Here is a 57,671-nt window from a genome sequence, read left to right as displayed (position 1 = left end):
TTTACATAAATACCCCAGCAAATGGGTTCTTAATGGTCCCAAATAGGCACTTTTATCCTTAAACGTAATACTATTTTGGCTCATATCTACGGCCAACGGGCCAACTACTACAACATCATTAAAGGACATATTGTCTTCCAACAGCAAGCGAATGAGCTAGTAAATCTAGCGGGCTCCTTTATACCAGTAAATGCTAAAATTATCCATATTTCGCAGCACATAATAACGCAAATTATATTTATTTTACAATAAAATGTTCAATATTTTACTTATTTGGGCGTATATATAGTACCACCTCAGTGTGTTACTTGGCTATTGTGCAAAAAAAAACGCAGCCAAAGCTGCGTTTTTAATGCATCGTGAAAACTCTACACGACGGCTTGAATAATCACTTCATCAGCCACTTTCGTGTAATCAGTGATTTCATCGAAGTTTAAGTAGCGATAAGTATCTGCCGCGGTAGCATCAATCTGCTTGGCATACTCAAGGTATTCTTCCGGAGTAGGTAGCTTGCCTAAAATCGCTGACACAGCCGCCAACTCGGCAGAAGCCAAGTAAACATTAGCTCCTGTACCTAAACGGTTAGGGAAGTTACGTGTAGACGTAGACACCACCGTTGAGTTATCTGCCACACGTGCTTGGTTACCCATACACAAAGAACAACCAGGGATCTCGGTACGTGCGCCAACACGGCCGTAAATACCGTAATAACCTTCTTCAGTAAGTTGTTTCTGATCCATACGTGTAGGAGGAGCAACCCACATACGTGTTGGCAATGAGCCAGTATGCTTGTCGAGTAATTTACCTGCTGCACGGAAGTGACCAATGTTGGTCATACACGAACCTAAGAACACTTCATCAATGTTCTGGCCGGCTACTTCAGATAGCAAACGGGCATCATCTGGGTCATTTGGCGCACACAATACTGGCTCGTTAATATCAGCCAAATCAATCTCAATGATCTCTTTGTATTCAGCGTCTTTGTCTGCTTCCATTAACTCAGGGTAAGCGATCCACTCTTGCATAGCAGTGATACGACGTTCGATAGTACGGCGGTCGCCATAACCTTCGGCAATCATCCACTTAAGCATCACAATGTTTGAGTTTAAGTACTCAATGATTGGGGCTTTGCCAAGCTTGATGGTACAACCTGCAGCACTACGTTCGGCAGATGCATCCGACAATTCAAACGCTTGCTCAACTTTTAGCTCTTCTAAGCCTTCAATTTCTAGGATACGACCAGAGAAGATGTTTTTCTTACCTTTCTTCTCAACCGTTAGTAAACCACGCTGAATAGCCGCATACGGAATAGCATGCACCAAGTCACGCAAGGTAATACCCGGCTTCATTTCGCCTTTAAAGCGAACCAAAATTGATTCCGGCATATCCAATGGCATTACACCCGTTGCAGCAGCAAATGCCACTAGGCCTGAGCCAGCAGGGAAGGAAATACCAATTGGGAAACGGGTATGTGAATCACCACCAGTACCTACGGTGTCTGGCAATAACATACGGTTTAACCACGAGTGGATTACACCATCACCAGGGCGTAGCGATACACCGCCACGGTTCATGATGAAATCAGGAAGCGTATGGTGAGTAGTCACATCAACCGGTTTAGGGTAAGCAGCGGTATGACAGAATGACTGCATGGTTAAGTCTGCAGAGAAGCCTAAACAGGCTAAATCTTTCAACTCATCTCGGGTCATAGGTCCAGTGGTATCTTGCGAGCCCACTGTCGTCATCTTCGGCTCACAGTATTGGCCAGGGCGAATACCGTCTACACCACAAGCTTTACCCACCATTTTCTGGGCAAGGGTGAAACCTTTAGATGAAGCGGCAACGTCTTGAGGGCGCTTAAATACTTCTGAAGGCTCAAGACCTAGTGAGGTACGAGCACGGTCGGTTAAACCACGGCCAATAATCAGTGGAATACGGCCACCAGCGCGAACTTCATCAAGTAATACGTCAGTTTTTAGCTCAAAGGTTGAGATAACTTCATCAGTACCTGATTTTTTCACTTCGCCAGCGAATGGGTAAATGTCGATAACATCGCCCATACCAAGTTTTTCAACGTCTAGCTCGATAGGTAGTGCGCCAGCATCTTCCATGGTATTGAAGAAGATTGGAGCAATTTTTCCACCTAAACAGAAGCCACCGCCACGTTTGTTTGGTACATGAGGAATATCATCGCCCATTAACCACAACACCGAGTTGGTGGCAGATTTGCGCGAAGAGCCGGTACCTACCACGTCACCCACGTACACTAGCGGATGGCCTTTTTCTTTTAAGGCTTCGACTTGCTTCATTGGGCCAATTGAACCCGCTTGATCAGGTTCGATACCTTCACGGGCATTCTTTAGCATTGCTAATGCATGCAATGGAATGTCTGGGCGAGACCATGCATCTGGTGCTGGAGATAAGTCATCGGTGTTAGTTTCACCGGTTACTTTAAATACAGTCAGGGTTGATTTTTCGGCAAGCTCAGGGCGGCTTAAGAACCACTCTGCGTCGGCCCAGCTTTGCATAACTTGTTGTGCAAAGTTGTTACCCGCTTTGGCTTTTTCTTCCACGTCGTGGAAGGAATCGAACATCAATAAAGTATGTGATAAGGCTTTAGCGGCAATAGGCGCTAATTCAGCATTATCGAGTAATGATATGAGGGGTTCAATATTGTAACCACCTTGCATCGTACCCAACAGTTCAGTGGCATACGCGGCAGAAACAATAGGAGAACTTACATCTCCAGCTGCTACAGCAGCAAGAAAACCGGCTTTTACATAAGCGGCTTCGTCTACACCTGGGGGAATGCGGTTTGCTAACAAATCAAGTAGAAACGCTTCTTCACCCGCAGGTGGAGCTTTTAATAACTCTACTAATCCTGCGGCTTGTTCAGCATCGAGGGGTTTAGGTACAATACCTTCAACAGCACGCTCTTCGACGTGTTTGCGGTAGCTTTCTAGCACGGCTCGCTCCTTATTGTAATAATGCCCGTAGGGGATATCCATATATATGGGCCAGTGGTTTGCTGACCACATGGGGCTGAGATTATAGCCGTTTTAACTATAAATTAAAATATCGACGTTTTAGCCAAACTCCCAATGAAACCATTAAAACAATATATAACAACAACTTAACCGCTTTATTATACTTTAGCCACAAACGCTAAAGTTACAATTTATTCACATTTATCACTTATTTAGAAGTCATTGCCGATAAATAAATATAAAGTTTGTTCTGACTCATTGTGACCGTAGGCAAGAACCACCGGGCCCAATACACTGGTGTCTAATGCCGCAAAAATACTGCCAGCCCAAAGAGCACTGCTGTAAGATATGTCATCGTAGCTATTCCATACTCCGCCGTTCTCCAAGGAACCGCCGACAAAAACGGGCGCTTGTAATACGGGAGATTGAAAATAGTGCAGCTGATAAAAGTACATGAGCCCGGTTAGTGCTTTGTAACGACCCGATAGCTGTTCATACTTAAAGCCAGAAAGACGTAAAAAGCCACCTAGATCTTGAGCATCGGTTGGCACAACAAAATCACTTCCTGTACTTCCGTATTCTCCGAACCAGTTAAAATTGTGCTTATTCCAGCCAAATGGCACTTTCCAACGTGCCTCAAAACTAGGCGCTAATACACTAGAGAAGCCTTGCACATCTTCATGATAAAGGGTCAAGCCAACATCTAGCATTTTACCTTGGGTGGGAAAAGCCCAACTATTGAGGGTGTCGTAATCAAACTTCAAATAAGGTCCATAAAGCCAATAGCGCGCATCGCCACTAAGCCCTTTCAATTCAATATCACCGTGCTTTGCAGCAAGGCCTAAACCCCACTCTTGCCAAGGCTTATAGTTCCAAGATACCTGGGTAAGGAAAGTTGTGTCGCTAAAGTTGGCTTCCAAATACTCTACGTCTTCGCTTAAGCCATATAAGCGTCGACTGCGCTTATCGTATTCGGCCGAAGCCAACCAAGCGTATTTAAGATTGTCGGTAAAAGGTGTGTAGTACTCGGTAAACAAGCGCTTAATTGAGCCTATTTCAAACTCGTTGCGCCACTCTGCGCCGTATTGATTTAAGTTAGTTAACGTGAAGCCGAGTCCCATGTTGGCTTCGGTGCGGTCTGTGAAGTTTTCTTGCAGACCAAACTTCATATCAAAATAGCCTGGGCCCCAGCGCTTTTCTTGGGTATCTAAGTGAATCACATTTTCACCCTGTTCGGTGCTAATGCGATAATCAACACGCTCAAAGGTACCTAAGGCGTAAAGCTGACTTATTTTCTCTTCTAGCTGCGCTTTAGAAAGCAACTCGCCTTGATTAAGCTGCAGCCGAGATAAGATCACCTCATCACTCAAGCCTGATTTGTTATTTAATTCGATTCTGTTTACCACAAATTCGGCATGTAGCTTAAGTTGTGCGCGGCGCTGTTCCACCTCTTGTTGATAGGCTAAATACTCTTTGCCTTGGTCGGCTGTTCCAATACGCTTTGCCAGCTCAGCGATGGGCGCTGAGCCAGCCTGCCTACCCCGCTCCACTGCTAATGGCATTAACGAAAAATCGGCAGTATCGATGCCAGTTACGTCAGGCGAAATAAGTAAGTCTTCCGATGTTAATAAAGCAATTTGTCGCTCGGTGCCTGAGCGAGTAAGAAACACCGATAGTTGGTCAACTACATCAACTGCGCTGTTAAGCTCTTCCTGAGTTTTAAGCCGCGCGCCAATATCCACCGCGATAATGATATCGGCACCCATTTCTTTTAGCACATCCACCGGCATGTTGTTTACCACACCACCGTCAGAAAGCAGCCTACCATCTAGCTCCACCGGGCGCAGGGCACCGGGCACCGACATGCTCGCTTGCATTGCCACTGCTAAATCGCCACGTTTAAGGATATAAGGCGTCATCGCGGCCATGTCGGTGGCGACCGCACGATAGGGAATAGCCAGTTCATCAAAGCTTTCTAAGGCTTCTAAGTTACTAGTGGCAAAGCGCAGAATCTCGGCCATGGTTTGGCCTTGAACAGCTCCTTTGGGAATTTGAACTCCATCTTGGTTAACCCCAAGAGGTAGAGAAATTTGATAATCATCTTTTTGCTTTTTGCTGCGTAAAGACAACTCGCTACGGGTTACTTCATCAACAAAACCACTTTCCCAATGAATAGAAAAGGTCAGCGCTTCAATTTCTTGGGCGCTATAGCCCATCGCTAACATAGCGCCAAAATAAGCTCCCATGCTGGTTCCAGCAACATAATCAACTGGAATTTGATGCTGTTCGAGCAGTTGAATAACGCCTAAATGCGCAGCGCCTTTTGCTCCGCCCCCACTCAGTGCCAAGCCTATTTTGGGGCGGGCAACTGCCGTAGTGGCAACAAACAGGAGCAAAATAAACCAAACAGCTTTACGCAATTGCGGCATGTGGCGTCATTCCTTTGAAATATAAAACAATAAAGGCAGCCTAGGCTGCCTTTATAACTGTAGTTTTTTAGACTAACTGAGTCTATTTTTCTTCTTCTTGGCTTTCGCATTTGGAAGGTCGGTAATGCTTCCTTCAAAAATTTCTGCGGCCAAGCCAACCGATTCATGCAAGGTGGGGTGAGCGTGAATGGTTAATGCAATGTCTTCCGCATCACAACCCATCTCAATCGCTAAACCAATTTCACCTAACAATTCACCACCGTTAGTACCCACTACAGCACCACCGATTACACGACCAGACTCTTTATCAAAAATCATCTTAGTCATGCCATCTGGGCAATCAGAGGCAATAGCACGGCCCGAGGCAGCCCAAGGGAACACAGAGGCTTCGTAGTTAATGCCTTGTGCTTTGGCTTCTTTCTCGGTTAAACCTACCCATGCCATTTCTGGCTCGGTGTAAGCAATTGAAGGAATCACTTTAGGATCGAAGAAGTGCTTCTTACCAGAGATAACTTCTGCTGCTACGTGACCTTCATGCACACCTTTGTGCGCCAACATCGGTTGACCAACAATGTCACCAATCGCATGAATGTGCGGCACGTTAGTACGTAGTTGCTTATCTACTTCAATAAAGCCACGCTCGGTGACTTCGATGCCAGCTTTCTCAGCTTCTAAACCTAGACCATTTGGTACACGGCCTACGGCAACCAGTACTGCGTCATAACGAACTGGCTCGTGTGGCGCTTGCTTACCTTCGTAAGTTACATATAAGCCATCTGTTTTCGACTCAACTGCTACTACTTTAGTTTCAAGCATGATGTTGAACTTGTTCTTCACTTTCTTGGTGTAAGCGCGAACAACGTCTTTATCAGCCGCTGGTACTAATTGGTCAGCAAATTCTACTACATCAATTTCGCTGCCTAGCGCACCGTATACGGTACCCATTTCTAGGCCAATAATACCGCCACCCAATACCAACAATTTGCCTGGAACTTCTTTAAGCTCTAGCGCATCTGTTGAGTCCCATACACGTGGGTCATTGTGTGGAATAAACGGCAATTTAACTGGGCGCGAGCCCGCAGCGATAATTGCGTTGTCAAAGTTAATAGTAGTGGCTTCGCCGTCATCACCGGTTACTTCTAGTGAGTTAGCGCCGGTAAACTTACCTAAGCCTTGTACTACTTTAACTTTGCGCATTTTAGCCATACCGTCGAGGCCACCAGTCAACTGACCGATTACTTTCTCTTTCCAGGTACGGATTTTATTAATATCGGTTTGTGGCTCACCAAACACAATGCCGTGTTCAGCCAGTGATTTTGCTTCTTCAATCACTTTAGCTACGTGCAACAAGGCTTTTGATGGGATACAACCCACATTCAAACATACTCCGCCGAGGGTGGCGTAGCGTTCTACAATTACTGTTTCCAAACCTAAATCGGCAGCACGGAAGGCAGCAGAATAACCTGCAGGGCCTGCACCCAGTACTACCACCTGGGTCTTGATTTCCTTACTCATTGATGACCTCTTGGTATTGTTATGTTGTAAAGCTGCTGTAGGGTAAAAGTGTCAACCATGCAGCTAAACTGAGTTTACGGTTAATCGGTATAAAAAAGAAGAGCCGGGTGATAAACACCCAGCTCTTATTACTAAAGTACTAGTCGGCGAATGTCGCCCAACAAGCCACTTAATGTTGAGATAAATCTGGCACCGTCGGCCCCATCAATCACTCGGTGATCGTAAGACAGTGCTAATGGCAACATTAGCTTCGGTACAAAATCTTTGCCATTCCACTTTGGTTTCATTTCACTGCGTGAAACACCCAAGATAGCTACCTCTGGCGCATTTACGATAGGGGTAAACTGAGTACCACCAATACCGCCAAGGCTAGAAATAGTGAAACAACCGCCCTGCATGTCTGAGGCTGTAAGCTTACCAGCACGTGCCTTCTTAGAAATTTCTACCAACTCTTCAGAAAGCTGGTAAATACCTTTCTTGTTCACGTCGCGTACTACTGGCACAACCAAACCGTTTGGCGTATCTACTGCGATACCAATGTGGATGTACTTCTTCATGATAAGGCTGTTGCCGTCATCAGACAGTGCCGAGTTAAACTTAGGCATGCTCTCTAAAGTTTTAGCAGCAGCTTTTAGCATGAATACTAGCGGCGTAATCTTAAAGCCTAGCTGTTGTTTCTCAGCAATCACGTTTTGCTCTTTACGGAAAGCTTCCATTTCTGAAATATCCGCCTCGTCAAACTGAGTAACGTGAGGGATTTTCACCCAGTTGCGGTGCAGAGCAGGACCAGAGATTTTCTGAATACGTGATAATGGAACTTCTTCTATTTCACCAAATTTAGAATAATCGATGCTTGGCCATGCAGCTACGTCCATACCAGAGCCGCCACCAGTGCTAGCGCCTGACTCTAGAACTTTAACCGCTTGCTTAACGTAAGCTTGAACGTCTTCTTTAACGATACGACCCTTGCGGCCCGAACCTTTAACCTTGGCTAAATCAACACCAAACTCGCGCGCTAAGCGACGAATAACCGGTGATGCGTGAACGTAAGCACTGTTTTCTACAAACTCACCCGATTTGGCAGGAGCACTTGCAGGCTTGCTAGCTGGCGCAGGCGCTGCAGCAGGCTTAGCGGCTTCGGCCGGAGCCGCTGCTGGTGCACTTGCTGCAGGCGCAGCTGATGTTACTTCAAACACCATTACCAGTGAGCCAGTTTTAACTTTGTCGCCAACGGCGACTTTAAGCTCTTTCACTACACCAGCGAAAGGTGCAGGAACTTCCATTGCTGCTTTATCACCTTCTACAGAGATAAGCGTTTGCTCGAGCTCTACGCTATCGCCAACAGAAACCGCTACTTCGGTAACTTCTACTTCATCATCGCCAATATCAGGAATGTTAACTTCTTGAAGTTGCGACGCTGCAGGAGCAGCGGCCGGAGCTTCTGCCACAGGCGCCGCTGGTGCAGAACCCGCTACTTCAAATTCCATGATAAGGCTACCGGTAGACACTTTATCGCCTACCGCAATACTAATGGCTTTAACGGTACCAGCGAAAGGCGCTGGTACTTCCATTGCAGCTTTGTCACCTTCAACCGAAATAAGTGTTTGCTCTGCTTCAATCACGTCGCCAACACTTACTGCAATTTCGGTTACTTCTACTTCGTCGTCACCAATATCTGGAACGTGCACTAATTCTACTGAACTCGCTGCAGGGGCAGCGGCTTCTGCTGGAGCAGCCGCTGGTTGCTCGGCTGCGCCTTCAGCTTCAAAAATCATAATCAGTGCATTGGTGGCTACGCTGTCGCCTACTGCAACTTTAATTTCTTTTACAACGCCAGCTTGAGAAGCCGGAACTTCCATGGCCGCTTTGTCGCCTTCTACCGAAATTAACGATTGCTCTAGTTCTACGCTATCGCCAACTTCAACAAGGATCTCGGTCACTTCTACTTCATCAGCGCCAATATCTGGTACAAAAATTTCAATACTCATAGCTATTCGCCCTTACGCGTAGAGAGGGTTAGTTTTAGTGGTGTCGATGTCATATTTTGCAATCGCTTCGCTCACAACTTTCTTATCTAAAGTGCCTGCTTTTGCTAGCTCAGTAAGCGCTGCCACTACGATGTAGTCAGAATTTACTTCAAAGTGACGACGTAAGTTTTCACGGCTATCACTGCGACCAAAGCCATCGGTACCTAATACTTTGTAGCTACCCGGTACATAAGCGCGAACTTGCTCTGCGTATTGCTTCATGTAATCGGTAGCAGCAATAGTTGGTGCGTCTGTTAGGGCTTCAGTAATGTAAGCTACTTGCGCGTCGCTCTCTGGGTTTAGCATGTTGCTACGCTCAACGGCTTGACCTTCACGAGTTAACTCGTTGAAAGAAGTTACGCTAAATACGTCAGAAGCAATGTCGTACTCTTCGCTCAACACTTTGGCAGCTTTCAATACTTGCTGCATGATGGTGCCTGAACCCAGTAACTGAACTTGACCTTTGCTGCCTTTGTTTTCTTCAAACTTGTAAATACCCTTACGAATACCCTCTTCAGCGCCTTCTGGCATTGCTGGTTGATGGTAATTTTCGTTCATCAAGGTTAAGTAGTAGTAAACATTCTCTTGCTCGCCGTACATGCGACGTAAACCATCTTGAAGAATAACGGCAACTTCAAACGCAAAGCTTGGATCGTAAGAGATACAGTTAGGGATGGTATTAGCCAAGATTAGGCTGTGGCCATCTTCGTGCTGCAAACCTTCACCGTTTAGGGTAGTACGACCGGCTGTTGCACCCAGTAAGAAACCACGCGCTTGTTGGTCACCTGCCATCCAACACATATCACCTACACGTTGGAAACCAAACATTGAGTAGTAGATGTAGAAAGGAATCATTGGCACATCGTTCGTGCTGTATGAAGTAGCCGCTGCTACCCACGAGCTCATGGCGCCTAGCTCGTTAATACCTTCTTGCAATACTTGACCGCTAGTATCTTCTTTATAGTAAGACACTTGTTCTCTATCTTGCGGAGTGTAAGTTTGGCCGCTTGGGTTATAAATACCAATTTGACGGAACAAACCTTCCATACCAAAAGTACGCGCTTCATCGGCAATAATTGGCACAACATTTTTGCCAATGCCTTTGTTTTTAAGCATTACATTTAAGGCACGAACATACGCCATGGTGGTTGAGATATCACGCTTCTGCTCACCCAGTAGCGCATCAAACTCGCTCAACTCTGGAATTGCTAACTCTTGAGTGAAGTTAGGCAAACGAGATGGCGTGTAACCAGCTAACTCTTTACGACGGGCGTGCAAGTAATCGTGCTCTGGCGTACCAGGCTTAAGCTCAATGTAAGGCAAGCTTGCTAGCTCTTCATCACTCACATCAACACCTAAGCGATCACGGAACTGCTCAACGTGAGTCATATCCATTTTCTTAACCTGGTGAGCAATGTTTTTGCCCTGGGCAGCTTCGCCCATACCGTAACCTTTAACGGTTTTAGCTAAGATTACCGTTGGCGCGCCAGAAGTTTTACGTGCTTTATCAAAGGCAGCGTAAAGCTTAACTGGGTCGTGACCACCGCGACGTAAAGCAAAGATTTCGTCGTCCGACATATCTTTAACTAAGTCAGCGGTTTCACTGTACTTACCAAAGAAGTGTTCACGTACGTAAGCACCGTACTTAGACTTAAAGGTTTGGTAATCGCCATCAACCGTTTCGTTCATTAGTTGTAGCAACTTACCTGAGCTGTCTTTGCTTAGTAGGCTATCCCACTCGCTGCCCCAAACCACTTTAATCACGTTCCAGCCAGCACCTTTAAATAAGCCTTCTAGCTCTTGAATTATTTTGCCGTTACCCATAACTGGGCCGTCTAAGCGCTGTAAGTTACAGTTGATTAGGAAACACAAGTTGTCTAGTTTCTCACGCGCAGCGAAAGAAATAGCGCCACGTGATTCCGGCTCGTCCATTTCGCCATCACCCAGGAAGGCGTATACACGTTGACCAGAACAATCTTTTAAGCCACGACCGGTTAAGTACTTAAGGAAGCGCGCTTGGTAGATGGCAGAAATAGGACCAAGACCCATAGATACCGTTGGGAACTGCCAGAATTCAGGCATTAACTTAGGGTGTGGGTAAGAGCTTAAGCCTTTGCCGTCTACTTCTTGGCGGAAGCTGTCTAGCTGCTCTGCAGTTAAACGACCTTCAACAAATGCACGGGCGTAAATACCTGGAGAAATATGACCTTGGTAATACACCAAGTCGCCACCGTCTTTTTGGTTACGCGCTTTAAAGAAGTGGTTAAAACACACTTCATAAAATGCTGCAGAAGACTGGTAAGAAGCCATGTGGCCACCTAAGTCGAGGTCTTTTTTAGACGCACGCAATACAATCATAATTGCATTCCAGCGAATGATTGAGCGAATACGACGTTCAATCGCGCTATCACCCGGGTATTCCGGTTGATCTGCCACCGAAATGGTGTTGATGTAATCACTAGTGATTGACCCACCAGGGCCGGCTAGTCCATCAATGCCCGCGTTAGCGATGACCTGCTCCAACAAGAACTGGGCACGTTCAACGCCTTCTTCACGGATCACAGATTCAATGGCGTCTATCCACTCACTGGTTTCTAGTGAGTCAACATCATGCTTCAGTACCTCTGACATGGCTGTTTCCTTATCAGTTATTAATAGTTTCCAAACCACTGCAACGCAGCTTTTGGGTTACACTTTCAATTGTTTTAAACGGCGATTAGAACGCTCAACTCGGCTTTCTTCTCGTTCGATCTGTAACAGCGTTTCTTCAATAAACGCCAAATGTTTATGTGAGGCTTCTCTGGCGTCATCTGGCTTACCATTGAGAATGGCTTGCAGCATAAGCGACCGATGGTGGCGAATTTTGTCTGCCACATTAGGTCGCGTATATAACACCTGAAAATTGTCCATAATGTTTTTTTCTAACAATGGACTTAAACCTCTAATTAAATGAAACAATACTAGGTTGTGGGACGCCTCAGTAATGGCTTCATAAAAACGTAAAACGGCTTTGGCTTCACTAATGGTATCGCCGTCTTGTTGCGCGAGCTCAATCCGTTCATGACTGGCTTGCACTTTTTCTAAATCTGCTTCGGTACCGCGCAACGCCGCATAGTAAGCAGAGATGCCTTCTACCGCATGACGAAACTCCAACAAGTCTAGTTGGCTTTCATCATGATTGGACAATAAATTAAACAGCGGATCGGTTAAGGCTTCACGCAGCTTTTGTTGAACGTAAGTACCACCGCCTTGGCGCCTTACTACAAGGCCTTTAGCCTCTAGTTGCTGAATCGCTTCACGCAATGAAGGACGCGATACATCGAATTGCTTAGCCAACTCACGCTCAGCAGGTAAGCGTTCACCTGGCGGTAAACTTCCTTCTAAGATCATTCGCTCTAATTGCTTGGCAATAACATCAGCGAGTTTAGGTGGCTTAATTCGTTGGTAGCTCATTAATTTCCGTTGCACTTAATATTGGTAATACCAATTTACACGCAGCAAATTAACAAATCAGAAACACGCTGTCCAGAAAAATTGACCCACATCAATTTAGCCAACACTTATCGCCAAATAAGTAAAGACTTTTGTCCTACAAATATAATTGGTCAGACCTTTTTTTGTGCACAAGATCGGGCAAATGTAACAAGCAGAAAGGAGTTAACAAGATTATGTAAAAATAGATGAAAAACCGAAGCCGCTGAGTAGCGGCTTAAATCAGCCAGCCAGCAATGGTTAAAATAGCAATAATTGCAATGGCCAGCATAATGCCACGCTTGGCTAAGCTAACGAAGCGGCAAGTAGTTGCTACACATAGCATTTCATGTTCGCTTTCTTGGCCCGAAAGCTCTGCAGCCACCGCCACTTTAGCCAACCAATAACCATTGCTATGTTTGGTATCTCGCAAAGCGCGTAACCAAATAGGCAGCGCTTCGCTGGTATTGCCAACAGCCAAATAGCATAAACTGGCTAAGCGAGAAGGGAGCCAGTCAATGTAATGCATGAAATTATTAACGGTAGGCTCTAAGGCTTGTACCTCTGTGCTTTTATGCAAGTGCAAACCGCGGCTGCAACCATAAAAGATCGCCCCTGCTGGTCCAGCCAGTACATAAAAGAAAATCACCGCAAAATAATAGCGATAGTTCAGCCACATTAATTGGGTACCGGTGGTAAGGGCAATCGACTCTTGCTCACTCACCTGATGCAGTGGATGAATTTGTTTTAACAACTGTTGGTTAAAGTCACTACAGGCCTGTTCATTGCCACTAGCAGCAGCGCGCAGGTAGTCTCGATAGCCCTGCTGAATCGGCGGGCAACCGAGTGTAAGTAAGGGGATAAAGATCCAGAGAGCAAGATTTGCTAAACCAAACAGCAAACCACTAATGCTTACTTGTAGCCAGGCAATTAATAAAGTGGGTAACACCACCGCCATAGCAATCTGCCAAATCGCAGAGGCGCGATCAAAGCGTTGTAACCACCAATGAAAAACATGTTGCCACCACCAACTAGCACCAATGCGACGAGCGCGCTCTAAACTCAATGCTAGCAGTAAGGAAATAAGAGACATGTTGCTGATTTTACTCCATAAACGTCAGCCGACCTGCAAATAGTAAGCTAATTACCTAAGCAAACCAAGTGACTTCAAAGTGCTTTTAAGTAACTAGACCAATCAAAATGATCACCTGGGTCCGTTTTTCTGCCGGGTGCTATATCACTGTGCGCCACAATGCGCTGTTTAGTGAGTTTAGGATAGTGGCGCAGTAATAATTGACTAACCTTGATTAAACTTTGGTATTGCTGCTCGGTATATTCACTATAGTCGGTTCCTTCTAACTCGATGCCAATAGCAAAATCGTTACACCCTTTTCGACCTTCGAAACCAGAGACTCCTGCATGCCAGGCTCGTTTATCAAAATCGACATACTGGGTCACTCCTCCGTCGCGCTCTATGAGTAAGTGAGCTGATACTTCCAAGCCCTGTAAGTCATTAAAGCTAGGGTCTGCGCTGCAATCAAGTTTTCCACAAAACAATTCATCGATATGCGGTAAACCATAACAGCCTTCTGGCAGACTAATACAATGGATCACCAGTAGGCTAATCTCATCATTTGGTCGTTGGTTATAGAACTGACTTCCTAGCCATTTAACGCCAGTCAATCGATGTTGCTTTATCTGCAAGAGTAGCTCCACACAAGCATATTATTAGAGTTGTTAAGCTTTCTAACCAAGTTAATAACTATTGTCTAGCATAAACAGCTTATTTGACCATGCAAGTGCTGAACTTCTGCGCTAAAATGCGCCTCACTAAAGTGACAGACTGAAGAACTGTCTCCTCCTGCTAACCATCAGAGAAACGATGCATGAACGCCGAACAATTACGTGCCAACGTAAGCGCTGCTTTAATTGAAGATTTAGGACAATTAGACCCGCAACTAGACATTACCGCCGCACTTATCCCAGAACAACAAATTAGCAAAGCCAAAATCATCAGCAGAGAGAGCGCAACCTTCGCAGGAAAAGCCTTTGCCGATGAAGTATTTAGGCAGCTAGGCGAGCAAGTGGAAATTGAGTGGCTGGTAGCAGACGGCGATAAAGTAGTTGAAGACCAAACCATATGTTACTTAACCGGTCCAGCGCGCATTTTACTAACCGGTGAGCGTTCAGCACTTAACTTTATACAAACCCTATCGGGCATTGCCACTCAAGTCGCCGAATACATGGCTCTGCTAGAAGGCACCTCTTGTAAACTTTTGGATACCCGTAAAACCCTACCCGGCTTACGTTATGCCTCTAAATATGCGGTAACCTGCGGCGCAGGTACCAATCACCGCTTTGGTTTGCACGATGCATTCCTAATTAAAGAAAACCACATTATGGCTTGTGGCGGAATAAAAGCGGCCATTGATAAAGCCCGACTACTTTCGCCAGGCAAGAAGGTTGAGGTCGAAGTAGAAAACCTAGAAGAACTAGAACAGGCTTTGGCCGCTAATTGCGATGTAGTGATGCTAGACAACTTTTCGGTAGAACTAATGAAACAAGCCGTAGAACTCAACCAAGGCAGAGCAAAACTAGAAGCCTCAGGAAACATGACGCTGGCAACAATCCGTCAGTACGCCGAAACTGGCGTAGACTTCATTTCAGTGGGTGCTTTAACCAAACATGTCAAGGCCCTAGACCTAAGTATGCGATTTGTCGCATAGTTTATGTTAATGCTAACATCTCTGTGTACACCTATATGTACACAGGCAGTTTTATAAGTGTTGCTAAGATCACGATATCATTGCCTTTTTTCAATAAAAGCTATACTTTTTTAAGTCGTATGCTTTAATGTGAAACTCATTTATAGCATCGTGGTATCAGGGACGTAGAAACTAATAAAAAAGTTTCGCCACAACTCTGAGCAAAACAACGGTAAATGAATAACTTCTAAAAACTTGTGTAAAGGAAAGACGCAATGAAAACCATCCAAAACCTTCAAGCCAAAGCAGCTAACAAGCAAGCTGGTTTTACCCTAATTGAATTAATGATCGTAGTAGCGATTGTGGCAATCTTGGCTGCAGTAGCGTTACCTGCTTATCAAACCTACACCCAACGCGCGAAATTTACTGAGGTTGTAGCTGCGGCAGGTCCTGCTAAAAGCTCATACGAAATTTGTGTACAAAGCGGAGGTTATACTTCGACAGCTTCTGCATCGGCAGCAAGTTGTGATAACGCGGCCACGAACGCAGCCTCTGGTGCATTTGATACTACAAACGTAGCTTCAGTTTCAATGTCTGGTGACACGCTAACAGCTACGGGTTCTTCAGCAACTTTCAACAGCGTAACTTACATTATGGTTGCTACCGTGTCAGCCAATAGCCAAGTCACTTGGGATATCTCTACTGGTTCATGTCGTGCTAACTCTCTTTGTTAAATCTACATGACAAAATTTAACCTCAACGGCCTAGCATCTAGCTTGGCCGTTTCTTTTCCAGGAAAAGAAGAACAACTAGTAGAGTTATTTAAGCGTAGCGTTCAAGAACAAACTGCGTTTACTACAGTAATTGTTGAAAATAAATTTATCTCTAGCAAAGAGTTGGCAGACTTCTGTGAAGCGCAATTTGGTATCCCGCTATTAGATTTAGATGCTATTGAGCTTAGCGAAATACCGCATGATTACCTCAATGAAAAATTGATCTTCAAACACCACGTATTACCTGTTTATAGCCAAAACCAAACTCTTTATGTTGCCATGGCTGACCCCAGCAATGTTACAGCCTTAGAAGACTTTGGTTTTAGTTTTGGACTACATGTTGAAGCTTTGCTCGTTGAAGAAACCAAACTAGTAAAAGCTATTCAAGCTTTGGTAAGTGATGGCTCAGATTTAGAGCTAGGTGATATCTCCGACGATGATATTAGTGACTTAGAGGTTAGTGATGAAAGCTCTCGTTTAGACGAAAAGCAAAACTCTAAAGAAGACGATGCACCAATTGTTGTTTATATCAACAAAATTCTTATGGACTCAATACGTCGTGGAGCTTCCGACTTACACTTTGAACCCTACGAGCACAAATACCGGATCCGTTTTCGCATCGACGGTATCTTGCATGAAATTGCGAGTCCTCCCATTAATTTAGCTAACCGCTTCTCAGCCCGCCTTAAAGTAATGGCGCGTATGGATATTGCCGAGCGACGCTTACCTCAAGATGGTCGCATCAAATTAAAAACCGGGCGTAATAAAGCCATTGATATGCGGGTTAACTCCCTTCCCACCATGTGGGGAGAGAAGATTGTAATTCGTATTCTCGACTCTTCTGCTGCTAACCTAAATATTGATATTCTTGGTTATGACGATAAACAAAAAAAACTCTATTTAGATGCTCTAGCTCGTCCGCAAGGGATGATTCTAGTTACTGGGCCTACTGGTTCGGGTAAAACGGTTTCGTTGTATACTGGCCTTAATATTCTTAATACCGTTGAAACTAACATATCAACAGCGGAAGACCCGGTAGAAATTAACCTACCTGGGGTTAACCAAGTACAAATCAATAACAAAGCGGGAATGACTTTCGCAAGCGCGCTGCGGGCTTTCCTTCGTCAGGATCCTGATATTGTAATGGTGGGTGAGATTCGAGATTTAGAAACAGCCGAAATCTCAATTAAAGCAGCCCAAACCGGTCACTTGGTATTGTCTACACTGCACACTAACTCTGCGGCAGAAACCTTAACCCGTTTACTGAACATGGGTGTACCCGCTTTTAATATTGCCTCTTCAGTAAGTCTAATTATTGCCCAGCGACTAGCTCGACGGTTATGCGATAAGTGCAAAAAGCCCAAGATGCTAGAAGCAGAGTTACTACCTAAAATTGGTTTTAGCCAAGAGCAACTAGATGCCGGAGTAAAGTTATTTGAACCGGTAGGTTGTGATGAGTGCACCGGCGGTTATAAAGGTCGAGTAGGTATTTATGAGGTAATGCCTATGAGTACCAATATCTCCAAGATTATTATGGCTGAAGGTAACTCTATCGAAATCGCTGAGCGAGCTGTCAAAGAAGGCATGTATTCACTACGGATGTCCGCCCTCGAAAAAGCCCGGTTAGGCGTAACTAGCCTTTCAGAAGTAGAGCGGGTCACAAATGTATAAGTGTTTTCTTCTCTGTCACTAAAGATCTGATAAGTTTAATTAATTACTTTATTGCCGCTTTGAGCGTATTTTCTTAGCAAGGATGTTATGGCTACCGCAAGTACTACCAATAAACGAAAAATTGCAGCAAAAAAAATCAATGCTTACTCTTGGAGTGGGGTTAATCGCAAAGGCGCCAAAGTTAGCGGCGAGTACCAAGCTGAAACCATTAGCCAAGTTAAAGCAGAATTAAAGCGCCAAGGCATTACGGTTACTAAAACCAAAAAGAAAACCGAAAGTTTTCTTAGCAAGATGGGTAACAAGATCCAGCCAATGGACATTGCTGTGGTATCACGGCAAATCGCCACCATGTTGCAAGCCGGTGTACCACTAGTACAAAGCTTCAACATTATTTCTAAAAGCGTAGAAAAGCCGGCAATGCGAGAGTTAATTGCCGAAATTGCCGCAGAAGTAGAGTCCGGTACCGCACTTTCCGAAACCTTACGCAAACATCCCCTATATTTTGACCAGCTCTACTGCGATTTAATTGAGGCTGGAGAGCAAAGTGGTGCCTTAGAAACCATTTATGATCGCGTCGCGATATATAAAGAAAAAGCCGAAGCGCTTAAATCAAAAATTAAAAAGGCATTGTTTTACCCGGTTTCAGTAATCATTGTGGCTATTATTGTAACGACTATCTTGCTGCTATTTGTAATTCCTCAGTTTGAGGAAATCTTCGCCAGTTTTGGAGCTGAACTCCCGGCTTTCACCCAGTTTGTAATTGCAATCTCTCGCTTCTTGCAAGATTATTGGCCCTATATATTTGGTGGGATATTCGCACTTGGTTATGGCTATGTACAAGCCTTTAGGCGCTCTCAAGCAGTTAAAGACGCTACCGACAGATTCATTCTAAAAATTCCAGTAATCAACCCAATTTTACACAAAGCCGCAATGGCGCGCTTTGCCCGTACCTTGTCCACTACCTTTGCAGCAGGTATTCCACTAATAGACGCCTTAAAGTCGGCCTCTGGCGCTTCAGGAAACGTGGTTTATCGCAATGCGGTAGACGCGATTCGCATTGAGGTGACAGGCGGTATGCAAATGAACGTAGCTATGCGCACCGTAGACCTATTCCCCGACATGGTGACTCAGATGGTGATGATTGGTGAAGAATCAGGCTCACTTGATAGCATGTTAGACAAAGTAGCCAACATTTATGAGCAACAGGTAGATGATGCGGTAGATGGCTTAACCAGCTTAATTGAACCGTTAATTATGGCTGTGCTAGGCGTGCTGGTTGGTGGTATGGTAATTGCCATGTACTTACCTATCTTCAAACTTGGATCAGTAGTTAGTTAAACATGTTTAGTTTTATTGAACTCTACCCAGCCACTGCGCTGGGTTTCTGCCTTTTAATCGCCTTGTGCATAGGCTCTTTTCTAAACGTAGTGATTCATCGCTTGCCCATCATGCTTGAGCGACAGTGGAAAAGTGAATGTCGCAGTTTTTTAGCTGATGAACTCTCAGGCAGTCAGGCCTCAGAGACAAACGCCGCAGAAGTATATAACCTGATGCTGCCACGCTCAGCCTGCCCCAAGTGCAAAAGCTTAATTACCGCCTGGCAAAATATTCCAGTTATAAGCTGGCTAGTCCTTCGAGGTAAATGCGCTAATTGCGCCAACCCCATCAGTGTTCGTTATCCTCTAGTTGAGCTTGCAGCTGCTGGCTTAACCTTGGCATGTTGGTGGCAGTTTGGCCTTACTTTACCCTTCGTATTTGCTAGCTTGTTTTGCATCATCTTGCTGTGTCTAACACTTATTGATTTAGACACCATGTATTTGCCTGATCAGCTTACTTTACCCACCTTGTGGCTAGGCTTACTGATAAACCTAAATTCCGGTTTTGTTAGCCTAAATGATGCAGTATTGGGCGCAGCTATTGGCTATGGCTTTTTGTGGAGCCTGTTTTGGCTGTTTAAGCTATTAACCGGTAAAGAAGGCATGGGTTATGGCGACTTTAAACTGCTAGCGATGATAGGCGCTTGGTTTGGCTGGCAAGCCCTACCACTAACAATCTTACTTTCATCCTTTGCTGGCGCGCTTATTGGCATTAGCCTTATCGCCCTGGGTAAAAACAAACAAGGGCAAGCAATTCCTTTTGGCCCCTACCTAGCTTTAGGCGGTGCTTGCTACTTATTTTTTGGTGAAGCGATTCACGCTTGGTATTTCTCCTACCTTGGTATTGCTTCATGATAGTTGGCTTAACTGGCGGTATTGCCAGCGGTAAAAGCCAAGTATCACAACTATTCGAAGAGTTTGGTATTGAGATTGTTGATGCTGATATTGTTGCGCGCCAAGTGGTCGAGCCAAATCAACCTGCTCTAGCCAAAATATCAGAGCATTTTGGTAAAACTATTCTGCTTGCTGATGGCTCATTAAACCGCAGTAAACTGCGCGAGATAATATTTGCTCAGCAGCAACAGAAAGAATGGCTAAATGCCCTAGTACACCCCTTAATTCGACAAGAGATGCTGCGACAACTTGAGCAAGCTAAGAGCGCATACAAGGTACTGGTTGCGCCTCTGCTATTAGAAAACAAACTTAATCAGCTAGTCGATCGCGTTTTAGTTATAGACACCCCCATTGATATTCAAATTAGTCGAACCATGGCGCGTGATGGAGTGGACAAACAGCAGGCGCAACAAATTGTTGATGCCCAAATGAGCCGAGAACTAAAACTGCAAGCCGCAGACGATGTTATCGAGAACAACAGTGACCTCAATAGCCTTAAACGAAAGGTGGCTGATTTACACCAATTCTATCTCGATATCACCAAAAGCCATGACAGTTGATCGTTCAATGGTTACACTAGTTTAGATACTATCCTAAACAGCTGTGAATTTGAGCCGCTATGACCGCATTGATCTTTGAGCACCCTTTAAACGAAAAAGTACGAAATTACTTACGCTTAGAGCAACTGTTCGAACAACTCATGCTTTCTAAAGCTCTGCAACACCCATTACAGCAACAACAGTTCTTCCGTGTACTATTTGAAGTATCTGAAGTACTAGAGCGCTGTGAGTGGCGGGCTGATCTTCTCAAAGATTTGGCTAAGCAAGCAGAAAAACTCGACCATTGGGCCTCTATGCCCAATGTGGATACCAGCAAAATAGAAGAACTACTATTACAAGTTAAGACTTTAATTGCTGCTATTTCTAAACACGCTCGGGTATCGGATCATCTAAAAAATGATCGTCTATTAGCAAGCATCCGCCAGCGCTTATGCTTGCCCGGTGGCAACAGCAGTTTCGATCTGCCCTACTTACATTTATGGCTAAATCAGCCTCAAGCCCAAATTAACCAACAAGTTCAGCAATGGTTAAGCCCTTTACAATTAGTGGCAGAAGCAATTAGCCACCTGCTTAAGCTTCTTAGAGAACAACGCAGTGATATTGAAGTGATGGCTCACAAAGGCTTTTATCAAGGTGTGGCCGCCGATTGTGGTTTGTTGCGAATTGAAGTAGATACCGAATATCAATGTTACCCAACGGTGAGTGGACACAAACACCGCTTCGCCATCAAATTCATCAGTGCTTCAAACCAAGATATTGAAGACATTCCTTGCCGTCTCTATTGTTGTAAAATTGCTTAATGAAAACCAAAAACCAAGCCACCGTAAAATGCCCTACCTGTAACGCTAAAGTAATTTGGCAGCCATCCAGTGAATTTAGACCCTTTTGCAGTGAACGTTGCAAACTTATCGATCTTGGCGAGTGGGCCAACGAAGAAAAGTACATTGCAGGACAAAACCTGCAAGAAGACGAAGATAAACCCGATAGTTGGGAGTTTTAAACCTAAACTAAAAAGTCGGGCTTTAAAATTTGCGACAAAATAGGCTCATTCGCATCAGGAAATTGTAAGTTAACTAATTCACCTCTGCTAACCCAACGAATGTCTTGTTGTTCTGCGCCCTGAGGCTCTCCCTCGAAGCGAGTAAGCGTATAAACATCTAAGCATACCTGCTTGTCACCGTAATCGTGCTCAACACGAATAAGCGGCTTACAGCTAGTTTTATCAATGTTAATCAACAGTTCTTCTTGTAACTCTCTCGCCAAAGCGTCCACGGTTTGCTCTCCAGCTTCAACTTTACCTCCGGGAAACTCCCATTTACCGCCTTGATGCTGTTGTGGGTTACGCAGGCTAAGTAAGATCTCATCGCCCTTTACAATTACGCCTACAGCTACTTTAACTACCTTCACTGAATCCTCCTTGAGTTAATAAAAAAGGAGAGCCTTAGCTCTCCTTTTTTGTTGCCAAACTATGCTTTAAGAAAGCTTACCATGACATTGCTTGTACTTTTTACCTGAGCCACATGGGCAAGGATCGTTTCGACCAACTTTTTGCCCTTCACGAATAACCGTTTTGCCCGGTTCACTGGCCTGTTCTTCAGATTGTTGAGCCGCTTGTTGCTGGCGAAGTTGCATAGCGCGTTGTTCTGCTTCACGACGCTTTGCTTCCATCGCTTCAACTTCTTCTGGTGCCTGCACTTGAACACGGCTCAAAATACTTACTACATCAAGTTTGAGCGCTTCCAGCATTTGGGTAAACAATTCGTAAGACTCTCGCTTGTATTCTTGCTTAGGGTTCTTCTGAGCGTAACCACGTAAGTGAATACCTTGGCGTAGATGATCCATCGCCGCCAAGTGCTCTTTCCAAAGTTGATCTAAGGTCTGCAACATCACCGATTTTTCAAACTGCTTAATCGGATCAGCACCAACTTTGTCAATTTTCAGTTGGTAGTCAGCTATTGCGGCTTCGAGAATTTTTTCGCGAAGCTTGTCTTCGTGTAACTTATCATCTTCATCCAACCACTGTTGAATAGGAAGGTTTAGGCCGAAATCACTCTTCAAGCGCTGCTCTAGCTCGCTTACTTGCCACATTTCTTCAAGAGATTGCGGTGGAATGTACTCATCAATAACCGAGGAATAAACATCTTCACGAATCACTTCTATGGTTTCTGAAATGCTATCGCTATCCATCAAGTCATTTCGTTGCTCATAAACCACTTTACGTTGGTCATTCGCAACGTCATCAAATTCAAGCAATGACTTACGTACGTCGAAGTTACGCCCTTCAACTTTACGCTGTGCGTTTTCGATAGCGCGCGTCACCCATGGATGCTCGATGGCTTCGCCTTCTTCCATGCCCAGCTTCTTCATCATCCCGGTCACTCTGTCAGAAGCGAAGATGCGCATTAAGCTATCTTCCATCGACAAGTAGAAGCGGGTTGAGCCTGCATCACCTTGACGACCAGAACGACCACGCAGCTGATTATCGATACGGCGAGATTCATGACGCTCGGTACCAATAATATGCAAACCACCTGCAGCTAATACCGCATCGTGGCGCTGTTGCCATTTTTGCTTAACTTCAGCTAATTGCTGCTCGCTTGGGTTTTCACCTAGAGCACTAATTTCAACTTGTAAGTTACCACCCAATACTATGTCGGTACCACGACCGGCCATGTTGGTTGCAATTGTGACCGCACCAGCCACACCAGCTTCGGCAACAATGTCGGCTTCTTTTTCATGGAACTTAGCGTTAAGCACGTTATGCTTAATTTTTTCTTTGTTAAGAATATTAGAAAGCAGCTCTGAGTTCTCAATCGAAACTGTACCCACTAACACTGGGCGCTCAGCTTTCACACACTCGCGAATATCGTTGATAATCGCTTGGTATTTTTCTTCCGCAGTTAAGTAAACTAAGTCGCCTTGGTCATCACGTACCATTGGCTTGTTAGTAGGCACAACAACGGTGTCTAAACCATAGATAGATTGGAATTCAAACGCTTCTGTATCCGCGGTACCGGTCATGCCCGAAAGCTTGTCGTATAAACGGAAGTAGTTCTGGAAGGTAATTGATGCCAGCGTTTGGTTTTCGTTTTGAATTGGCACGCCTTCTTTAGCTTCAACAGCTTGGTGTAAGCCTTCAGACCAACGACGCCCTGGCATAGTACGGCCAGTGTGCTCATCAACGATAACAATCTCGTTAGTTTCACTAACAATGTAATCAACATTACGCTCAAACAATGTATGAGCGCGCAAACCAGCATTAACGTGGTGCAACAAGCTAATGTTAGCGGCGTTATACAAAGAATCGCCATCTTCTAGCAAGCCACGTTGCTGCATGGTTTCTTCAACGAAAATCTGGCCGTTTTCAGTTAAGTGAACCTGCTTGTTCTTTTCATCAAGAGTGAAGTGACCATCGCCAATAAGCTCTTCGGTGTCTTCTTCCTCTTGGCGAACCAACAGCGGAATAATGTCGTTAATCTGCTTATATAGCTCAGAGCTATCTTCAGCTGGGCCTGAAATAATCAGCGGAGTACGCGCTTCATCAATCAAAATTGAATCCACTTCATCCACTACTGCGTAGTTTAACGGGCGCTGTACACGCTGCTCTGGTGCAAACGCCATGTTGTCGCGTAGGTAATCGAAGCCAAACTCGTTGTTTGTGCCATAAGTAATGTCAGCTGCATAAGCGGCGTTCTTAGCTTCATGGTCCATTCCCGATATGTTTACCGCAACACTTAAACCTAAGTATTCAAATAATGGTCGGTTCCAATCGGCATCACGCTGGGCAAGGTAGTCATTCACAGTAATAACGTGAACACCTTTACCGGTTACACCATTTAAATAAGCAGGCAAGGTAGCGGTGAGGGTTTTACCTTCACCGGTGCGCATTTCAGCAATTTTGTTGTCGTTGAGCACCATACCGCCCAACATTTGCACATCAAAATGGCGCATTTCAAATACCCGCTTTGATGCTTCGCGCACCACAGCAAAAGCTTCGGGAAGAATCGCTTCAAGCGTTTCGCCTTTTTCTAAGCGCTCCCTAAATTCGCCCGCCTTAGCTTTAATCTCTTCAGCAGACAACTTTTCGTATTCAGGCTCTAGCGCATTAATAGTATTCACTACTTTGCGCATTTTTTTGATGGTACGGTCGTTTCGAGTACCAACGATTTTTGTTACTAATTTACTAATCATGAAAAACTACTTTTGCTAAGACGAAATCCAATTTTCTAGGCACTGGCTTTGCGGTAAATAAACTTACTGGGGTTGAGTGGACGACCATTTTTAAGCACTTCAAAATGTACGTGAGATCCGGTAGAACGGCCGGTGCTGCCCATTAAGGCAATCTCATCCCCTTTACTTACTACATCACCCTCTTTTACTAATACAGCTTTAGCATGCGCGTAACGTGTTACCATCCCGTTACCATGCTCAATTTCAACTAAGTTACCGTAACCAAAGCGACTTCCTGCCCAAACTACTACACCGGCTCCTACAGAACGAATCTTGGTTCCTTCTTTTCCGGCAATATCAACGCCTTTATGGCGCGCTTTACGCTTGGTAAAAGGGTCGATGCGGGTACCAAATGGCGAAGAAATCCAAATGCCCGGCCCTTTTGCTGGCCAACCTGATATATAACTACTATTTACTAGATGGTGGCTTTGTTGCCAAGATTCAAGCAGGTTAAGTGATTTTTTCTTAGCCTCTACTTGCTGTTCGAGCAAAGTTAAGTCTAAAAACAGGTTGTCAGGTTGATGGCTGGTATCGTCGATGTCTAACATCGGGCCGCCCATTGGCGGTATTGATTCGAAATCAAATTCAGCAGCGAACTCGGTATCTTCAATCAAGCGCGCGCCTAATGCATTAAGGCGAGTCATCTCAACCTGCATTTGGCCTACTTTAACCGCCAACTGACTATAACGGTGACGTAACTGCTGTTCGAATTGTTCTAGCTTAGGCTCAGCCTTCAAGCTATCCAACTGCGATAACAGCTGAGTTTGCTGCTTGGCCAAGTTTTGATACTGCTGTACCCCCCACAAGGCGATACTGCAAACAAGTGACACCAACAAAAACGCAAACCACGCTAAACGTAGCGGATTTAAACGAACAGTTCTTGTCTCGCCTTTATGGGCGTATACTAAAGTTAATTTCATACCTAACTATTAAACTTATGTCCAAACGACAGCACCAACCCATTTCGATAGAGCGCTTATTTCATCAGAAACAGTTCGCAAAAATCGAACAACCACTGCAGCAACGCGTTCAGTTACAACAACTGGGTGGTGAAATTTTGGCACGCTACAAACTACAGCAATGCCGTATCGTTAATATGCGTCAAGGAGTCGCTATTATCGAGGCGCCTAGTTCAGCTTGGTTAACTCGCTTAAAACAGTTTCGTTTCGATCTGTTAAGTGAGCTTCGTAAAGCCATACCAGGGGTTGTCAGTTTGGAACTTAAAATAAATCCCGAATTGAAAAACATTAAACCAGAAGCTGAGGAAAAAAGCACTGGAAAACGCCAGCTAAGCACTCAAGCAGCCAAACATATCACAGAATTAGCGAAACACGTACCGGATGAACTGAGGGAAAAGCTAGAAAAATTAGCGGCGCTGAGCGGAGAGAGGTAGTCAGCGCCGACAATATTTTTATTTAGAAACTGAATACCGGTTGTTGGTATGCAGCTGGAGCTTCGGCTTTGTCTTCGAAAGTGACAATTTCCCAAGCATGTTGTTGCTCAAGCATTGCACGCACTAAGTTATTATTTAGCGCATGACCTGATTTGTGAGCACGTAAATGACCTAGGATGGGTAGTCCCGCCATGTACAAATCGCCCACTGCATCTAACAGCTTATGCTTAACAAACTCGTCGTCATAACGAAGACCATCTTCGTTAAGAATACGATATTCATCTAGCACTACTGCATTTTCTAAACTGCCACCTAGGGCTAAGTTCTTCGATTGCAAATACTCGATGTCTCGCATAAAGCCAAACGTTCTGGCACGACTAATGTCTTTTACAAAGCTATCAGCTGAAAAATTCATTGAGATAGATTGATTACGACCTTCCATTGCTGGGTGGTCAAAATCAATTGAGAAGTCGATGGTAAACCCGTCGTTCCCCGGCAATAACTCAGCCCATTTATCTTCGTGTTCAACACGAATTGGCTGTTTAATGCGAATGAATTTCTTCGCCGCAGCTTGCTCTTCAATACCCGCCGATTGCAATAAGAATACAAACGGGCTTGAGCTACCATCCATAACCGGAAGCTCAGGAGCATCAACGTCAATAATCAAGTTATCCAAGCCTAACGCAGCAACCGCAGCCATTAAGTGCTCTACCGTTGAAATACGGTTACCCGCATCGTCGATAAGACAAGTACATAACATTGTGTCACGCACTAACTCTGCTTTTGCAGGGATCGTTACAACCGGATCGAGATCGGTACGGTTAAACAGGATACCTGTATTTGCAGGTGCAGGACGTAAGACCATGGTGACCTTGTGCCCGGAATGCAAACCGATCCCTGTCGCTTGTACTGACTTTTCAAGAGTCCGTTGTTTAAGCATAAAAATTCCTCTGCTTTACGACCAATAAACTAGATATGGTCGGACATCTTAACATAAGTTTGAGACACATCACAAACTTTTGTCTAAAACTTCACCATTTCCTAACAGATTAATCTGCTTGGCGACGCAAAAATGCTGGGATGTCTAAATAGTCGCCATCACCCGCGGTATTGCGCGGCTCTGCATTCACAACGGCTGCAGGCTCTTCAACCATTGGCGCTGAATCCATAGGCGCAGTGCGAGCAACTGGCTCAGCATTTACTGCTTGTTGCTGAGGTTTAACGATAGAAATATCTGGGCGACGCTCTGCGCCAATACCGGTAGCAACTACCGTTACACGCAATTCATCACTCATTTCTGGGTCGATTACCGCACCAACCACTACCGTTGCATTCTCTGAAGCAAAACCTTTAACCGCATTACCTACGGTTTCAAATTCTTCGATGCTCATATCAAAACCAGCAGTGATATTAACTAAGATACCGCGGGCACCAGCTAAATCAACGTCTTCCAGTAATGGGCTAGAGATAGCAAGCTCTGCTGCTTCTTCAGCGCGATCTTCACCTGACGCGATCCCGGTACCCATCATTGCTGTACCCATTTCACGCATTACCGTGCGAACATCGGCGAAATCCACGTTGATTAAACCTGGGCGCGTGATTAGCTCTGCAATACCTTGTACAGCACCAAGCAGCACGTTATTTGCCGCTTTAAATGCATCAAGTAAAGAGACACCTCGACCCAATACCTTTAACAACTTGTCATTTGGAATTGTAATCAAAGAATCAACGTTTTTACTCAGCTGCTCAATACCTTGCTGAGCATAGCTAGTACGCTTTTTACCCTCAAAACCAAACGGTTTAGTTACAACAGCAACAGTAAGAACACCCAATTCTTTTGCTACTTCTGCAACCACTGGTGCAGCACCAGTACCCGTGCCACCGCCCATGCCAGCGGCAATAAATACCATATCGGCACCTTGCAGCTGGCTCATAATCGCATCGCGATCTTCCATTGCTGCTTCACGCCCAACTTCAGGGTTAGCACCAGCACCTAAACCCTTGGTGATAGCGCCACCAATTTGCAAGGTATTGTCTGCCCCAGAATTACGCAATGCCTGGGCATCGGTATTAATGGTGATAAACTCTACACCCTCAATTGATTGTGCAACCATGTGCTCAACAGCGTTACCGCCGCCACCGCCCACACCTACAACTTTAATTACCGCTTCATCGGTATGACTGTCCATAATCTCAAACATAGTTCTCTCTCCGCTTGATTTTCGCTACTTAGCAAAAACTAAAATTCACCCTTAAACCAACTGTGTAATCGCTTTGCGATATTGCGAACACTACTAATGTTTTTCACTTCAATTGGTTTTTCACTTTGGTTTTCCATTCCGTAATGCAACAAACCTACTGCTGTTGAGTAAGTTGGTGCTTGTACGTATTCTGTCAGGCCAGCCACATTGTTGGCCGAGCCAACCCTAACCTGACATTGTAAAATCTTTTCGGCGCATTCAACCACGCCTTCTATCTGGGCCGCGCCGCCAGTAAGTACTACACCAGCACCTAGCTGCAACTTAGTTCCCTGAGCTTGCAAGTCTTCAGTTAGCTCATCGAGTTTGGTTTTGATCATGCCAAACAATTCGCTATAACGAGGCTCAATAACCTCCGCGAGTGTTTGTCGCTGCAAACTGCGTGAAGGTCTTCCGCCAACACTTGGTACTTCAATGGTATCGTCGCGGCTTACCATGCTGCCTAGCGCACAGCCATAACGTACCTTAACCGCTTCTGCGTCATTTAGCGGAGTACCAAATACCGTGGCAATATCTCGTGTAACCGAATTACCTGCAAATGGTACTACCGAGGTGTGGCGCAGTGCACCACTGGTGTATACCGCAATGTCCATGGTCCCTGAACCAATATCTACTACACACACACCGAGTTCTTTCTCGTCATCAGTTAACACGGCATAACTTGAAGCCAAAGCCGAGAAGATTAACTGGTCTACTTTTAAGTCGCAGCGCTCTACACACTTAACAATGTTTTTAACCATGTCGTTATGGCAAGCGATTAAATGCACTTTGGCTTCCATCCGCACACCCGACAAGCCAATTGGGTTTTTAATACCTTCTTGGAAATCAATAGCAAACTCTTGCGGCAATACATGCAAAATACGGTGTTCATCAGGCAGCTTTACCGACTTTGCCGTATGGATGGCGTTGTCCACGTCATCCTGTGTCACTTCTTCGTCGCTGATTGGCACCATGCCCTTTTCGTTCAAGCAACGGATATGGCGGCCAGAAACACCTAAATAAACAGAACTAATTTTGCAGTCGGCCATTAGCTCCGCTTCTTGCAAGGCGCGCTGAACCGTTTTCACTACAGAATCAAGGTCGTTTACGCCACCTTTATCCATACCTTTAGCCGGATGACTTCCTACACCGATAATGCTCATCTCGTTGCTAGGCAAAATCTCGCCGATTAAAGCGGTGATTTTGGCGCTACCAATATCGAGGCCAACTATCAGTTTTCTATCCGTTACTTTGGTCATCTATTGCCAAACCTTCCTGTTTCTTCCATCCCACTGCAAAACCAGTGTCATAGCGTAAATCTATATAATCTACCGCATTAGGTTTTAATCTCGGGTATACCGATACAAAACGCTCAATGCGATTGAGCTTATCTTCTTTGCCTAGCTTCAACACCATTCCGCTGGCTAACTCTACTTTCCAAGCATGGCGCTCATTTAATGCCAAGCTAACGATGCTTAACTGGCGAGCTTGCAACACCTGCTGAAGCTGGCGAAAAGTTCTTAACACCGATTCAGCCTGCTCATCGGGCCCACTGAGCGAAGCCAAAGCTTTAGTCACTCGCTGCTGTGGCGCTTCAAATATTTGCCCTTGCCGATTAAGCAAAGCTGCGTTATTCCAACGCGCTACTACTTCTTGTTCTTGCAAAGCAATCGATAACTTATCCGGCCATTGCTTGCGAACGGTTACCTGCTTAACCCAAGGCAACTGCTCCAAGGCCAACTTAACCTCTGAAACGTCAAGGCTAAAAAAGTTACCCGCTTCTGGCAAAGCCGCTAAGCTTTGCTGCAACTCTTGGTCGAGTACGTAATCACGTTTACCCGACACCAATAACCTAGTCATTGGGCTAAGCTGTTTATCGCTGAATGAGCTATAAACCGAGTGCACGGCATAAGCTAAACTCAGCAGCACTACACAAAAAAATCCTACTCCAGCCCAATAGCTTGCTCGCTGCTTTTGCTGGTCACTTAGCGTCATGACTAGTGCGCCAAATCCAAAATGCTGACAACCAGCTGGTCAAAGCTCAAACCATATTGCTTAGCAGCCATTGGCACTAAGCTTTTCTCTGTCATGCCCGGCGAAGTATTCACTTCCAATAAATACCAATTACCTTGTTGGTCAGCCATAAAATCAACTCGGCCCCAACCTTCACAATCCACCGACTTAAATGCTTTTAAGGCTATTTCGGCTAACTGGGCTTCTTGCTCATCGCTTAAGCCACTTGGACAGAAATACTCGGTTGAACTACTTTGATACTTCGCGCTGTAATCGTAAAAGCTATGTGGCGTTTGCATTCTTATCGAAGGCATTACCGTGCCACCTACAATCGATACCGTATATTCAGCACCAGTAATCCATTGTTCAATCAATACTCTTGTGTCGTACTCAAAGGCATTTTCAATGGCTTCTTGTAATTGCTCAGCGCTATCCGCTTTTGCCATGCCAATGCTAGAGCCCTCTAACGCAGGCTTAACAATCACCTCACCCGACAGCTTGGCCAAAATTTCAACCGCATCCTCCGGCATGTAGCTATCTTGCTCTACAATCGCGTAAGCCGCCGTAGGTAAACCAATATTCTGCCAAATTTGTTTACAACGAATTTTGTCCATGGCCAAAGCCGAACCCAGCACTCGGCTGCCGGTGTAAGGCAAACCTAAGTATTCAAGCGCACCTTGTAAGGTGCCGTCTTCGCCACCTCGACCATGCAAGGCAATGAATACATGGCTATATTTTTTCTGCTTAAGCAGGTTTAAGTCGAAACCTTTGGTATCTACACCTTCTGCATTAATGCCAGCACGCAGCAAACCCGATAGCACTGCGCTACCAGACTTTAAAGACACTTCACGCTCAGCTGAATCGCCGCCATACAGCACTGCTACTCGATTCATTCGTAAACTCGCCATTAACCTTCACTACCTTTAAGCTTGCTAACGTTTAACTGCAACTCACCTAGCTGACGAGCCAATACACCAATATTGCCCGCGCCTTGAGTTAACACCACATCGCCATCTTCAATAACTTCCGCCAGTAAACCGTTAAGCTCACTGGGCTGTTTAACGTAAATTGGCTCTAAACCACGTTGGCGTAGGCTTCGACACAATGCGCGACTATCTGCACCTGCTATTACTTCTTCACCGGCTGAATACACCTCAAGCAGTAATAAACTGTCTACCTGAGCTAATACCTCAACAAAGTCTTCATATAAATCACGCGTACGAGAATAGCGATGTGGTTGGAACGCCATAACCAGACGGCGCTCTGGCCACGCAGCTCGAGCCGCTTTAACCGTTGCCAGCACTTCGGTTGGGTGATGTCCGTAGTCATCAACCAACAGTGCTGAACCATTTCCCGTCTCAAACTCGCCATATTGCTGGAAGCGTCGACCAATTCCGGCAAAGGCAGTTAGCGCTTCAACAATCGCGGCATCTTCAATGCCATCTTCACTGGCTACCGCAATTGCAGCAGCGGCATTTAAGGCATTGTGCTCACCCGGCATATTGAGTGAAATATCCAGCAACTCACAGCCCTTGCGGTCAACAGTGAAGGAGCAGCGATCGCCTTGTTGGGAGAATTGAGTAATCCGCACGTCGGCTTCTTCAGAGAAGCCATAGGTAATAATTTGACGACCAATTTGTGGCAGTAAAGCCTGCACACCTGGGTCGTCAATACACATCACCGCCACTCCGTAAAATGGCAAGTTATGTAAGAAATCGATGAAGGTCGCGTGAAGTTGAGCTTCGTCGCCACCGTAAGTTTCCATGTGGTCGGGTTCCACATTGGTCACTACTGCAACCATTGGCTGCAAATGCAAAAAGGACGCATCACTTTCGTCAGCTTCTGCAATGAGGTAACGGCTGTTACCTAAGCGAGCATTGGTGCCGGCGCTATTCAATAGGCCGCCAATCACAAAAGTCGGGTCCAACTCAGCTTGGCCGTAGATACTAGCAATTAAGCTGGTTGTAGTGGTTTTACCGTGAGTACCCGCTACGGCAACGCCATGGCGGTAACGCATCAGTTCAGCCAGCATTTCTGCGCGGCGCACCACTGGAATACGCGCAGCTCTAGCAGCTTGCACTTCTGGGTTATCGTCTTTAATAGCGGTAGATACCACCACCACATTGGCACCAACAATGTTGCTTTCACTGTGCTCAAAAAACACCTCGGCACCAACGCCTTGCAAGCGTTCTGTCATAGCATTTGCAGCTTGGTCTGAACCCGAGATTTGGTAACCCTCATTAGCCAATACTTCCGCGATGCCGCCCATGCCGGCACCACCAATTCCCACAAAGTGAATTCGCTTCACTTTGCGCATTTCAGGAATCATGGTTCGTAATTTGGCTAACTCAACTTTACTCATCTAACTACTCTTTAATTAACGCTTGGCATACCGCTGCTACTTTTTCGGTAGCATCGGTGGTTGCCTGCTTTCGTGCATTGCGAGCACAAGACAAACGCAATACAGGATCAGCAAATTCATTTAGTACTACAGCAATATTTTGCGGCGTAAATTCTGTTTGTTTTAACAAACGCGCGGCACCCGCTTTTACCAAAAATTGTGCATTTTTGGTTTGATGATCATCAACGGCGTAAGGTAGTGGCACAAAAATAGCCGGAATACCCGCTGCAGCCACCTCTGACACCGTTAGCGCGCCAGCGCGACAGAGTATCACATCTGACCATTGATACGCTGCTGCCATGTCATCAATAAATTCGACAATTTTAGGTGCTTCGCTCAAATTTTTATCAAGTTCATGCAATCGATACGCATCCACTGCACTGCTGTGTTTATTTTTACCGGCTTGGTGCCATATGTTTAAATCCAGTTGGCTTTGTTTAATGCCTTCGGCCAACTGCTCATTGAACACTTGAGCACCCAAACTTCCGCCGATGACCAACAAGTTAAAGCTGGCTGAATCGCTTTCAGTCTTTTCATCTAATGCTAATACCGACTCACGAACCGGATTACCCACCACCTCGGCTTTATCTAAAGCTCCAGGGAAAGCCATTAGCACTTTACTGGCAATTTTACTTAACATTTTGTTGGTAAGGCCTGCTGCTGCATTTTGCTCATGCAACACCAGAGGTTTACCAAGCAACCATGCAGCAATACCACCTGGGCCACTAGCAAATCCGCCCATACCTAATACAACGTCCGGCTGGTAACGCTTAATGACTACTCGAGCTTGGCGTACTGCGTTAAGCAATTTAAACGGTGCAGCTAGCTTGCGCAGTAAGCCGTTTCCGCGAACGCCTTTAATGCTGATGAAATCGATGGGATAACCATGTTTAGGTACCAATTGGGCTTCCATACGCTCAGCAGTGCCTAGCCACGATACATCCCAACCTTCTGCGGCCAGTTTGTCAGCCACTGCCAAACCAGGGAATACATGACCACCAGTGCCACCCGCCATCACTAACAATTTTTTTTGTTTCGCATTAACCATGAGCATCTCTCTTATAGGCCTGACAATTGGCCAAACGAAGTTCATGATCAATTCGCAACAAAATCGCTACTGCTATCGACATCGCCAGTAAACTGGAGCCGCCATAAGAAATCAGCGGCAAGGTTAAGCCTTTTGTGGGCACTAAACCTGAAGCCGCCCCCACATTCACCATGGTTTGAAAACTAAACCAAATGCCAATGCCGCAAGCTAAATAACCAGCAAAAGCTTGTTCTGCCAACAGCGCCTGCTTGCCTATTTTCATGGCGCGGCTAACCAGCAAAATAAGCAACAGTAATACTGCGCATACGCCAATAAAGCCCAGCTCTTCAGCTAGCACCGCCACTACAAAATCAGTATGCGCTTCTGGCAGGTATTCGAGTTTTTGAATCGAGTTACCTAAGCCCTCACCTAGCCAATCACCACGACCAAATGCCATTAACGATTGAGTAAGCTGATAGCCACTACCAAAAGGGTCTTGCCAAGGGTCGAGGAAGGACGAGACTCGGCGCATCCGATATGGTTCTGCAATAACTAAGGTCACCACAGCAACCACACCGGTAAAGATTAAGCCAAAGAATTGAATCAACTTGGCGCCTGCCAAAAACAACATGCCTACAGTAGTAACAAACATCACCACTACACTGCCTAAATCTGGCTGAGCCAATAACAGTACCGCTAGGAAGAAGAACACAATTAGTGGCTTCAAAAAGCCTTTTAAGTTTTCACGAACTTGCTCATGGCGGCGCACTAAATAGCCCGCTAAATAGGTAAACAGCGCTAGTTTGGCAAACTCGGCAGGTTGCATGTTTATAGGCCCTAAGCCTATCCAGCGGCTACTACCATTAATATTGCGCCCAATAAGTAATACCAGCACCAGGGCAACACCCGACAACAACAATAGTTTAGCGTTATGAGATTGCCACCAATACAACGGAATTTGCACCACAAAAGCCATCACACCTAAGCACAACAATAAGTAAATGCCATGTCGCTTAGCAAAACGGAAAGGATCGTCACTAATTGCAATACCTTCAGGTATTGAAGAGGAAGCCACCATGACCAAGCCCATCACCATTAGTGACAATGCCAGCCACAACAAATGACGGTCAAACAGCAAGGGCTCTTGGCTTTCTTTAGCGACTGGATTTAACCACGACAGCGTATTCTCGACCCAAAGTGGTTTAGACATTACTTTCATAGCGCCTCCACTAGGTCACAGAAATGCTGACCACGCACTTCAAAATTCCGGTACATATCTAAGCTAGCGCAGGCTGGAGAAAGCAATACTATATCTCCCTCTTTTGCTTGTTGCTGACACCAGCGAAAGCTCTCTGCTAAATCATCTTTGAGCTCAATCCGATTATCTAATGCTTTAAATCGCTGCTTGTCTTTACCAAACGCAACTACACCAGCAACTTGGCCTAAAGCCGCTTGTAACTCGCTTAGATCGCCGCCTTTGGCATCACCACCAGCAATCAACCACAGTTCACCTTGGCCACCAGCTAAACCGTTTAAGGCAGCTAAGGTTGCGCCAACATTGGTAGCCTTTGAATCATTGATCCAAGCAATGCCCTGTTTACGCGCCACCAGCTGGCAACGATGCGCCAAGCCTTGATAGTTTTTTGCTGCTTGTAAACAAGCTTCAAGATTAAGTCCGGCGGCATCCGCTAGGGCTAATGCGGCAAGAATATTTGAAAAGTTATGGGTCCCAACAAGAGCGAGTTCTTCGGTAGCAAGTAGCGCTTGTTGTCCACACATTAGATGTTGCTGATCTTCACTTAAACGGTAATCCGCATCTAGGTGAAGCGAGAAACTTAAGGCCTTCTTAGGCTGAACTTGGGGTTGCGAGTGCTGGTCATCTAAATTGATAACCGCATATTCAGCATGTTGGTAAACCCTTTGTTTAGCGGCAATGTAATCGCTCATGCCTTGGTAGCGGTCCATGTGGTCTTCGCTAACATTCAGCAAAGTGGCCGCTTTAGCCTGCAAGCTGGTAGTGGTCTCCAACTGGAAGCTAGACAGCTCAAGCACATATAATTCGACTTGCGGAGAAAGCAAATCTAAAGCAGGCACGCCAATGTTACCGCCCACCGCAACCTCAAGGCCGGCCTGCTTAGCCATTTCACCTAGCAAACTTGTCACCGTGCTTTTGCCATTGGAGCCAGTTATTGCAACAACCGGAGCCTCGGCATAGTGACAAAACAACTCTACGTCACCGATTAACTTTACGCCGGCTTGTGCCAAGTTTTGTAGCTCTGGAGTTGCCAAGGCAATACCTGGGCTAACTATCACCACATCGCATTCGAGCAACTGGCTAAGTGGCAGCTCACCGCACACCACTTGCAAATTTTCTGGTAACTCAGCTAGGCCAGGCGGCGTTTGGCGAGTATCACAAACTAAAGGCAATACATCGTGTTTAAGTAAAAAGCGCACAGAGCTAAGCCCGCTGGCACCAAGGCCAACGACTGCATAGCGTAATTGTGGCTGTAACTTACTCACTGTAATTACTCTTCCTATTGTGTTTGCTACTTGCTTAGCGCACCTTGAGGGTTGCTAGGCCAATCAAAACTAAAATTAACGAAATAATCCAAAAGCGCACAATCACTCGTGGCTCAGGCCAACCTTTAAGCTCGTAGTGGTGATGAATAGGCGCCATACGGAAAATTCTCTGCCCGCGTAATTTGTAAGAGCCTACTTGCAGGATTACCGACACAGTTTCCATTACAAATACACCGCCCATAATCACTAGCAGCAACTCTTGACGTACCAATACAGCAACGGCACCTAAGGCCGCGCCTAGCGCTAAGGAACCCACATCGCCCATAAATACTTGAGCTGGATAGGTATTGAACCAAAGAAAAGCTAAGCCCGCTCCCACCATGGCGGTGCACACCACAACGAGTTCGCTAGCTTCTGGGATATAAGGGATAAACAAGTAACTTGAGAAATTCACATGGCCAGTAAGGTAGGCGACTAAAGCAAAAGCGGATGCCACCATCACGCTTGGCATAATGGCTAAACCATCTAAACCATCGGTAAGGTTTACTGCATTGCTGCTTCCTACAATCACTAAATAAGTTAGCGGAATAAACAGCCAACCTAATTGTGGCATAATATCTTTGATAAATGGCAACACCAACTGGGTTTGCGCAGCTGAGTCTGAGCTCCAGAATAAGTAAACGGCTACAATTAGCGCTACCACTGATTGCCAAAAGTACTTCCAGCGGGCAATCAAACCAGCTGGATCTTTGCGAATCACCTTGCGGTAATCATCAACAAAACCGATAGCGCCATAACTACCAAATACAAATAACATTACCCATACATAAGGGTTGTCTAAACGGGCCCACAATAAAGTAGACAAAAACACCGAGGCGATAATCAATACACCGCCCATGGTAGGCGTGCCAGATTTACTTAAATGCGACTCTGGACCATCGTTACGCACGGTTTGACCAATTTGTAACAACTGTAAACGACGAATAAGCTTAGGCCCCATCCATAGTCCGAAGACTAAGGCGGTTAATATGCTGACAATTGCTCTAAAGGTTAAATACCCAAATAGCGAAAATCCACTAAAGTATTGCTGCAGATATTCCGCTAACCAAACTAACATTCCGAACCCTTTTTATAATATTGCTGTAACTGTTGAACAACCTGTTCCATGCGAGTCGAACGCGACCCTTTAACCAACAAAAGGCATGGCTCATGTTGCTGTTCTAAGGCTGTAATAAGCTGCTGAGAAAGTGCTTCATGGTTGTCAAAACCAAGCGAAGACTGGCCCAACTCAGCGAGCACTTCGTCAAAAGACGCGCCATAAGAATACAAGCCGATGTCGCTGTCAAGTGCCCGCTTAACCAAGTCTTTATGAACCTGTTTTGTTTGCTGCCCCATCTCTCCCATGGCGCCAGCGATAAGGAAGCGCTTACCTTCAAAATTGGCCAGTATATTGATTGCCGCATTAAAGGAAGCTGGATTGGCGTTGTAGCTATCATCGATTAAGCTAACCGAGTCGTTTAGCGACTGCAGATTTACCCGACCAGGCACTTTATCCAATTGAGCCAAACCTTGTTTTACCTGCTCAAGTGAAGCGCCCATATTTAAGGCAAGAGCCGCTGCAGCCACTGCATTTTTAACATTGTGCTCACCCGCCAAATTGACTTGCGCGGCACAGTCTCCTTTTGGAGTGTGCAAAGTAAAGCTGCTACCCTTTAAACCTAAAGCTTCTATGTTGCTGGCGTAATAATCAGCATTTACATTGTCTAAGGAGAAATGCTCAATTTTAGCGGGGCTAGCTGCATCATCTAAATAGTCTTGGTAGTTTGATTGGTACTCGCATAGCGCTAGCTGTTCGTGCCCTAACTCTGCGAATAATTCAGACTTCGCCTTGAGCACGCCGTCTTGAGAACCAAAGCCTTCTATATGAGCAGCTGAGACGTTGTTAATTAAGGCAACCTTAGGTTTAACCAAGCTCACCGTATAAGCGATTTCACCAATGTGATTAGCGCCTAGCTCCAATACTCCGAGCTGATGTTTCTCGTTAGCACGCAACAAAGACAAAGGCACACCAATGTCATTGTTGAAGTTACCTTGGGTGGCTAATACTTCAAAACCTTGCGACAAAATCGCCGTGGTCATTTCCTTCACGGTGGTTTTGCCATTGCTACCGGTAATCGCGCAACAATTTAGAGCCAGCTTGTTACGCAGATAACTAGCTAGCTGCCCAAGCGCTACTCGGGTATCTTTAACCACTAACTGCGGCACTTCTACCGCTAGCTTTTTCGAAACCAATAAAGCGGCCGCCCCTTGCTCAATAGCCTGCTGCGCGTAGTTATGCGCGTCAAATCGCTCGCCAACTAAAGCAACGAACAGAGCTTGCTGCATTTGCTCACGGGTATCGGTACTAACTGACTCGATAATAAGATCGTCACCCACTAGCTGAGCATCTAAGGCTTTAATGAGTTCATTAAGACTTAAGGCAATCATGCGGATGCCTCCAGTAACTGCTTCACTACCGCGCGCTCATCGTAGTCTCGTACTTCAGCACCTATAATTTGATAGCTTTCGTGGCCTTTACCCGCCACCAAAATAATGTCTTTATGGCTAGAATGGCTAAGGGCATGCTCAATCGCCTCGCTGCGATCATGAATAATGCTTACCGCTGCTGCTTGGTTAAAACCAAGCAATACGTCACCGACAATAGCCTTAGGATCTTCAAAGCGCGGGTTGTCATCGGTCACGATAACTTGATCGGCCAAACGTTCAGCAACTTCTGCCATTATCGGACGCTTCCCTTTATCTCGGTCGCCACCGCAACCAAAAATACAAATAAGCTCACCAGCGCAATGTTGGCGCAGGGCGGTTAAGGCTTTTTCTAAAGCATCAGGCGTATGGGCGTAATCAACAACCACCGAGCGTTTACCAGTGAACAACTCCATTCGACCGGGAACCGCGCTAAGACTAGACAATAGCGAAAGCAAATTCTCCAACTTAACACCGAGGAACTGCAAGCAAGCAATTGCGCTTAATAGGTTGTCGGCATTGAATCGGCCTAATAGCGGACTTTGAAAGCTGACTTTTTCATGCCTTGCTTGTGGGCTAAACAAGTAACCACTCGCGCCTAACTCGCTGAATTGCAGATTAGCGATCTGCCAATCGGCAGTGCTATCTTCCAAAGATAAAGACTGGGCACTTGGGTAGTGCTGCAATAGTTGTTTACCAAATCCATCATCGGCATTGATTAAACGGCACTCCAAACTTGGCCAGTTAAATAGCGCTTGTTTGGCGCGGCCATACTCGGCCATGCTGCCGTGGTAATCTAGGTGGTCGCGACTAAGGTTAGTAAAAATGGCGACTTTAAATGGCACACTTGCTACTCGTTGCTGCACTAGGCCATGTGATGACACTTCCATGGCAACCAATTCAAAGCCATGCTGGTGCATCTCACTGAGTTGGCGCTGAATGGTAATGGCATCGGCTGTGGTGTTTTCACTTGCAACAAGCCTACCCGGCTCTCCATTACCTAAAGTGCCCATCACCGCTGCACGAATTCCACTTAACTTTGCTAAATTAGCAATTAGGTGAGTAACTGTGCTTTTACCATTAGTACCGGTCACTCCCACTAAGGTGAGAGGGTTTCCGCTTGGGAAATACGCAGCCGATGCTAGTTGAGAGAGCTGCTGATTTAGGCGCCAAAAGTAAATGCAGGCAACTTGCTTGTGCCACACAATCTGACCGTGAGATTTCTCATCATCGGCATCAGCAAGTACTGCTACCGCGCCAGCATCAATTGCTGAATCAATATAATTACGACCATCAACTTGATGACCTTTCACTGCAATAAATATGTCACCCTGCTCTATCTCTCTGCTGTTTAGAGAAAGGTGATTAAAACTAATATCTGGGGCTACCGTTACTGAAAACTTAGCCAGCAATGCAGACAAACTAGGTTTCACCATTATTGCCTCCATCTAGCTGAACCACTTGGCTGGTTTTATCATCTGGAGCAACATTCAAATACTGTAATCCGCCTTGCATTACTTTTGAAAATACCGGAGCGGCAACATCACCACCGTAATAACGGTCGGTTTGCGGCTCGTTAACAAATACTGCTATCGCTAATTTGGGATCACTAACTGGTGCTACGCCAGCAAAAATAGCAACGTAATCATCGCCATAACCACCGCGCACTGCTTTACGACTGGTGCCAGTTTTACCCGCTACGCGGTACCCTGGCACCGCTGCTTTTTGGCCAGTGCCGCCATCTTGAATTACCGACTCCATCATTTCTAACACGGCTTGTGCTTTGTTTTGCTCAAACACCCGCTCACCTGTCGCTGGCTGTTGCAATTTAATGATGGATGTTGGCCTGAATACCCCGCCAGAGCCCATGGTAGCGTAGGCTTGAGCCAGTTGCAGAGGGGTTACCATTAAGCCATAACCAAAAGACAAGGTAGCTAGTTCAAAGTCAGACCAACGGCGGCGCTGTGGCATTTGACCACCAGATTCGCCCACTAGCCCTAAGCCAGCATCGTTACCAAAGCCTACGTCGTAGAAGGTATCTAACATTCCCTCTACGCCCACTTTAAGCGCTAGTTGGCTAGTGGCAACGTTACTCGATTTTTGAATCACTTTGGTTAAACTTATTTCACCGTAGTTACGAGAATCACGAACCCTACGTCCACCTATTTGCATCCAACCAGGGCTGGTATTAATCATACTGTTTGAGCGGATGTGGTCGCCTTCTAGTGCAGCAATCACCGATAAGGGTTTAACCGTAGAACCGGGCTCGTAGCTGTCGGTAATCGCGCGATTGCGATAACGGTAGCTTTGGAATTCGTTGCGGTTATTTGGATTAAACGATGGGCTATTGGCCATCGCTAATACTTCGCCTGTATCGATATCGAGCACCACAACACTGCCAGAAGTGGCTTTAGTCTCGGCAACGGCTTTTTTAAGCTCGCGATAAGCGATAGCTTGAATACGTTGGTCAATACTTAAGGAAATGTTTTGCGCTTGCTTGGCTTGATGAATCACCGCCAAATCTTCTACCACTCGGCCTAAGCGGTCTTTACGCACTTTGCGTTTACCTGGCTCGCCGGTTAGCCAATCGTCGTAACTGCGCTCAATGCCTTCTAAGCCGTGGTCATCAATATTGGTAAAACCAACAAGGTGAGCACTTACTTCGCCCGTAGGATAAAAACGACGTGACTCAGGTTTTAAATAAACACCTCTAATTTTGAGTTTAGTAACATAGTCGGCTACAGCTGCGCTAACTTGTCGCTGCAAATAAACAAAGCGACGCTTAGGATTACTCACACGCTGCTGCAAGCTATCTACGTCAGTTTCCAATACTTTGGCTAGGGCAGCCCAAGCTTCACGATTATCTAGGCTGTTTTGGTCTGCAACATGTTTAGGATCAGCCCAAATGGCGCGCACTGGCACACTCACGGCTAACTCATTGCCTAAACGGTCGGTAATAACTCCACGCTCTGCATAACCCGTTTTGGTGCGAATTGAGCGCAAATCACCTTCATAAATGAGCTTGTCAGGCGCTATCACTTGAATATAAGCGGCACGACTCACCAATGCGGTAAATACTAGGCAAACCACTGCCATCACTAGCACAAAGCGCCAGTGGATGAACAGTCCTTGTTTATTTGCCTTCGCATTCATTATTGTGTGATTACCACTTGCTCTTTAATTTTGGGTCGGTGCATATCTAAACGCTTTTTAGCTATGCTCTCTACGCGGCTATGTTCTGCCAATGCGTTTTGTTCTATTAATAAGTGTCGCCATTCAACATTGAGCGCATCACGACTCATCATTAACGACTCTCTCTGCTCGACAAACATTCGAGTATGGTGTGTTGTCCACACCACACAAAATGCCGAGACCACTGCAGCAACTAACAACAAAAAGTGCTGTTTGTTGCGCCAAACATCTTTCAAAATCGCCCGTAATAAATTGGGCTGGCGGCTAACCTCGTCCATTACAAACGTTTTGCTACCCGCAATACCGAACTACGTGAGCGCGGGTTCACTTCAATCTCTGCAGCACTAGGTTTAATCGCACGGCCAATGCTTTTTAAATAGCGACCACGGGCTAGCTGCTCTTCGGTCAAGGGCAAGCCTCTTGGAAATTGCTCGCCCTTTTCTTGCTTGCGAATAAAACGCTTAACCATGCGGTCTTCTAAAGAATGAAAACTAATCACCGCCAAGCGGCCATCGGTTGCCAAGCTGTTCATTGCCCCTAGCAATGCGGTGTCTATCTCATCCAGCTCACTGTTAATGTAAATACGGATAGCCTGAAAACTGCGCGTAGCTGGGTGTTTGTATTTATCTTTCACTGGGCAGGCTTCATCAATGATTTTGGCCAGTTGCAAAGTACTGGTGAGCGGAGTCTCTTCACGGGCATTCACAATGCCGTGGGCAATGCGCTTGCCAAATTTTTCTTCACCAAAGGTTTTAATAACCCAAGCAATATCTTCTTCAGCGGCGTGGGTTAACCACTGTGCAGCGGTTTGGCCTTGTGAAGTATCCATCCGCATATCTAAAGGACCATCACGCAAAAAGCTAAATCCGCGCTCGGCATCATCAAGTTGCGGAGAAGAAACCCCTAGGTCGAGTAGCACACCATCAATTTTTTTCGCCAGACCTAGTTCGCTAATATATTGTTCGATACCAGAAAAGGGACCATGCACGATTTGAAAGCGCGGATCGTCGGCAAATTGTTTGGCGGCTTCAATAGCTCTAGGGTCTCGGTCAATAGCGACCAATCGACCGTTGGGGCCAAGCTGCTGCAAAATAGCGCGACTGTGCCCACCTCTGCCAAAAGTGCCGTCTACGTAAATACCATCTTCTTTAATGGCTAAGCCATCGATACACTCTTGCAGTAGTACCGAGGTATGAACAAATTCAGTACTCATACTAAAGCGAAAAATCTTTTAGGTTATCGGTTAACATATCAACATCCTCTTCTAGGGCTATATCTGCAGCAATTTGTTGCTGCCACTGCTCTTCTGACCACAACTCAAATTTATTGAGCTGGCCAACCAGCATTATTTTTTTCTCCAAACTTGCGTGTTGACGCAAAGGAGGCGGAATTAACAAACGACCATTTTTGTCCATCTCGCAATCATCGGCGTAACCCAATAGCAAACGCTGCAAGCGACGTTCTGCAGGGTTCATGCTCGATAAACGCTTGAGTTTACGCTCTATTTCTTCCCATTCGGCTAATGGGTAAAGCAATAAGCAGCGATGATTGATATCAATGGTGCACACCAATTGACCGTGACACTCTTCCATCAACCATTCGCGATAGCGGGTCGGCATGGTCATGCGTCCCTTCGCGTCTAAGTTGATTGAGCTAGCGCCGCGTAACATCAGTGTTAATTCCCCATTTATCCCTAATTAATTCAGTTGTCGGGCAAACAGATCCACTATGATCCACTTTATCCCACAATTCACTAAGTTTAAGGACGAGTCTCGCCCTTTGCAAGCGACCTTGAGCAAGAAAATGAACAAAATTCCACCAAGCCAAATAAAGAAATGGCTAAAGACTTGATAAACAAAGCAGCCACGCCATTTTGGGCTAAAAATTAATTTAAATTTATTGTCACTTTTATTTAGAAGGTTGCCGCTTTCGAAGGTCTAAAAGTAAGGTGAGTAAGGTTTGCTCTTAAAATTGAAAAGGCCCTGTTGATAATCAACAGGGCCTCAATAAAGAAGGGAGTTGGCCGATAAGCCGGGTTTTGTCGTGAACAATCATTCGTCTAGGCCATTAATCGCTCAATGGCTCAAGCAGCCTACCCGCCCCCAACGCGGGTCGCGCCTTAAGGGGGCCTATTTGGCCTTGCTCCGGGTGGAGTTTACCTCGCCGCATACTGTTACCAGACGCGCGGTGCGCTCTTACCGCACCCTTTCAGCCTTACCTGTGCTCCAAGGAGCCATCGGCGGTCTTCTCTCTGCTGCACTTGTCGTGGGCTCGCGCCCCCCAGGCGTTACCTGGCACCCTACCCTATAGAGCCCGGACTTTCCTCCCCTTCGCCCGTCTGCCACTCTCGAAAGAGCACACAACGACGAAGCGGCGATTGTCTAGCCAACTCCGGTGGCGGACTATAGCAAACAATTATCAGCAAGAATAGCGCTTATTCGCCGTGCTTTAGCGCATAATCGTACAGGGCGTTTTTCTTCAAACCGTAGATTTTTGCGGTAAGCGCAGCGGCCTTCTTCAACGGCAGTTCACTTTGTAATAGTTTAAGCGTATCCAAGGCATCCACAGGCAACTGTTCGGTGTCTTTTTGGTAGCCGGCTACAATCAGCACCATTTCACCTTTTTGTTGATTTGGATCTGCTTTAACCCAAGCAAGCAGCTCCCCAACAGGCAAGGATTGAATGGTTTCAAAGGTTTTAGTCAGCTCACGTGCAAGAACCACTTGGCGCTCTTCACCCAAGCAGCTAACCATGTCGGCTAAACTATCAAGTATCCGATGCGGCGACTCGTAATACACCACCGTGCGAGTTTCTTGACGAAGCAGGTTTAAGCGCTCTTGGCGTGCTTTGGTTTTAGCCGGTAGAAAACCTTCATACAAAAATCGGTCAGTCGGTAGGCCTGCCACCGACAAAGCAGCAATTGCCGCACATGCGCCAGGTAAGGGCACTACTGGATAAGCTTTCGCGCGAAATGCGTTAACTAGATGATAGCCGGGGTCATTAATCAATGGAGTTCCAGCATCAGATACCAAGGCGATATCATTACCCGCTAATACTTGTTGCTCTAACCAGGCGATTTTTTGTTGCTCGTTATGGTCGTGCACTGCCACACAACGGGTGCCGATTTCATAATGACTCAATAAGCGACCAGTGTTGCGAGTGTCTTCTGCTGCAATCATCGACACATCCTTAAGCACTTGAATAGCACGCAGTGTAATATCTGCTAAATTGCCAATTGGAGTGGCCACAATATATAGGGTACCGACGGCTGACATATACTCACCTCTGAAGAAAACGGCCTCTACTTTAATCAAAAGCCTCACTTGCCTCAATCTTTCGCCACTTCGATTGTAGATTATTTAGCGTTTGGCTCTTAATATATGCACTAACTAATCAATACTAGTGGTATAAACCTTGAAACATAACCTGATCTCAGCGCTACGTTATCTCAGTTTAAGCCTTATGCTTTTGCTTGCAGCCTGTAGTAGTGGCCCTACCAAGCCACCCATTGTTGCTATCGACCTGCCTTCAATTGCGGTTGCGCCCGAGCATAACGCCGAGTTTTATTTGGATCAGGCCAGCATCGCGCCAGTAGAACAAACTTTTGAGTGGGAACTGCTAGCCGCTAAAGCTTACTACCAACAGGGCATGTCCCAAGCCGGTGATGCGGTTATCAACTCACTTAAGCAACAACGCGATACGGTTGAGCGAGAAGCTGGTTTACGCCTAGTTAGTGCTTACTCGCAACAACTTCAGGGTAAATACACTCCAGCTTTAAACTTGTTAGATTTTGACCCCGCATGGCAGCTACCCGCCGACTATTGGTATGCTTACTACCAAAGCCGTGGTGAGATTTATCAAAAACAAAATAATCCCTTAGCAGCCTCTGGCGCATTTATTGAGCTAGACCGTTATTTAGCAGAAGAAGATCGCGCGGCAAACCATCAAACTATTTGGCAGCTGTTAAAACCTCTGACCGCATTCACTCTGCGCAGTTTTCAGCAGCCAGGTAACGAATTACGCAATGGTTGGCTAGAAATTGTTGCGATAAGCAACGAACCTAAACAATCTCCAGAGAAACTGGTTGCTAAGCTACAAACTTGGAAAACTGAGTACCCTGCTCACCCAGCGCTAGATTATGTGGGTGGAGATCTAGCAAAAGCGCTAAGCATTACGCCTTACGCACCGCAAAAAGTAGCAGTTTTGCTGCCTTTGAGTGGCAAATACCAAAATAACGGTTTAGCAGTAAAAGACGGCTTAGTATCCGCTTTCTTAGATGGCCAGACAGAGTTTGCTAGTGATGCTGAGTTAGTGTTTTACGATACCCAATCCCAAGCAATGGAAACACTTTACCCACAGCTTGAACAAGACCAAATCGACTTCATCGTAGGGCCTCTATTAAAATCACAGCTACGTAGCCTATTAAGCCTTGCTCCTACACAACCGGTGTTTGCTCTTAACGATGTGCAAGCTGGCAAACAAGAGCAACAGTTTTTCTTCCCACTCTCGCCAGAGGATGAGGCCAAGCAAGCCGCTCAATTTATGGCCCAGCGCGAAGAACAAAACCCACTATTGTTAGCGCCTCAAAGCAGCTTAGGCAAGCGTATGGCAGAGTCGTTTACTGAGGAATGGCAAAACCATTCGAGCTCACCAGTAGATGTTATTTACTATGCTAATCGCAATGACCTACAACGAGCAGTGCGCAAACTGTTACATACCGATGCGAGCCAACAACGGATTAGCCAATTTAAACAGATCCTTGGCCAAGACTTAGAAGCAGAAGTTCGCTCTCGCAGCGACGCGAGATCGCTTTACTTGGTTGGCAACAACACTGAAACAAAGCTTATCAAAGCCTTTATTGACGTTACGGTAAGCCCATTTTCGGTAAGCCCTCGCTTGTACGCTAGCTCACGCAGCTACGACAAAAATGATGAGACCAGTGAAAACGAACTTGATGGCATCTACATTAGCGAAATGCCATGGATATTGGAGCAGCAGTCGGTAAATGCTATTCGCCATCAGCAGCTTTGGCCTAGCTCATCAGACTCGCAAAAGCGTTTGTACGCATTAGGGTACGATGCCTACTCGCTTATTAGTCAACTAGCGCAAATGCGCGGCTATTCAGACTACCAACTTAGTGGTTTAACCGGAAGATTAAGTGTTAACCAACAAGGCTTGGTGATTAGACAGCTAACCTGGACTCAATATAAAGATGGCCAACTGGTTCCCTTGGAAATTCAAGCTAACACGCTTCAAAGCCAAGATATTGAATAAAGGGCAAGCTGCCGAGCAGCAAGCGGCTAACTATTTGAGCAAGCAGGGTTTACATCTAGTGGAACAGAACTATCACTGCCGCCGAGGCGAGATAGATCTAATTTGTAAGCAAGGCGATACTTGGGTCTTTGTGGAAGTAAAGTACCGCAAAAGCCTAAGCCACGGCGGTGCAGCGGCTGCAGTAGACCAGCATAAGATGCACCGCATACTGCTTAGTGCTCAACACTATTTACAACAGAAAAATTTGAACCAATTTGATACTGCAATGCGTTTTGATGTAGTTGCTATTCAAGAGCAAGCACCTTACCTAGAATGGTTTCAGAACGCGTTTGGGGAATAACATGCAAGAACGAATAAAAGAAATATTTAGAGAAAGCATACAGACTAAAATTGCCGCAGCAGAAGCACTGCCGGATGCGATTGAAAAAGCCACAGTGATCATCGCTCAAGCGTTGCTCAACGGTAACAAACTGCTCATTGCAGGCAATAGCGCAGGTGCAGCGCTTGCTCAGCAGTTTTCAGCTAATCTAGTTAATCGTTTTGATACTGAACGTCCTAGCCTTCCCGCGTTAGCGCTTAGTACCGACAGTTCGGTATTATCTGCCATTGCTAATGATTACTCCTTTGACGAAATCTTCGCCAAACAAATTCGCGCCTTAGGTCAGCAAGGCGATGTACTGGTGGCTATTTCAGATTCCGGTAATTGTCGCAACGTGATTAAAGCCATGGAGGCAGCTGTAAATCGTGATATGACAATTATTGCGCTAACCGGTAAAGACGGTGGAGAGATGGCCGGTTTGCTTAGTGAGCAAGACGTAGAAATTAGAGTGCCGGGTGAGCAAAGCGTGCGTATAAACGAAGTACACTTGCTAGCATTAAACAGTTTATGTGATTTAGTAGACCGTACGTTGTTTCCCCAACAAGAGGATTAAAAAATGTTACGTATCATCACCATTGTTGTTTTAGCAGGGCTGTTACAAGCCTGTGCTGGAGCAGTTGTAGTGGGTGCAGGAGTGGCAGCAGGTGCAGCAACAGACAGGCGCACCATTGGCACTCAATTTGATGACCAAACTATAGAGCTACAGGTACTCAACGAACTGGGTAAAGAAGAGAATATTTGGCGCGAAAGCAAACTGTCGGTAGTGGCACTAAACGGCAGAGTATTGGTAATAGGTCAAACGCCTAATCAAGAGTACTTTAACCAGATTACGAAGGTTGTTCGCGACGTAAATGGTGTACAGCAAGTACTTAACGAGGTTCGTATCAAAGAGCCAGTATCTTTAGGCGTACGTAGCAATGACTCTTGGATTACCACCAAAATTAAATTCAAGATTTATGAAGACAGCCAGCTCCCGCCAGGCAAGATAAAAGTTATCACCGAAGACAGTGAAGTATTTCTTATTGGTTTTGTCACCACAGAAGAAGAGCGCTTAGCCATCGACATTGCCCGCCATGAAACCGGTGTGGCTAAAGTAATTAAGGTATTTGAGCTAATTGAAGCCAGTTAGCTATTTTAAAGCAGATACAAAAAAGCGCCTATCGGCGCTTTTTTATTTTACGATGGTGAGAGTTGGCTTTTTCGGAGTATCGTCTTTCTCCACAGCCTCTTCAGGCTGACTCTCAAGCTCTTCCACTTGCTCGTAAGCAGCTTCTGGCTCAAACACAGTACCTGCACCATTCTCTCGAGCATATATGGCAACAACAGCTGCCATAGGCACGTAGACCTGAAACGGCTTACCACCAAAACGCGCGCTAAAACTTACGTGCTGTAAGTCCATATTAAAAGCCGCAATAGCCGAGGGGGCAATGTTGAGAACAATCTGCCCATCATTGACAAACTGGCTAGGCACGGTCACGTTAGCTTGGGTAGCATCCACCACCAAGTGTGGCGTCAACTCGTTGTCTAACAACCAATCAAAAAAAGCCTTAAGCAAATAAGGCCTATTTGGGGTCATCTCTTCGCTCATTAACCTAAGAACCCATCGCGAATTTCACGCTCTGAATCGGTCAGTGAAGCTTGGAAAGATTCACGGTCGAATACACGGATCATATAAGATTTAATTTCTTTAGAACCCGCGCCTTCTAGCTCGATACCTAAAGTAGGTAAGCGCCAAAGTAGCGGAGCTAAGTAACAATCTACTAGGCTAAATTCTTCACTCATGAAGTAAGGCATTTCAGCAAAAACCGGGGCAATACTTAACAGGCTTTCTGTTAATTGCTTACGTGCAGCTTCGGCGTTTTCACCCTTTTCAATTTGCGCAACCAAGGTGTACCAGTCGTTTTTGATGCGGTGCATCATAAGGCGGCTTGAACCACGCGACACAGGGTAAACAGGCATTAGCGGCGGATGAGGAAAACGCTCATCTAAATATTCCATGATGATCTGCGATTGGTACAACACCAATTCACGATCAACTAAGGTTGGAACAGAGCTGTACGGATTCAAATCAATTAAGTCTTCCGGTAAGTTATCCGGATCAACCTGATTAATCTCTACGCTGACGCCTTTCTCAGCCAAAACGATACGTACCTGATGACTATATAAGTCGTTAGCACCAGAGTATAGCGTCATTACCGAACGCTTGTTGGCAGCTACAGCCATTGAATCCTCCAAAAACCATCTAAAATAAATACACAAACGGCAACAGCATAAATGCTATTGCCGATAATTAAATACTAGCTCAAGACTTAGTGTACGTCGCGCCAGTATTCTTTCTTCAATAGATAACTAATAATGAAGAAAATGAATAAGAAACCAAGCACCCAGTAACCAAGACGTTTACGCTCTAGCTGAATAGGTTCAGCAGAGTAAACTAAAAAGTTAACGAGGTCTAAAACAGCGTGGTCATACTCATCATCGCTCATCTCACCGCTACCATCCGATTGGATGCCAACGTAGATTTGCTGGTCTTCACCATCAATCATTCTTGTTTCATAAACCGCGTTTGGTACACCTTGCAACTCTTGCAATACGTGTGGCATACCAACACTTGGGAATACTTTGTTGTTCACCCCAAATGGACGCGTTTCATCAACATAAAATGAACGTAAATAGGTATATACCCAATCAGCTCCACGAACTCGAGCTACTAAGGTTAAATCTGGAGCTGGCGCACCAAACCATTTAGCAGCGTCATCTTCTTTAATGGCATTTTGCATCAATTCACCTGGTTTTACCCCGGTAAAAATCAAGTTTTCTTCCATTAAGTTGATTGGAATGCCTAAATCTTCTGCTACTCGATTATAACGCTGATACTGAGCACTATGACAGCCAAAGCAGTAGTTCATAAACAGCTTAGCGCCGTTTTGTAACGAAGCTTTGTCTTTTAAGTCGTAGTTTGCTTTGTCTAAAGGAACGGTAGAACCAGCGGCAAACGCCAAGCTAGGAACCAGCAACGCGAATGCTAAAAAAATATTTTTCATCATTTGGTCACCCTTTCTGGAACTGGCTTAGTTTTCTCATTTTTGCTGTAAATCCAAAGCAGTAGGAAATAACCAAAGTAACCAACTGTTGTTATACGCGCGATCCAAGTTAACAAATCCGTTGAAGGCAAAGCTCCAAGCACACCTAGAATCACAAAACAGATAACAAACTGAGCAATATTAAGCTTATGAATTGTACTGCGGTAGCGAATCGACTTCACTTTACAGCGGTCTAGCCACGGCAGTATAAACAACACCGCAATAGACGCCCCCATCATTACTACACCCAATAACTTATCGGGTACCGCACGCAAAATTGCATAGAAAGGAGTGAAATACCAAACCGGCGCAATATGCTCTGGTGTTTTCAGTGGGTTAGCAGCTTCGAAGTTAGGTGGCTCTAGGAAAAATCCTCCACCTTCAGGGAAGAAGAACATCACCCAACAGAAGAAGAACAAGAAGCCCACAATGGCCGCTAAATCTTTAACCGTAAAGTAAGGGTGGAAAGGTATGCCGTCTTTCGGCCAACCGTTCTCGTCTTTGTTCGCTTTAATCTCGATGCCGTCGGGGTTGTTAGAGCCAACTTCATGCAGCGCTACAATGTGTAAAAACACCAACATAACCAGCACTAAGGGCAATGCAATAACATGCAAAGCAAAGAAGCGGTTAAGGGTTGCCCCAGAGATAACATAGTCACCACGGATCCACAGAGTTAGGTCATCACCGATTACCGGTATAGCCCCAAACAGTGAAATAATTACCTGCGCGCCCCAGTAAGACATTTGTCCCCAAGGAAGCAAGTAACCCATGAATGCTTCGGCCATTAATACCAAGAAGATTAACATCCCGAACAACCAAATCAGTTCGCGAGGTTTTTGGTAAGAGCCGTAAATTAAGCCACGATACATGTGCAAATAAATCACCACAAAGAAGGCTGACGCCCCGGTGGAATGCATGTAACGCAGTAGCCAACCATATTCCACATCACGCATGATGTATTCAATAGAGGCAAATGCTCCATCACCTGATGGGTTGTAATTCATCGTTAGCCAAATACCTGTAAGGATTTGGTTAACTAATACCACCATGGCAATAAAGCCAAAAATATACCAAAAGTTAAAGTTTTTTGGTGTTGGGTATTGGCCCACATGTTTATTGTAGGTCTTGGTCAACGGGATCCGTTCATCGATCCAACCGATAAGTGCCTTCATCTTATGCCTCTCCCTGGTCCAAGCCGACCAAAATGGTGGTTTCATCAACATAGTGATGTGGAGGAACAACCAAGTTTAGTGGTGCTGGTACACTTTGGAATACTCGTCCGGCCATATCAAACTTCGAACCATGACAAGGACAGAAAAATCCATATTCAACACCTTGTACTTGCTCAGCAAAGCTGCCAGGTAAGTAAGTGGGTGAACAGCCAAGGTGAGTACACAAGCCCACACCCACAAACAACTCAGGTTTAATTGAGCGATGTACGTTGACTGTATAATCGGGTTGCTGAGGCTCCTCAGATTCAGGGTCACGTAACCTATCACCAATGGTGTCTAAGTTATCGAGAACCGACTGAGGACGGTTAACCACCCAAACAGGTTTACCACGCCATTCAACACGTAGTAATTGTCCAGGCTCTATTTTGCTAATATCCACTTCTACCGGTGCTCCAGCTGCTTTAGCTTTGGCACTCGGATTCCATGAACTGATAAAAGGTACTGCGGCAAACGTTGCTCCTACACCACCGACAACAGCTGTTGTCCAGGTTAGGAAGCGACGGCGGCCAGCATCGACAGGAGCGTTGCTCATCCAATGTCTCTCCGGTAAGGATCCGCGCAATTATTGTAATTTTCCTTGCGGCATGCTGCACAAGGTAGCGTTTTTCTGCTACTGGTAGCGTTTACTTGCTACTACATTATTGCAGGTAAATGCGAACAAAATAGTAATAAAAAACACACAAATTGACAAGGGAAATCAAGGTTTTTAACCTTTTAGAATAAAGAAAAGCCCGGCATAGCCGAGCTTTTTTGTAACACGAATGTGTATAGCAATTAACGTTTAGAGAATTGCGGACGACGACGTGCTTTACGTAGACCAACTTTCTTACGCTCAACTTTACGCGCATCACGGGTAACGAAACCAGCTTTACGTAGCTCAGGACGTAGACTTTCGTCGTATTCCATAAGAGCACGAGTGATACCGTGACGGATAGCACCAGCTTGACCAGTTGTACCACCACCTTTAACGGTAACTAGTAGGTCAACTTTTTCTAACAATTCAGTTAGTTCAAGTGGTTGACGAACTACCATACGAGCAGTTTCACGGCCAAAGTAAACGTCCAGAGTGCGGTTGTTTACAGTGATGTTACCACTACCTGCTTTTAAAAATACGCGAGCAGTAGAGCTTTTGCGACGGCCAGTGCCGTAGTATTGATTCTCAGCCATTATTCAAATTCCGTAACTTAAATGTCTAATACTTGTGGTTGCTGAGCCGCATGAGTGTGCTCAGGTCCAGCGAATACTTTCAGTTTACGGAACATTGCACGGCCTAGAGGACCTTTTGGCAACATACCTTTCACTGCAGACTGGATAACACGCTCAGGAGCTTTTTCGATTAACTTTTCAAAGCTAATTGATTTTAAGCCACCTGGGTAACCAGTGTGCGAGTGGTAAATTTTACCTTTCGCTTTGTTGCCTGTTACGGCTACTTTCTCAGCGTTAATTACGATGATGTAATCACCAGTATCAACGTGAGGAGTATATTCAGCTTTATGCTTACCGCGTAGGCGAGAAGCGATTTCAGTTGCGATACGACCCAGAGTTTTACCATCTGCATCTACAACGTACCAGTCGCGTTTAACGCTGTCTGGCTTGGCTACAAAAGTTTTCATTTGTATATATAACCCAAAATAACTGTTACACATGTGTTTGTGATAATCACAAACGTGAAAGTAGCCACTCATAGTATCCCTTCGAATACGGAGTAAGCTGGATTGTTAGTATCACCAAATCGGTGACATGTAACGTGGGGTGGCAAGATTATAGGGGAAGTACAAAAAAAAACCACCCCTAATTGCGATTATTTAAGGTAAGTGTTCCCTTTCTAAGTATTCGTGAGACTGCATCTCTTGTAAACGAGACAAACAACGCTCAAATTCAAAGCTTAATCGACCGCCTTGGTAGAGCTTATCCAGCGGCACTTCGGCAGCAATGATCAAAGTGACATTTCGCTCATAAAACTCATCAATCAAGGCAATAAAGCGACGGGCAGCATCATCATTTTTTGCACTCATTGCCACCACACCCGATAGCAACACCGTGTGATAGAGCCTTGCCAGCTCGATGTAATCTAACTGGCTTCTCGCCCCTTCACATAACTCACTAAATTCAACATGCAATACGCTATCGGCCTCATTGACAAAGTTAATCATCCGCTGATTAATTTCAATCTGACCAAGCGCTTGGCGCGGTTCGTTAGACAACTGCAAAAAATACTGGGCCAAGTTTTGTTCCGCTTGTTGATCTAGCGGGTGATGATAAATCTCTGCCTCATTGAGGGTTCGCATTCGATAATCACTGCCACCATCTACATTGATGATTTGGCAATGTTGTTGAATCAACTTGATGGTTGGGATGAAACGCTGTCGCTGTAAACCATTGCGATACAAATCTTCTGGCGGAATATTCGAAGTTGCAATCAGGGTAACGCCACGCTCAAATAAAGCCTCAAACAGAGTTCCTAAAATCATCGCATCGGTAATGTCTGAGACAAAAAACTCATCAAAGCAGATAACCTCTGCCTCTTTATATAAACGATCTGCCACGACCTCTAAGGGATTAGTTTGGGCAGTTAAGCTTTTTAGCTCGTTATGCACCCGCTGCATAAAACGGTGAAAATGCACGCGCATTTTGCGCTGCTGGGGTAAGCAATTATAAAAAGTGTCCATGAGGTAGGTTTTGCCGCGGCCTACTCCTCCCCACATATAAAGGCCCTGAACACGATGTTGGCCAGGCACTTCGGCATTAGAAAATCGACTTTTTAACTTAGCCAAAAAAGAAGTGGGAGCAACAGCCTGAGCGGGCTTTTCGTTTAATTGTTCAAATACGCGTTGCAGCTGGGTAACGGCGAATGCCTGTGCATTGTCTTTTATAAAATCATGAGCTTGCAGATCTTGCTCGTATTGTTGCTGTGGAGTCATCCTTTCCCTATTCCCAGAACCCGCTAAAATTAGTCGAAAATTGATAGTACCATGTGAAAGCATTCTCAAGTATATTGAAAGTTCATCAAGACCAACAAAGGAATAATATGAGCGCAATTAGCAGTATGATTTTTCTTCTTATTGGTGTCGCTATTGGCTTCTTCCTTAGTCGTATAGCATCAAAGCCGGTTGGTAGCGATGCCAATATGAAGCAAGAACTCGAACAAAACAAAGCTGAATTAGACAGCTATAAAGAGCAAGTTCAAGAGCACTTTGCAACCAGTGCTCAACTACTTGAAGACATGGCTAAGCAATACCAAGGCATATACGAACATATGGCCAGCCAGTCAAAATCATTAATCAGTGAAGACGTAGCTCAACCGCAGCTATTTGCTGATTATCAAGAAAAATTAGAGCTAGACGAAACGGTTGAATCAAATGAAGCTCAACCTAAAGATTACTCTAATCAACCATCTGGTTTATTTACCGAAGCTCAGCGTAAAGCTAGCTAAATCATTGAACTTTTTAAACTAAGCAGGGTCATTAAGATCCTGCTTTTTTATAATGACATGTGTTTATTGAGGTATTTAGATGAGTGTTTCCACTAAGAAATTTGTCATTGTATTGCTGTCTCTCTTTCTTGGCATCAATACCTTCCAAGCTCACGCTGCCCTGCCTTTCTCTGTTGGTGGCGAAGAACTTCCCAGCTTAGCCCCAGTGCTTGAACAAGCCACCCCCGCCGTGGTTAATATCTCTGTTGCGGGTACTAAAGTTTCTCAACAACAACTTCCAGAGTTATTTAAGTACTTCTTCGGTCCAGAAGGTAATCCTGGTAACGCCGAACAAGAGCGCCCTTTTCAAGGCTTAGGTTCCGGTGTCGTAGTTGATGCGAAAAAGGGCTACGTAATCACCAACTACCATGTAATTCACGAAGCTGACGAAATTGTCGTCACCCTAAAGGATGGCCGCACTTTTGAAGCTGAAGTATTGGGTAGTGACCGCCATACCGATATCGCATTGTTGCAGATAGAAGCCGATGAACTGGTCGATATTAAGCTGGCAGATTCTGATGAGCTTCGTGTAGGTGATTTTACTGTTGCTATCGGTAATCCTTTTGGCTTAGGCCAAACCGTCACCTCAGGCATTGTGAGCGCACTTGGGCGCAGTGGTCTAAACATTGAAAACCTCGAAAACTTCATTCAAACCGACGCGGCAATTAACAGTGGTAACTCAGGCGGCGCCTTAATCAACTTACGTGGTGAACTAATCGGCATTAACACCGCTATTATCGCGCCTAACGGCGGCAACATCGGTATTGGTTTTGCGATCCCCAGTAATATGGTGCGAAACCTAGCAGACCAAATTATCGAGTTTGGCGAAGTCCGTCGCGGCGTGCTGGGCGTTACTGGTGGCGAGCTGAACAGTGATTTAGCTAAGGCCTTTGGTACCGACTCGCAACATGGCGCCTTTGTTAACCAAGTTATGCAGGGTTCAGCAGCCGACAAAGCGGGTATTGAACCCGGTGACATCATCATTGCCGTTGATGATAAAAAAGTGAAGAGCTTTGCTGAACTGCGTGCCAAAATTGGCACCATGGGCGCAGGTAAAACCATTAAGATTGGCGCAATTCGAGATGGCAAAGCCATCGACTTTAAGGTGACCTTACAGCAGGCAGAAGAGCAAAACATTAATGCCAAGGTTATGCACCCTGCGCTTGAAGGAGCAAGCTTAAGCTCTACTGGTAAAGATGCTGAAATATCAGGCGTGCGGGTTAACAAAATCGCGCGTAACTCCAAGGCCTTTGCTAACGGCTTCGAAGAAGGCGATATCATTATCGGCATCAATAAGATTCGCATCACCAGTATCGCTGACTTACGCGCCCTGTTGGAAACCGAACCGAAAGTGCTAGCCGTGAATATTCAACGTGGTGACGAGAACCTCTACCGAATCATTCAATAGCTTGAGTTTATTAACAATAAAGGCGACTTATTAGTCGCCTTTTCTTTTGTCTCCAGTATCTGCGTGCTATGCTGAGAATCTAGCTGGAGAAGAACAATTGTTAGCTATAATCAAGTATTTACTCAAGCCCGCTGTATTTGGCTTAGCAATAGCGCTGGGCATTTTGTTTGCGTTTCCGGAGTTTCGTGAAAACAGTAAACAATTGCTCGATGACTATACTGAAACACCACTAGTTAGTTACGCTCAAGCGTCTAGGCGTGCGGCGCCAGCGGTGGTAAACATCTATACCCGCAGTTTCTTGCAATCTTATGTGAATGTAGACACTCAGCTTGAGTCTCAAGGTTTAGGCTCTGGCGTTATTATGTCTAAACAAGGTTTTGTATTAACCAACCTTCACGTAATTGCCAATTCCGATCAAATTGTTATCGCCCTCCAAGATGGCCGAGTGTTTAATGCAGACTTAGTCGGTGGCGATGTGATCACTGATTTAGCGGTATTAAAGATTGAAGCCTCTCCCGATCTCCCGGTTATTCCACAGAACGATCAACTGGCGACGCAGGTTGGTGATGTAGTACTGGCCATTGGTAATCCATATAACGTGGGCCAAACCATTACTCAAGGCATTATTAGTGCAGCCGGGCGCAGTGGTATGAGCTCCACTGGCCGACAAGACTTCCTACAAACCGATGCAGCGATTAACCGTGGTAACTCTGGCGGTGCTTTAGTAAATACCCGCGGTGAGTTAGTGGGAATTAATACTTCGGCCTACCACCTAAACGATGCTGCAGATACTTATGGAATTAGTTTTGCCATTCCCTATGTATTAGCCAAAAAAATCATGCAAGGGCTGATTAAAGACGGCACCATTGTGCGTGGTTAT

53 protein-coding genes and 1 other RNA gene (2 of these 54 cut by a window edge) are annotated in these 57,671 nt (G+C 45.5%); 16 read left to right on the top strand and 38 right to left on the bottom strand.

Annotation, left to right across the window (positions count from 1 at the left end; genetic code table 11):
* From G6R11_RS19865 to ampD, 9 genes are all read right to left on the bottom strand, one after another.
* Positions 1-129, bottom strand: partial view of a winged helix-turn-helix domain-containing protein gene (locus tag G6R11_RS19865; protein WP_163134775.1) — the 5' end (the start) only. 690 nt of this gene lie to the left of the window's left edge; the window shows 129 of its 819 coding nt (coding positions 1-129); the start codon lies at positions 127-129; its stop codon lies beyond the left edge, outside the window.
* Positions 130-368: 239 nt separating this feature from the next.
* Entirely contained in the window at positions 369-2,966 is a 2,598-nt protein-coding gene (acnB, locus tag G6R11_RS19860) for a bifunctional aconitate hydratase 2/2-methylisocitrate dehydratase (protein ID WP_163134774.1), read from the bottom strand.
* Positions 2,967-3,199: 233 nt separating this feature from the next.
* Positions 3,200-5,416, bottom strand: coding sequence for a patatin-like phospholipase family protein (locus G6R11_RS19855; RefSeq protein ID WP_163134773.1), 2,217 nt, complete (start codon positions 5,414-5,416; stop codon positions 3,200-3,202).
* Between the two features lie 72 nt (positions 5,417-5,488).
* Positions 5,489-6,931 (bottom strand): dihydrolipoyl dehydrogenase, encoded by a 1,443-nt coding sequence (lpdA, locus tag G6R11_RS19850; RefSeq protein WP_163134772.1) that lies wholly within the window; start codon positions 6,929-6,931, stop codon positions 5,489-5,491.
* A 131-nt stretch (positions 6,932-7,062) separates the two neighbouring features.
* Complete coding sequence (gene aceF, locus G6R11_RS19845; RefSeq protein WP_163134771.1) at positions 7,063-8,919, bottom strand: pyruvate dehydrogenase complex dihydrolipoyllysine-residue acetyltransferase; 1,857 nt, start codon at positions 8,917-8,919, stop codon at positions 7,063-7,065.
* Between the two features lie 12 nt (positions 8,920-8,931).
* Positions 8,932-11,589 (bottom strand): pyruvate dehydrogenase (acetyl-transferring), homodimeric type, encoded by a 2,658-nt coding sequence (aceE, locus tag G6R11_RS19840; protein ID WP_163134770.1) that lies wholly within the window; start codon positions 11,587-11,589, stop codon positions 8,932-8,934.
* A gap of 57 nt (positions 11,590-11,646) precedes the next feature.
* Positions 11,647-12,411: a pyruvate dehydrogenase complex transcriptional repressor PdhR gene (gene pdhR / locus G6R11_RS19835; RefSeq protein ID WP_163134769.1), complete on the bottom strand. Its 765-nt coding sequence runs from the start codon at positions 12,409-12,411 to the stop codon at positions 11,647-11,649.
* Positions 12,412-12,667: 256 nt separating this feature from the next.
* Positions 12,668-13,522 carry a regulatory signaling modulator protein AmpE gene (gene ampE, locus G6R11_RS19830; RefSeq protein ID WP_163134768.1) on the bottom strand — a complete coding sequence of 285 codons (855 nt, stop codon included), beginning with the start codon at positions 13,520-13,522 and terminating at the stop codon, positions 12,668-12,670.
* Positions 13,523-13,596: 74 nt separating this feature from the next.
* The gene (gene ampD / locus G6R11_RS19825) at positions 13,597-14,133 is read right to left on the bottom strand and encodes a 1,6-anhydro-N-acetylmuramyl-L-alanine amidase AmpD (protein ID WP_163134767.1); all 537 of its coding nucleotides are present in this window, start codon (positions 14,131-14,133) and stop codon (positions 13,597-13,599) included.
* 182 nt (positions 14,134-14,315) lie between these two features.
* On the opposite strand from ampD, the gene nadC reads away from it, so the two are divergent.
* From nadC to yacG, 8 genes are all read left to right on the top strand, one after another.
* Positions 14,316-15,155, top strand: coding sequence for a carboxylating nicotinate-nucleotide diphosphorylase (gene nadC, locus G6R11_RS19820; protein ID WP_163134766.1), 840 nt, complete (start codon positions 14,316-14,318; stop codon positions 15,153-15,155).
* Between the two features lie 254 nt (positions 15,156-15,409).
* Positions 15,410-15,868, top strand: a complete 459-nt coding sequence (locus tag G6R11_RS19815) for a prepilin-type N-terminal cleavage/methylation domain-containing protein (RefSeq protein WP_163134765.1) — start codon at positions 15,410-15,412, stop codon at positions 15,866-15,868.
* A gap of 6 nt (positions 15,869-15,874) precedes the next feature.
* A complete protein-coding gene (pilB, locus tag G6R11_RS19810) occupies positions 15,875-17,578 on the top strand; it encodes a type IV-A pilus assembly ATPase PilB (RefSeq protein ID WP_163134764.1) in 1,704 nt (567 codons plus the stop codon).
* Positions 17,579-17,665: 87 nt separating this feature from the next.
* The gene (locus G6R11_RS19805; RefSeq protein ID WP_163134763.1) at positions 17,666-18,916 is read left to right on the top strand and encodes a type II secretion system F family protein; all 1,251 of its coding nucleotides are present in this window, start codon (positions 17,666-17,668) and stop codon (positions 18,914-18,916) included.
* Between the two features lie 2 nt (positions 18,917-18,918).
* Positions 18,919-19,809: an A24 family peptidase gene (locus G6R11_RS19800; protein ID WP_163134762.1), complete on the top strand. Its 891-nt coding sequence runs from the start codon at positions 18,919-18,921 to the stop codon at positions 19,807-19,809.
* Entirely contained in the window at positions 19,806-20,408 is a 603-nt protein-coding gene (coaE, locus tag G6R11_RS19795) for a dephospho-CoA kinase (protein WP_163134761.1), read from the top strand. Before G6R11_RS19800 ends, coaE begins: the two co-directional genes overlap by 4 nt.
* A gap of 59 nt (positions 20,409-20,467) precedes the next feature.
* On the top strand, positions 20,468-21,208 hold the full coding sequence (gene zapD / locus G6R11_RS19790) for a cell division protein ZapD (RefSeq protein WP_163134760.1): 741 nt from the start codon (positions 20,468-20,470) through the stop codon (positions 21,206-21,208).
* Entirely contained in the window at positions 21,208-21,408 is a 201-nt protein-coding gene (gene yacG / locus G6R11_RS19785; RefSeq protein ID WP_163134759.1) for a DNA gyrase inhibitor YacG, read from the top strand. The genes zapD and yacG overlap by 1 nt, the downstream gene beginning before the upstream one ends.
* Before the next feature lie 2 nt (positions 21,409-21,410).
* Here yacG and mutT read toward each other — a convergent pair whose 3' ends face one another.
* The 3 genes from mutT to G6R11_RS19770 form a co-directional block, all read right to left on the bottom strand.
* Entirely contained in the window at positions 21,411-21,815 is a 405-nt protein-coding gene (mutT, locus tag G6R11_RS19780; RefSeq protein WP_163134758.1) for an 8-oxo-dGTP diphosphatase MutT, read from the bottom strand.
* Positions 21,816-21,881: 66 nt separating this feature from the next.
* Positions 21,882-24,599, bottom strand: coding sequence for a preprotein translocase subunit SecA (gene secA / locus G6R11_RS19775; protein WP_163134757.1), 2,718 nt, complete (start codon positions 24,597-24,599; stop codon positions 21,882-21,884).
* 35 nt (positions 24,600-24,634) lie between these two features.
* Positions 24,635-25,558, bottom strand: coding sequence for a M23 family metallopeptidase (locus G6R11_RS19770; RefSeq protein WP_163134756.1), 924 nt, complete (start codon positions 25,556-25,558; stop codon positions 24,635-24,637).
* Between the two features lie 17 nt (positions 25,559-25,575).
* Between G6R11_RS19770 and G6R11_RS19765 the strand changes: the two genes are divergently transcribed.
* Complete coding sequence (locus tag G6R11_RS19765; protein ID WP_163134755.1) at positions 25,576-26,031, top strand: DUF721 domain-containing protein; 456 nt, start codon at positions 25,576-25,578, stop codon at positions 26,029-26,031.
* 22 nt (positions 26,032-26,053) lie between these two features.
* On the opposite strand, the gene lpxC is transcribed toward G6R11_RS19765, so the two are convergent.
* The 18 genes from lpxC to rsmI form a co-directional block, all read right to left on the bottom strand.
* A complete protein-coding gene (lpxC, locus tag G6R11_RS19760) occupies positions 26,054-26,971 on the bottom strand; it encodes a UDP-3-O-acyl-N-acetylglucosamine deacetylase (RefSeq protein ID WP_163134754.1) in 918 nt (305 codons plus the stop codon).
* Between the two features lie 109 nt (positions 26,972-27,080).
* Positions 27,081-28,232 carry a cell division protein FtsZ gene (ftsZ, locus tag G6R11_RS19755; protein ID WP_163134753.1) on the bottom strand — a complete coding sequence of 384 codons (1,152 nt, stop codon included), beginning with the start codon at positions 28,230-28,232 and terminating at the stop codon, positions 27,081-27,083.
* 38 nt (positions 28,233-28,270) lie between these two features.
* The gene (ftsA, locus tag G6R11_RS19750) at positions 28,271-29,527 is read right to left on the bottom strand and encodes a cell division protein FtsA (protein ID WP_163134752.1); all 1,257 of its coding nucleotides are present in this window, start codon (positions 29,525-29,527) and stop codon (positions 28,271-28,273) included.
* Complete coding sequence (locus G6R11_RS19745; RefSeq protein ID WP_163134751.1) at positions 29,508-30,263, bottom strand: cell division protein FtsQ/DivIB; 756 nt, start codon at positions 30,261-30,263, stop codon at positions 29,508-29,510. Before G6R11_RS19745 ends, ftsA begins: the two co-directional genes overlap by 20 nt.
* A 2-nt stretch (positions 30,264-30,265) precedes the next feature.
* Positions 30,266-31,189, bottom strand: coding sequence for a D-alanine--D-alanine ligase (locus G6R11_RS19740; RefSeq protein WP_163134750.1), 924 nt, complete (start codon positions 31,187-31,189; stop codon positions 30,266-30,268).
* Positions 31,189-32,643, bottom strand: coding sequence for a UDP-N-acetylmuramate--L-alanine ligase (gene murC, locus G6R11_RS19735; RefSeq protein ID WP_163134749.1), 1,455 nt, complete (start codon positions 32,641-32,643; stop codon positions 31,189-31,191). The genes G6R11_RS19740 and murC overlap by 1 nt, the downstream gene beginning before the upstream one ends.
* Before the next feature lie 4 nt (positions 32,644-32,647).
* A complete protein-coding gene (gene murG, locus G6R11_RS19730; RefSeq protein WP_163134748.1) occupies positions 32,648-33,730 on the bottom strand; it encodes an undecaprenyldiphospho-muramoylpentapeptide beta-N-acetylglucosaminyltransferase in 1,083 nt (360 codons plus the stop codon).
* On the bottom strand, positions 33,723-34,928 hold the full coding sequence (gene ftsW, locus G6R11_RS19725; RefSeq protein ID WP_205472960.1) for a cell division protein FtsW: 1,206 nt from the start codon (positions 34,926-34,928) through the stop codon (positions 33,723-33,725). The genes murG and ftsW overlap by 8 nt, the downstream gene beginning before the upstream one ends.
* Positions 34,925-36,229: a UDP-N-acetylmuramoyl-L-alanine--D-glutamate ligase gene (gene murD / locus G6R11_RS19720; RefSeq protein ID WP_163134747.1), complete on the bottom strand. Its 1,305-nt coding sequence runs from the start codon at positions 36,227-36,229 to the stop codon at positions 34,925-34,927. Before murD ends, ftsW begins: the two co-directional genes overlap by 4 nt.
* Positions 36,230-36,263: 34 nt before the next feature.
* A complete protein-coding gene (mraY, locus tag G6R11_RS19715; RefSeq protein WP_163134746.1) occupies positions 36,264-37,346 on the bottom strand; it encodes a phospho-N-acetylmuramoyl-pentapeptide-transferase in 1,083 nt (360 codons plus the stop codon).
* Entirely contained in the window at positions 37,340-38,716 is a 1,377-nt protein-coding gene (murF, locus tag G6R11_RS19710) for a UDP-N-acetylmuramoyl-tripeptide--D-alanyl-D-alanine ligase (protein WP_163134745.1), read from the bottom strand. The genes mraY and murF overlap by 7 nt, the downstream gene beginning before the upstream one ends.
* A complete protein-coding gene (gene murE / locus G6R11_RS19705) occupies positions 38,713-40,188 on the bottom strand; it encodes a UDP-N-acetylmuramoyl-L-alanyl-D-glutamate--2,6-diaminopimelate ligase (RefSeq protein ID WP_163134744.1) in 1,476 nt (491 codons plus the stop codon). Before murE ends, murF begins: the two co-directional genes overlap by 4 nt.
* Positions 40,175-41,905 (bottom strand): penicillin-binding transpeptidase domain-containing protein, encoded by a 1,731-nt coding sequence (locus G6R11_RS19700; RefSeq protein ID WP_163134743.1) that lies wholly within the window; start codon positions 41,903-41,905, stop codon positions 40,175-40,177. Before G6R11_RS19700 ends, murE begins: the two co-directional genes overlap by 14 nt.
* Positions 41,905-42,222 carry a cell division protein FtsL gene (gene ftsL / locus G6R11_RS19695; RefSeq protein ID WP_163134742.1) on the bottom strand — a complete coding sequence of 106 codons (318 nt, stop codon included), beginning with the start codon at positions 42,220-42,222 and terminating at the stop codon, positions 41,905-41,907. The genes G6R11_RS19700 and ftsL overlap by 1 nt, the downstream gene beginning before the upstream one ends.
* Complete coding sequence (gene rsmH, locus G6R11_RS19690; RefSeq protein ID WP_163134741.1) at positions 42,222-43,157, bottom strand: 16S rRNA (cytosine(1402)-N(4))-methyltransferase RsmH; 936 nt, start codon at positions 43,155-43,157, stop codon at positions 42,222-42,224. Before rsmH ends, ftsL begins: the two co-directional genes overlap by 1 nt.
* 1 nt (position 43,158) lies before the next feature.
* A complete protein-coding gene (gene mraZ / locus G6R11_RS19685) occupies positions 43,159-43,614 on the bottom strand; it encodes a division/cell wall cluster transcriptional repressor MraZ (RefSeq protein ID WP_016400774.1) in 456 nt (151 codons plus the stop codon).
* A gap of 341 nt (positions 43,615-43,955) precedes the next feature.
* Positions 43,956-44,337: RNase P RNA component class A (rnpB, locus tag G6R11_RS19680), an RNA gene on the bottom strand.
* A gap of 41 nt (positions 44,338-44,378) precedes the next feature.
* Entirely contained in the window at positions 44,379-45,218 is an 840-nt protein-coding gene (gene rsmI / locus G6R11_RS19675) for a 16S rRNA (cytidine(1402)-2'-O)-methyltransferase (protein ID WP_163134740.1), read from the bottom strand.
* Positions 45,219-45,357: 139 nt separating this feature from the next.
* Between rsmI and G6R11_RS19670 the strand changes: the two genes are divergently transcribed.
* Genes G6R11_RS19670 through dolP form a run of 4 tightly spaced genes read left to right on the top strand, consistent with a single transcriptional unit; the run spans position 45,358 to position 48,725 of the window.
* Positions 45,358-47,217 (top strand): penicillin-binding protein activator, encoded by a 1,860-nt coding sequence (locus tag G6R11_RS19670; RefSeq protein WP_163134739.1) that lies wholly within the window; start codon positions 45,358-45,360, stop codon positions 47,215-47,217.
* On the top strand, positions 47,210-47,557 hold the full coding sequence (locus G6R11_RS19665; protein ID WP_240352509.1) for a YraN family protein: 348 nt from the start codon (positions 47,210-47,212) through the stop codon (positions 47,555-47,557). The genes G6R11_RS19670 and G6R11_RS19665 overlap by 8 nt, the downstream gene beginning before the upstream one ends.
* Position 47,558: 1 nt before the next feature.
* Positions 47,559-48,149, top strand: a complete 591-nt coding sequence (locus G6R11_RS19660; protein WP_163134737.1) for an SIS domain-containing protein — start codon at positions 47,559-47,561, stop codon at positions 48,147-48,149.
* Between the two features lie 3 nt (positions 48,150-48,152).
* Positions 48,153-48,725, top strand: coding sequence for a division/outer membrane stress-associated lipid-binding lipoprotein (dolP, locus tag G6R11_RS19655; protein WP_163134736.1), 573 nt, complete (start codon positions 48,153-48,155; stop codon positions 48,723-48,725).
* A gap of 42 nt (positions 48,726-48,767) precedes the next feature.
* Here dolP and G6R11_RS19650 read toward each other — a convergent pair whose 3' ends face one another.
* The 8 genes from G6R11_RS19650 to zapE form a co-directional block, all read right to left on the bottom strand.
* Positions 48,768-49,172 carry a ClpXP protease specificity-enhancing factor gene (locus G6R11_RS19650; protein ID WP_163134735.1) on the bottom strand — a complete coding sequence of 135 codons (405 nt, stop codon included), beginning with the start codon at positions 49,170-49,172 and terminating at the stop codon, positions 48,768-48,770.
* A gap of 11 nt (positions 49,173-49,183) precedes the next feature.
* On the bottom strand, positions 49,184-49,819 hold the full coding sequence (gene sspA, locus G6R11_RS19645; protein WP_163134734.1) for a stringent starvation protein SspA: 636 nt from the start codon (positions 49,817-49,819) through the stop codon (positions 49,184-49,186).
* 86 nt (positions 49,820-49,905) lie between these two features.
* Positions 49,906-50,640 carry a cytochrome c1 gene (locus G6R11_RS19640; protein WP_205472976.1) on the bottom strand — a complete coding sequence of 245 codons (735 nt, stop codon included), beginning with the start codon at positions 50,638-50,640 and terminating at the stop codon, positions 49,906-49,908.
* The gene (locus tag G6R11_RS19635; protein ID WP_163134732.1) at positions 50,640-51,851 is read right to left on the bottom strand and encodes a cytochrome bc complex cytochrome b subunit; all 1,212 of its coding nucleotides are present in this window, start codon (positions 51,849-51,851) and stop codon (positions 50,640-50,642) included. Before G6R11_RS19635 ends, G6R11_RS19640 begins: the two co-directional genes overlap by 1 nt.
* A gap of 1 nt (position 51,852) precedes the next feature.
* Positions 51,853-52,443 (bottom strand): ubiquinol-cytochrome c reductase iron-sulfur subunit, encoded by a 591-nt coding sequence (gene petA / locus G6R11_RS19630; RefSeq protein WP_163134731.1) that lies wholly within the window; start codon positions 52,441-52,443, stop codon positions 51,853-51,855.
* Between the two features lie 242 nt (positions 52,444-52,685).
* Positions 52,686-53,078, bottom strand: coding sequence for a 30S ribosomal protein S9 (gene rpsI / locus G6R11_RS19625; RefSeq protein WP_040306930.1), 393 nt, complete (start codon positions 53,076-53,078; stop codon positions 52,686-52,688).
* Between the two features lie 17 nt (positions 53,079-53,095).
* A complete protein-coding gene (gene rplM / locus G6R11_RS19620; protein WP_016400761.1) occupies positions 53,096-53,524 on the bottom strand; it encodes a 50S ribosomal protein L13 in 429 nt (142 codons plus the stop codon).
* A 192-nt stretch (positions 53,525-53,716) separates the two neighbouring features.
* Complete coding sequence (gene zapE, locus G6R11_RS19615) at positions 53,717-54,832, bottom strand: cell division protein ZapE (RefSeq protein WP_163134730.1); 1,116 nt, start codon at positions 54,830-54,832, stop codon at positions 53,717-53,719.
* A 107-nt stretch (positions 54,833-54,939) separates the two neighbouring features.
* On the opposite strand from zapE, the gene G6R11_RS19610 reads away from it, so the two are divergent.
* From G6R11_RS19610 to degS, 3 genes are all read left to right on the top strand, one after another.
* A complete protein-coding gene (locus tag G6R11_RS19610) occupies positions 54,940-55,344 on the top strand; it encodes a YhcB family protein (protein WP_152780623.1) in 405 nt (134 codons plus the stop codon).
* 79 nt (positions 55,345-55,423) lie between these two features.
* Positions 55,424-56,791 carry a Do family serine endopeptidase gene (locus G6R11_RS19605; RefSeq protein ID WP_163134729.1) on the top strand — a complete coding sequence of 456 codons (1,368 nt, stop codon included), beginning with the start codon at positions 55,424-55,426 and terminating at the stop codon, positions 56,789-56,791.
* Positions 56,792-56,888: 97 nt separating this feature from the next.
* Positions 56,889-57,671: the 5' portion of an outer membrane-stress sensor serine endopeptidase DegS gene (gene degS, locus G6R11_RS19600; RefSeq protein ID WP_163134728.1), read on the top strand. It continues 312 nt past the right edge of the window; the window shows 783 of its 1,095 coding nt (coding positions 1-783); it begins with the start codon at positions 56,889-56,891; its stop codon lies beyond the right edge, outside the window.

Source organism: Agarivorans sp. Alg241-V36, from assembly GCF_900537085.1.
Lineage (GTDB): Bacteria > Pseudomonadota > Gammaproteobacteria > Enterobacterales > Celerinatantimonadaceae > Agarivorans.
Note: the sequence above shows the minus strand (reverse complement) of the source record. Positions and strands in the feature narration are given on the sequence as shown.

Excerpts from the sequence above, each read along its gene's own strand:
- zapE (WP_163134730.1), bottom strand. The coding sequence starts at position 54,832 with ATGACTCCACAGCAACAATACGAGCAAGATCTGCAAGCTCATGATTTT.
- yacG (WP_163134759.1), top strand. The coding sequence starts at position 21,208 with ATGAAAACCAAAAACCAAGCCACCGTAAAATGCCCTACCTGTAACGCT.
- G6R11_RS19635 (WP_163134732.1), bottom strand. The coding sequence starts at position 51,851 with ATGAAGGCACTTATCGGTTGGATCGATGAACGGATCCCGTTGACCAAG.
- rsmH (WP_163134741.1), bottom strand. The coding sequence starts at position 43,157 with ATGAGTACTGAATTTGTTCATACCTCGGTACTACTGCAAGAGTGTATC.
- petA (WP_163134731.1), bottom strand. The coding sequence starts at position 52,443 with ATGAGCAACGCTCCTGTCGATGCTGGCCGCCGTCGCTTCCTAACCTGG.
- ftsL (WP_163134742.1), bottom strand. The coding sequence starts at position 42,222 with ATGGACGAGGTTAGCCGCCAGCCCAATTTATTACGGGCGATTTTGAAA.
- ftsZ (WP_163134753.1), bottom strand. The coding sequence starts at position 28,232 with ATGTTTGAGATTATGGACAGTCATACCGATGAAGCGGTAATTAAAGTT.
- lpxC (WP_163134754.1), bottom strand. The coding sequence starts at position 26,971 with ATGCTTAAACAACGGACTCTTGAAAAGTCAGTACAAGCGACAGGGATC.
- murC (WP_163134749.1), bottom strand. The coding sequence starts at position 32,643 with ATGAGTAAAGTTGAGTTAGCCAAATTACGAACCATGATTCCTGAAATG.
- G6R11_RS19765 (WP_163134755.1), top strand. The coding sequence starts at position 25,576 with ATGTCCAAACGACAGCACCAACCCATTTCGATAGAGCGCTTATTTCAT.
- G6R11_RS19855 (WP_163134773.1), bottom strand. The coding sequence starts at position 5,416 with ATGCCGCAATTGCGTAAAGCTGTTTGGTTTATTTTGCTCCTGTTTGTT.
- aceE (WP_163134770.1), bottom strand. The coding sequence starts at position 11,589 with ATGTCAGAGGTACTGAAGCATGATGTTGACTCACTAGAAACCAGTGAG.
- aceF (WP_163134771.1), bottom strand. The coding sequence starts at position 8,919 with ATGAGTATTGAAATTTTTGTACCAGATATTGGCGCTGATGAAGTAGAA.
- nadC (WP_163134766.1), top strand. The coding sequence starts at position 14,316 with ATGAACGCCGAACAATTACGTGCCAACGTAAGCGCTGCTTTAATTGAA.
- mraZ (WP_016400774.1), bottom strand. The coding sequence starts at position 43,614 with ATGTTACGCGGCGCTAGCTCAATCAACTTAGACGCGAAGGGACGCATG.
- murE (WP_163134744.1), bottom strand. The coding sequence starts at position 40,188 with ATGGTGAAACCTAGTTTGTCTGCATTGCTGGCTAAGTTTTCAGTAACG.
- G6R11_RS19660 (WP_163134737.1), top strand. The coding sequence starts at position 47,559 with ATGCAAGAACGAATAAAAGAAATATTTAGAGAAAGCATACAGACTAAA.
- murG (WP_163134748.1), bottom strand. The coding sequence starts at position 33,730 with ATGGTTAATGCGAAACAAAAAAAATTGTTAGTGATGGCGGGTGGCACT.
- G6R11_RS19805 (WP_163134763.1), top strand. The coding sequence starts at position 17,666 with ATGGCTACCGCAAGTACTACCAATAAACGAAAAATTGCAGCAAAAAAA.
- ftsW (WP_205472960.1), bottom strand. The coding sequence starts at position 34,928 with ATGAAAGTAATGTCTAAACCACTTTGGGTCGAGAATACGCTGTCGTGG.
- rsmI (WP_163134740.1), bottom strand. The coding sequence starts at position 45,218 with ATGTCAGCCGTCGGTACCCTATATATTGTGGCCACTCCAATTGGCAAT.
- coaE (WP_163134761.1), top strand. The coding sequence starts at position 19,806 with ATGATAGTTGGCTTAACTGGCGGTATTGCCAGCGGTAAAAGCCAAGTA.
- G6R11_RS19800 (WP_163134762.1), top strand. The coding sequence starts at position 18,919 with ATGTTTAGTTTTATTGAACTCTACCCAGCCACTGCGCTGGGTTTCTGC.
- G6R11_RS19700 (WP_163134743.1), bottom strand. The coding sequence starts at position 41,905 with ATGAATGCGAAGGCAAATAAACAAGGACTGTTCATCCACTGGCGCTTT.
- rplM (WP_016400761.1), bottom strand. The coding sequence starts at position 53,524 with ATGAAAACTTTTGTAGCCAAGCCAGACAGCGTTAAACGCGACTGGTAC.
- G6R11_RS19815 (WP_163134765.1), top strand. The coding sequence starts at position 15,410 with ATGAAAACCATCCAAAACCTTCAAGCCAAAGCAGCTAACAAGCAAGCT.
- G6R11_RS19605 (WP_163134729.1), top strand. The coding sequence starts at position 55,424 with ATGAGTGTTTCCACTAAGAAATTTGTCATTGTATTGCTGTCTCTCTTT.
- lpdA (WP_163134772.1), bottom strand. The coding sequence starts at position 6,931 with ATGAGTAAGGAAATCAAGACCCAGGTGGTAGTACTGGGTGCAGGCCCT.
- G6R11_RS19770 (WP_163134756.1), bottom strand. The coding sequence starts at position 25,558 with ATGAAATTAACTTTAGTATACGCCCATAAAGGCGAGACAAGAACTGTT.
- G6R11_RS19745 (WP_163134751.1), bottom strand. The coding sequence starts at position 30,263 with ATGACGCTAAGTGACCAGCAAAAGCAGCGAGCAAGCTATTGGGCTGGA.
- G6R11_RS19740 (WP_163134750.1), bottom strand. The coding sequence starts at position 31,189 with ATGGCGAGTTTACGAATGAATCGAGTAGCAGTGCTGTATGGCGGCGAT.
- ampE (WP_163134768.1), bottom strand. The coding sequence starts at position 13,522 with ATGTCTCTTATTTCCTTACTGCTAGCATTGAGTTTAGAGCGCGCTCGT.
- pdhR (WP_163134769.1), bottom strand. The coding sequence starts at position 12,411 with ATGAGCTACCAACGAATTAAGCCACCTAAACTCGCTGATGTTATTGCC.
- G6R11_RS19640 (WP_205472976.1), bottom strand. The coding sequence starts at position 50,640 with ATGAAAAATATTTTTTTAGCATTCGCGTTGCTGGTTCCTAGCTTGGCG.
- zapD (WP_163134760.1), top strand. The coding sequence starts at position 20,468 with ATGACCGCATTGATCTTTGAGCACCCTTTAAACGAAAAAGTACGAAAT.
- secA (WP_163134757.1), bottom strand. The coding sequence starts at position 24,599 with ATGATTAGTAAATTAGTAACAAAAATCGTTGGTACTCGAAACGACCGT.
- rpsI (WP_040306930.1), bottom strand. The coding sequence starts at position 53,078 with ATGGCTGAGAATCAATACTACGGCACTGGCCGTCGCAAAAGCTCTACT.
- murF (WP_163134745.1), bottom strand. The coding sequence starts at position 38,716 with ATGATTGCCTTAAGTCTTAATGAACTCATTAAAGCCTTAGATGCTCAG.
- pilB (WP_163134764.1), top strand. The coding sequence starts at position 15,875 with ATGACAAAATTTAACCTCAACGGCCTAGCATCTAGCTTGGCCGTTTCT.
- G6R11_RS19650 (WP_163134735.1), bottom strand. The coding sequence starts at position 49,172 with ATGACCCCAAATAGGCCTTATTTGCTTAAGGCTTTTTTTGATTGGTTG.
- sspA (WP_163134734.1), bottom strand. The coding sequence starts at position 49,819 with ATGGCTGTAGCTGCCAACAAGCGTTCGGTAATGACGCTATACTCTGGT.
- G6R11_RS19610 (WP_152780623.1), top strand. The coding sequence starts at position 54,940 with ATGAGCGCAATTAGCAGTATGATTTTTCTTCTTATTGGTGTCGCTATT.
- mraY (WP_163134746.1), bottom strand. The coding sequence starts at position 37,346 with ATGTTAGTTTGGTTAGCGGAATATCTGCAGCAATACTTTAGTGGATTT.
- ftsA (WP_163134752.1), bottom strand. The coding sequence starts at position 29,527 with ATGACCAAAGTAACGGATAGAAAACTGATAGTTGGCCTCGATATTGGT.
- dolP (WP_163134736.1), top strand. The coding sequence starts at position 48,153 with ATGTTACGTATCATCACCATTGTTGTTTTAGCAGGGCTGTTACAAGCC.